Here is a 50,609-nt window from a genome sequence, read left to right as displayed (position 1 = left end):
GCCGCTCCCTGCGCGGCGGGGCGCGGTCGGCTTCGCGACGGGGTGCGTTCCATGGAGCGGGTCGCGTCGCCGGTCGCGGGAATCGCTGGGCACGCGATTACCGCTGAACCGGCTCTGCCGTGCGGTGGGCGTCTTCCCGGCCGCTCCCCGCGCGGCCGGGCGCGGTCGGCTTCGCGACACGGTGCGTTCCGTAGAGCGGGGTGCGTCGCGGGTCGCGGGAATCGCTGGGCACGCGATCCACGCTGAGCCCTCTGCCTCGTGGGGGCGGCTCTTAGGCGGCTGCTAGGGGATCGACAGGCGGGGCGCGGGCGGGGGCGCGTAGGGTCACCGGGTGCCTTCCGACTCGACGCCCGCGTCCACTCCCGACACCCCGACCGCTGCGACCGCGATCGGCCCGAACCGGGGCCGCGCGCCCGGGACGGGCCGCCGGATCCTCGTCGCGCTGCTCGCCGCCGCGGCGACCGCGCTCGTGGCGCACCTCGCCAACCTGCTGGCCTTCTTCATCGGCAACCAGCTGCAGCCCGGCTCCATCCCGCAGGTCAACGCCTACTTCCTGCTCTCGAGCGTGCTCGGCTTCGTGGTCGTCCTCGCCCTCGCCGTCGCGGGGACGCTCGGCCGCACCTGGACCGCCGCCCTCGCCGGACTCGTCGCGGGCGTGGTCGGAGCCGTGTTCGGCACGCTCGTCCAGGCGAGCGCCACCGGCGAGGCCGTCACGGGCGCCGTCTGGGCCTCCATCTTCCAGACCTTCGCCGGGCTCAACCTCGTCTTCCTGCTCGCGTTCACCGTCTCGGCGGCGAGCGTCGGCCGCGCGCTCTGGAACCGCCTCCGCACCACGGGCGCGCCGGCCGCCGTCGTCACCGACCGCCGCATCGCGATCGTCCGGGCCCCGGCCGCCGACCTCTCGTCGGGCGAGCTCACCCACCTCGAGCGCGTCCCCGTCGACCAGCAGCGCGCGCAGCAGCAGTGGGAGGCGTACGTCGACCTGCTCGAGCGGGCCGGCTGGGAGACGGTCGAGGCCGCGCCGGCGCCCGGCCTCGCCGACTCCGTCTTCCTCGAGGACGCGGTCGTCGTGTTCGGCGACCACGCCGTGATCACCCGCTCCGGAGCGGAGTCCCGCCGCGACGAGACCGAGGGTGCGGAGGAGGCCGTCCGCGCCCTCGGCCTCACGGTCGACCGCATCCAGGAGCCGGCCACCCTCGACGGCGGCGACGTGCTGAAGGTCGGATCGACGGTCTACGTCGGCCGGGGAGGCCGTACCGACGCAGCGGGGGTCGCCCAGCTGCGGACGATCCTCCGCCCCCGCGGGTACGACGTCGTCGCGGTGCCGCTGACGAAGGTGCTGCACCTCAAGAGCGCCGTGACCGCTCTGCCCGACGGCACGGTCATCGGCTGGGAGCCGGTCGTCGACGAGCCGCGCCTGTTCCCCTCCTTCCTGCCGATGCCGGAGGAGCCGGGCGCCCACGTGGTCGTCCTCGACGACGACACCCTCCTGATGGCGGCCTCCGCTCCCCGGAGCGCCGAGCTGCTGCGGAGCCTGGGCTACCGCGTCCTCACCGTGGACATCTCGGAGTTCGAGAAGCTCGAGGGCTGCGTCACCTGCCTCTCGGTCCGCGTCCGCTGACGGCCGAGGCGGGGGAGCCGCCGGATCGCGGCGGCCGCTGGACGGAGCGCTGAGCCGGGGTATAGCCTTCAAGGCTGCCCGGAGCTCTCCGGCCCGGTGGCACCTCCCGCCTCCCCGCTCACCCGGCAGGAGAGGCTCCGCCCTCGTCGCGAAAGCCCTCCGCCGTGTCCGCTCCCGCCCTCCCGTCTCCCGGCGCTCCCGCGCAGAAGCGCCCGAGCACGCTGCAGACCCTGCTGCGCCTCGTCCCCTTCGTCGGCGACTCCCTGCCCCGGCTGGTCGGCGGCATCGCGGTCGCGCTCGTGGCGAGCCTGGTGTCGCTGGTCATCCCGATCGTCCTGCAGCAGCTCGTCGACGGGCCGCTGGGGGACGGAGCGGCGTCCGCCGGCTCCGGCGACCTCGGACCGCTGATCGGGCCGGTCGCCGTCATCCTCGTGCTCGGCGTCGTCGAGGCCGGTGCCATCGCGCTGCGGCGCCGGATGGTCCTCACCCCCAGCACGCGGATCGAGGCGCGCATGCGCTCGTCGCTCTACAGCCGGCTGCAGGACCTCCCCGTCTCGTTCCACGACCGCTGGCAGAGCGGGCAGCTCCTGTCGCGGGCGATGAGCGACCTCAGCCTCATCCGCCGCTGGATCGCCTTCGGCTTCGTCCTGCTCGTGGTCAATGCGCTGACGATCGTCGTCGGCTTCGGGGTCCTCGTCTACTGGAACCCGATCCTCGGCGTGCTCTTCGTCGTGTGCTCGATCCCGGTCTGGATCTACGGGTTCGCGTTCGAGAAGCGCTACTCGAGCATCGCGCGTCGCAGCCAGGACCAGGCCGGCGACCTCGCCACGACCGTCGAGCAGTCGGTGCACGGCATCCGCGTCCTCAAGGCCTTCGGCCGCCACCAGCACGCGCTGGAGAACTTCGCCGGCCAGGCCGAGAAGCTCCGCGGCACCGAGATCGACAAGGCCCGCGCCATCGCCGGGATCTGGCTCGTCCTGCTGCTGGTGCCGGACATCGCGTTCGCGCTCTGCCTGCTCGGCGGGGTCTGGCTCGCCGCGGCCGGCCAGCTGAGCGTCGGCGAGCTGTTCGCCTTCTTCGCCACCGCGACCGTGCTGCGCTGGCCGGTCGAGTCGATCGGCTTCCTCCTCTCGATGACCTTCGACACCCGCACCGCGGTCGACCGCTACTTCGAGGTGATGGACAGCCGGAACACCATCACCGACCCGGAGGACCCCGAGACGATCGCCGAGCCGCGCGGTCGGGTGCGCTTCCGCGACGTCCACTTCCGCTACCAGGACGCCCCCGAGCGCTACCGCGATCTCCTCGACGGCGTCGACCTCGAGGTCGAGCCGGGCGAGACGATGGCGCTGGTCGGCATCACCGGCTCCGGGAAGACGACGCTCACCGCTCTGCTCCCGCGCCTGTACGACGTGACCGGCGGAGCCATCGAGCTCGACGGCGTCGACATCCGCCGCCTGCGCCGCGACGAGCTGCGCACGCACATCGGCATGGCGTTCGAGGACGCGACGCTCTTCTCCACCAGCGTGCGCGAGAACGTCCTCCTCGGCCGACCCGATGCGACCGAGGAGGAGCTGCTCGAGGCCCTCGAGATCGCGCAGGCCGACTTCGTCCACCGCCTCCCCGAGGGCCTGGACACGAAGGTGGGCGAGGAGGGGATGAGCCTCTCCGGCGGCCAGCGCCAGCGCCTCGCCCTCGCCCGCGCGGTGGCCGCGCGTCCGGCGGTGCTCGTCCTCGACGACCCGCTCTCGGCGCTCGACGTCGACACGGAGGCGCGCGTCGAGGCCGGGCTGCGCCGCGTGCTCGGCGACACCACGGCGATCATCGTCGCCCACCGCCCCTCGACGGTGGCGCTCGCCGATCGCGTGGCCCTGATGGAGGAGGGCCGCATCACCGCGGTCGGCACCCACAGCGAGCTGCTCGCGAGCAGCCCGCACTACCGCTTCGTCATCTCGAGCCTCGAGGAGGACGAGCTGACCCGGCTCGCCGGGACCGAGCGCATCGGCTCCCGCCCCACGACGACCCACCAGGAGACGCGATCATGAGCACGCTCGGTTCCTCCGAGGAGCGCGACGACCTCAGCAGAGCGGAGTCGGCGGCCCTGCGCCGGCGCTCGCTGCGGCTGCTCGGCTCCCTGCTGCGGCCGCTCCGGCTGCGGCTGGTGCTCACCGCGGTCGTGGTCGTCGTCGCGACCGCTGCCCAGGTCGCCGGACCGGCGCTGATCGCGGCGGGCATCGACAACGGCCTGCCCGCGGTCCTCGCGGGGAACGCGGTCCCGCTGGCGGTCACGGTCGGCGCGTACATCCTCACCGGGCTCGTCGGCGCGCTCCTGGTCGCCTGGTACACCGTGCTCTCCGCGCGGGTGAGCCAGGCGATCCTGATCGACCTGCGCAAGCGGGTCTTCCTGCACACCCAGAAGCTGAGCCTGGAGTTCCACGAGAACTACACCTCCGGCCGGATCATCTCGCGTCAGACCAGCGACCTCGACTCCATCCGCGAGCTGCTCGACTCCGGCATCAACCAGCTGGTGCAGGGCGGGCTCTACATGGGCTTCGTCGCGATCGCCCTCGTCTCCCTGGACGGCGTGAGCGGCATCGTGCTCGCCTGCGCGCTGGTGCCGCTCGCGCTGCTCACCCGCTGGTTCCAGAAGCGCTCGCAGGCGCTGTTCCGCGGCACCCGCGTCGCCTCGTCGCGGCTGATCGTGCAGTTCGTGGAGTCGATGACCGGCATCCGCGCCGTGCAGACCTTCCGCACGCAGAAGCGCAACGAGTCCGTGTTCGGCGGGGTCGTCGAGCAGTACCGGCTCGCCTACAAGCGCGTCTTCGGGGTGTTCGGCACCTTCGACCCCGGGCTCGTGCTGATCGGCAACGTCACGGTCGCCGTGGTGCTGTTCATCGGCGGCGTCCGCGTGCTCGACGGCGGGCTCGAGATCGGCGCGCTGCTGGCGGTCCTGCTCTACACCCGGCGCTTCTTCGACCCGGTGCAGGAGATGGCGATGTTCTACAACTCCTACCAGTCGGCGGCCGCCGCGCTCGAGAAGATCTCGGGCGTGCTGGCCGAGGAGCCGAGCGTCCCGGATCCGGCGCGCCCGGTCGACCTGCGCCAGGCGCGGGGCCGCCTCGGCTTCGAGGGCGTCCGCTTCGCCTACACCGCCGACCGCGAGGTGCTGCCCCGCTTCGACCTCGACATCCCCGCGGGGCAGACCATCGCCCTCGTCGGGTCCACGGGCGCCGGCAAGACGACGCTCGCCAAGCTGATCTCGCGCTTCTACGACCCGAGCGACGGCGTGGTGACCCTCGACGGCGTGGACCTGCGGCAGCTGCACCCGAAGGACCTGCGGCGCGCGATCGTGATGGTCACCCAGGAGGCGTACCTCTTCTCCGGATCCGTCGCCGACAACATCGCGATCGGGCGGCCGACCGCGTCCTACGACGAGATCGTCCGGGCGGCGCAGGCGGTCGGCGCGCACGAGTTCATCCAGGCGCTGCCGGACGGCTACGACACCGACGTGAACAAGCGCGGCGGCCGCGTCTCGGCCGGTCAGCGCCAGCTGATCTCGTTCGCCCGCGCGTTCCTGGCCGACCCGGCGGTGCTGATCCTGGACGAGGCGACCTCCTCCCTCGACATCCCGAGCGAGCGCCTGGTGCAGCAGGGCCTGCAGACGCTCCTGGCCGACCGCACGGCGGTCATCATCGCGCACCGCCTCTCGACGGTCGCGATCGCCGACCGGGTGCTGGTGATGGAGCACGGCCGCATCGTCGAGGACGGGACCCCGGAGGCGCTCATCGCCGGCGAGGGCCGCTTCGCGACCCTGCACGCCGCCTGGCGGGACTCGCTGGTCTAGTCGGACGGCGCGGGGCGGGTGCGGTCTGCAGGCGTTCGTGCCGTCTGCAGGCACCCGTGCGATCTGCAGGCACCCGTGCCGTCTGCAGGGCTGGGTGCGATCTGCAGGGGATTTCGGCAAGAAGGCCGATTCCGCCGCGGAAGTCGGCCGGAAAGTCGAGCATCTCCTGCAGACGGCACGGCGATCCCCTGCAGACGGCCCCGGAGCCTGCACATCGCACGGGAGCCTGCAGACGGCACGGCGAACTCCTGCAGATCGCCCCGGAGCCTGCAGACGGCACGGCGAACTCCTGCAGATCGCACTGGAGCCTGCAGACGGCACGGCGAACTCCTGCAGATCGCACCGGAGCCTGCAGATCGCACGAGACGGCGGCGGGAGTCGCGGGGAAGCGCTGAGGATCAGGGGCGCCAGCGGGCGGTGCGCACGTCTACTCGGTAGCCGGTCGGAGTGACGACGAGGGGCGTGCCCTCGCGCTCGTACTCGCGGCGGGCGCGCTCCTCGTGGCCGAGCGGAGGCGCGCCACCGGAGCGCACGACGCGCCACCAGGCCGTCTCCGAGCCGTAACGGGCCATCACCGTGCCGACCGCGCGCGACGCACGCGAGCCGAGGAGCGCGGCGATCTCGCCGTAGGCCATCACCTGCCCGGGCGGGATGGAGGCGACCACGTCGAGGACCGCGGAGACGAAGTCGGCCGGCTCCGGCGCGTCCGGCACCGCCGTGGTCGGCCCCGGTGCGACGGAGTCCCCCCGAGCACGCGCGCCCCGCGCACCCTCCGCGCTCAGAGCGTCAGCGCCCCGATGTTCTCGCCGTACTGCGTCTCGCCGACGACCTCGAAGCCGATCCAGCGGAAGAACTGCTCGGGGCCGTCCTCGCCGGACTCCCAGATCACCGTGAGGGTGTCGAAGCCGCGGGCGCGGGCCTCGTCCGCGGTGGCGCGGACCGCGAAGGTTCCGACGCCTCGGCCCTGCTTCGCCGCGTCGATGTTGATGCGCCAGATGCAGCTGCGGAACTCCTCCGCCGCCTCGGGGTCGAAGTGCGCGTGGATGAAGCCGACGAGCTCGTCGCCGTCCATCACGGCCCGCTGCCAGGAGGCGCCCGGGTCGATCACGGCGGCGGCGGCGGAGTAGGAGACCGGGGCGATGAACTGCTCCTGGCCGGGTTTGAGGCTCAGCCCGTTGACGGCGGAGATGTTCGAGGCGGACAGCTCTTCCAGGCGGAGGTCACTCATGCCGTCACTGTACCGGCGGCGTGCGGCGGCGGGCATCCTCCTGTCGGGCGACGCGGACGGGCCGTCGGGCCGACGGCGGAGAAGTGTCTCGACATCGAGACAGTTCGGGCCTCGGGTAGGCTGGCGGAGGCCATCCGGAGCGGTGCAGAGCCGCCCGTCCCGCACAGGTGCGGGGTCATCGACACCATGGGAGAGCAATGTCCAAGATCAAGGTTGAGGGAACGGTCGTCGAGCTCGACGGCGACGAGATGACGCGCATCATCTGGCAGAAGATCAAGGACACCCTCATCCACCCGTACCTCGACGTGAACCTCGAGTACTACGACCTCGGCATCGAGTACCGCGACGAGACGGACGACCAGGTCACGATCGACGCGGCGCACGCCATCCAGAAGCACGGCGTCGGCGTGAAGTGCGCGACCATCACCCCTGACGAGGCCCGCGTCGAGGAGTTCGGCCTGAAGAAGATGTGGAAGTCGCCCAACGGCACGATCCGCAACATCCTCGGCGGCGTGATCTTCCGCGAGCCCATCATCATCTCGAACATCCCGCGCCTGGTCCCCGGCTGGAACAAGCCGATCATCATCGGCCGCCACGCGTTCGGCGACCAGTACCGCGCCACCGACTTCGTCTTCAAGGGCAAGGGCACGCTGACCGTCGAGTTCACGCCCGAGGACGGCTCCGAGCCGATGAGGTTCGAGGTCTACAAGGCCCCGGACGACGGCATCGCGCAGGTCCAGTACAACCAGGACGCGTCGATCCGCGACTTCGCCCGCTCGTCGCTCAACTACGGCCTCTCGCGCAACTACCCGGTCTACCTCTCCACCAAGAACACGATCCTCAAGGCCTACGACGGCCGCTTCAAGGACATCTTCGAGGAGATCTTCGAGACCGAGTTCAAGGAGCGCTTCGACGCCGCGGGACTCACCTACGAGCACCGCCTCATCGACGACATGGTCGCCTCGGCCATGAAGTGGGAGGGCGGCTACGTCTGGGCCTGCAAGAACTACGACGGCGACGTCCAGTCCGACACCGTCGCGCAGGGCTTCGGCTCGCTGGGTCTGATGACCTCCGTGCTCTCCACGCCCGACGGCAGCGTCGTCGAGGCGGAGGCGGCGCACGGCACCGTCACGCGCCACTACCGCCAGCACCAGGCCGGCAAGCCCACCTCGACCAACCCGATCGCCTCGATCTACGCCTGGACGCGCGGCCTCGCGCACCGCGGCAAGCTCGACGGCAACCAGGAGCTCATCGACTTCTCGCTCACCCTGGAGGACGTCGTCATCAAGACCGTCGAGTCCGGGAAGATGACGAAGGACCTCGCTCTGCTCGTCGGCCCCGAGCAGGGCTGGCAGACGACCGAGGAGTTCCTCGCCACCCTCGACGAGAACCTGAAGGCCCGCATGTCGGCCTGACCTCCGGCTCCAGCAGACCGTCCGGCCCGCACGATCCTCGGATCCTGCGGGCCGGACGCGTCTCCGGGCCCGGTGGGCGGCACCGGGGCGGGGCCGAGCGCGTCAGAGCGCCCGGGCGAGCTCCTCCATCGCGTGGAGCGGATCGGGCCCCGACGGCATCAGCACGACGCTCGAGGCGCCGGCCTCGTGCAGCAGCCCGATGCGGCGACGAGCGTCCTCGGGAGTGCCCACGACGGCCAGCTGGTCGACCCAGGCGTCGGGCAGGTCGCGGACGAACGCGGCGCGGTCGGCGCTCGCAGCCCGCAGGCGGGCGAAGTCCTCGGCGAAGGGGAGCGGCTCGATGTGCGGCGCCCAGTCCGGCTCGCCGATCCACTCGAGTCCGGGCCGGACCGCGTCGCGCGCGGCGGCCGCGTCGTCGTCCACGGCGGCCACGTTGTAGGCGACGATCCGCCCGGTGCCGCCGAGGTGGCCGCGGGCCGCCGCGAGGTACTCCGGAGTGACGGGCTCGGCCAGGACGGCCCCGTCGGCGATCCGGCCGGCGAGCGCCAGCGACTTCGGTCCGCGGACGCCGGCCAGCAGCGGCGGCACGACGGCGGGCGGCGACTCCAGGACGAGGGCGTCCACGTGCACGTAGCGGCCGGAGCGGTCGGTGCGCTCGCCGGAGAGCAGTGAGCGGATCGCGTCGAACTGCTCCTCGAGCAGGGAGAGCGGGCTGCGCGGCCAGACTCCGAGGCCGCGCATCCAGTGCGGCATCCCGTGCCCGATGCCGGCGTGGACGCGGCCGGGGAACAGCTCGGCGAGGGTGCCCAGCTCCATCGCGGTGAAGGCCGCCGTGCGGACGGCGGCGGGCAGGATGCCGATGCCGACGACGATCCGCTCGGTGGCGGCGAGCACCGCGCCGGCCTGGGCGATGCCGCCGCGGAAGCCGAGGTCCTCGACCACCCAGAGCTCGTCGAAGCCGAGCTCCTCGGCGCGGCGGGCGTAGCCGAGCACCTCGGAGGCGGGGAGATCTCGGGGGAGCAGGACGCCGACGGCTGTGTCTGAGGAGGAGGCGCGCATCCGGCCAGCGTAGGGCGTGCGGGCAGGCGGAGGGCCCGCCCGCACGACCGCGGACGGGCCCTCCGTCGTCGTCCTACTCGGCCGCCGCCTCGCCGATCCGCACCTGCTCGGGGCGGGCGGTCGAGACGACCTCGATGCGGCGGGGGCGCGCCTTCTCGCTGACCGGGATGGTCACCGAGAGCACGCCGTTGTCGTAGGACGCGGCGATGCGCTCGGTGTCGACGCCCTGGCCGGGGCTCAGCTGGCGGACGAAGGTCGCCGACTGGCGCTCCCGGGTGATCCAGGTGACGTCGTCGCCGCTCGCGACGGTGCGCTGGGCGCGGATGGTGAGGAGCTGACCGTCGACGTCGACGGATCCCGGGTCGATGCCGGGGAGGTCGGCGGTGAGGACGTCGTGGTCGCCGTCCCGGTACAGGTCGATCGGCATCCAGCGGGGCCCTGGCCGGAGCCGAGGAGGGCGATGGCGAGGCGGTCCAGCTCGCGGACGGGGTCGTAGGTGACAACCATGAGATCACTCCGTTCAGTCGTGCAACGAAGAGTTCCAGGAGTCGAGCCGACCCGGCTCAACGCCAGCAGATCAGCACTCGGGGGGCGGGAGTGCCACTGCCGCGGGCCGCCTCGGCGTCAACTTCGTTACCTGTTCGTAACAAAGCTGGGCAATCGAGTTCGTAGGGTCGTTTCTGTGTGGAAACCGATCCGGTTCCCAGCGAATGTGAGTAAGGACATCGATTGCCGATCCACCTGTCCCACCGACCACCCGTCCGCCGCGCTGAGAGGCGCATCCTCGCGGGCCTCGCCGTCCTCGGAGTGGCCGCGACCGCGGCCTTCGCCACCACCGGCGCCAGTGCCGCCCCTCTCGCCGGCAGCGCCTCGCTCGTCGGCGGGCTCTCCGTCGGCCAGAGCTTCGACGACGGCGATTACGTCGTCACCCTCGTCGAGCCCTCCGCGGCCACTTACCAGGGCAGCGACGCCCGCTTCGCGCGCACCGCGCCCGTCGACGGTGCGCAGCTGCAGGCCGCCTCGGCTCCGGTGGAGGACTACTCCGCCCACCTGGAGCAGCGCCAGGAGGACGTCGCCTCCGCGGTCGACGCCGCCATCGGCTACCACTACACCGTCGCCCTCAACGGCTTCTCCGCGACCCTCTCGGGCGAGCAGGCGGGCGAGCTCGCGAGCCGCCGCGACGTCGCCCAGGTGCGCAAGGTCGAGAACCTGAAGGTCGACCGCGCCGCGCAGGCCTCGCCGCTCGCCGCGGCCGCCGCCGGCATCCCGGTGCCCGACACCGGACAGCAGCGCTCCACCGACTTCCTCGGCCTCGAGGGCGAGAACGGCGTCTGGCAGAAGCTGGGCGGCATCGACAAGGCGGGCGAAGGCGTCGTCGTCGGCGTCATCGACTCCGGCATCGCGCCCGAGAACCCCTCCTTCGCGGGCGCGCCCCTGGCGACCTCGCCCGGAGCGGCCCCCTACACGGACGGCACCACCACCTCCTTCGTGAAGTCGGACGGCGGAACCTTTGTCGGCTCCTGCTCGCCGGGGCTCCCCGCCTCCGAGCAGTGGGACGGCGACGAGTGCAACCAGAAGCTCATCGGCGCACGCTGGTTCCTCGCGGACGAGGAGGTCGGCTCGACGGACAACCCCGAGTACCGCTCCCCGCGCGACGCCGACGGACACGGCTCGCACACCGCGAGCACGGCAGCCGGCAACAACGGCGTCGAGGCGAGCGTCGACGGCTACGACTACGGGAAGATCTCCGGAGTCGCCCCGGCCGCCAAGGTCGCCGCGTACAAGGTCTGCTGGAACGGACCCGACGAGGGCACCGACGACGACGACTTCTGCTCCGGAGCGGGCATCCTCGCGGCCATCGACGCCGCGACCAAGGACGGCGTCGACGTCATCAACTTCTCCATCGGCGGCGGCTCGGCCACCTCGACCCTGACCGCGATCGACGAGGCGTTCCTCAACGCCGCCGCCGCCGGCGTCTTCGTCGCGGCCTCGGCCGGCAACTCCGGTGCGGGCGCCTCCACGCTCGACCACGCGTCGCCCTGGTACACCACGGTCGCCGCGTCCTCGATCCCGACCTACACGGCGACCGCCACCCTCGGTGACGGCCAGAAGTTCGTCGGAGGATCCATCTCGGTCCACGAGGACGTCACCGGACCGCTGGTGAACAGCGCCGACGTCGTCCGCTCGGGCACCGAGAACCCCGCCATCTGCGAGACCGGCACCCTCGACCCCGACAAGGTGAAGGGCAAGGTCGTCGCCTGCACCGCGGGCGTCACCGCGCGCGTCTCCAAGTCGGCCGAGGTCGAGCGGGCCGGCGGCATCGGCATGCTGCTGCTCAACCCGACCCCGAACGCCCTGCACGTCGACGACCACTCGGTCCCCAGCATCCAGATCGACTCGCAGGCCTACCAGGCGATCACGACCTACGCCGGCACCGCCGGTGCGACCGTGAACCTCTCCGAGGGCAACTCGTCCGGTGCCTCCATCCCCGTCCCGCAGGTCGCCGGCTTCTCGTCGCGCGGACCCGCTGAGGCGGACGGCGCCGACGTGCTGAAGCCCGACCTCACGGCGCCCGGCGTCGCGATCCTGGCCGACAGCTTCAACGCCGAGGGCGACGACCCCGCCTTCGCGTTCGAGTCCGGCACCTCGATGTCGTCGCCGCACGTGGCGGGCCTCGGCGCGCTGATCCTCGGCGCGACCCCGAAGGCCACGCCGTCCGCGGTGAAGTCGGCCATGATGACCTCCGCCTACGACAGCGTCGACCAGTCGGGCGCCGCGTCCGAGGACGTCTTCGCCCAGGGTGCCGGACACGTCGACCCGGCCGCGTTCCTCGACCCCGGACTGCTCTACCAGAGCGGCACCGAGGACTGGATCGCCTTCCTCAAGGGCGCCGGCTACGTCTTCACCTCGAACCCGGTGATCGACCCGATCGCCGCGATCGACCCGTCCGACCTCAACCAGGCCTCGATCGCGATCGGCGCCCTCGCGGGCACGCAGACCGTGACCCGCACGGTCACCTCGACCGGCGCAGGCACCTACACCGCCTCGGTCGACGGCCTCGCCGGCATCGACACCGTCGTCTCGCCCTCGACCCTCTCCTTCACGGGTGCGGGCCAGACGGCGGAGTACACGGTCTCCTTCACCACCGGCTCGGCGGCGCTCAATCAGTTCGCCACCGGCTACCTGACCTGGGCGAGCGCGGAGCACGACGTCCGCAGCCCGATCGCGGTGCGCCCCGTCCTCCTGGACGCGCCCTACGAGGTCTCCGGCACCGGCTCGACCGGCACCGGCACGGTGACGGTCACACCCGGCATCACCGGCGCGCTGCCGCTCACCGCGAGCGGTCTCGCCGAGGGAGTCCTCGCCGAGGACGCCACCGCCGCCGACGGACACTCGGCGACGCTCCCCACGGGGAAGTCGCTGACGACCACCGTCGTGGTGCCGGAGGGCGCCGAGTTCGCCCGCTTCGACCTCGACTCGCTCGACGACGCGGCCGACCTCGACCTCACCGTCACCAGTGAGAGCACCGACACGGTCTTCACCTCGGCGACCGGCTCGGCCGACGAGCGCGTCGACATCGCCGACCCCGCCCCGGGCGAGTACACGGTCCAGGCCGATGTCTACTCGACCGCTCCGGGATCCCCGACCGTCACGTTCGACTTCCGCAGCTTCGTCATCACTCCGGAGAACGGTCTCGGCTCGCTGAGCGCCGACCCCGCCGTGGTCGACGCGGTGCAGGGCGAGCCGATCGCGTACGCGGTCTCCTGGTCGAACCTGGCGGGCCCGGCCCGCTACCTCGGCCGTGTCGCCTACACCGACTCGGGACTCGCGACGCTCGTGAGCGTCGACGTCACCGAGGCGGTCACCCCCACCCCGACGCCGACCGCGACTCCGGAGCCCACGGGCACCCCGGAGCCGACCGCGACGCCGACGGCCGGCCCCACCGCCGGACCGGGGGAGCCCACCTCCACGCCGACCGCCGGACCGGGCGCGCCCGGCCACGGCGCCGGCGGCCTCCCGTCGACGGGCTTCGACGGTGGTCTCCTCGGAGCCGCCGCCCTCGCCCTCCTCGGTGCGGGTGCTGTGATCACCGGCCTCCGACGCCGCGCCCTGGCGCAGCGTGAGGCGGGCGCCGCGGAGTAGTCCTCCGCGACCGCCGCGCACGGCCGTCCCCCTGCTCCTCCTGGAGCGGCGGGGGCGGCCGTTCGCCGTTCCCGGGCAGGGGAGGCGGAGACGGGTCGGCTCGCGATGCGGTCGGGATCAGGAGCGCGCGAGCCACGCGCGGGGGCAGGGCTCGGGGCAGTGCCCGCACCGACTCGGTCGGTTCCGCTCAGAGCCCGCGATGCCCGCTCGACGACAGCGGTGCCCGGCTCCGGGCGAGCGCTCCCTCGGCCTGGGCGGCCGACGTCCGGCTCAGAGGGAGCGGCGTCCCGCGATGACGCCGGAGACGACGGCGAGGACGCCGAAGACGATCGCGACGACCGGCTGGCCGAGGTCCAGCCACGCCAGCGCGGCGGCGCCCATCACGAGCAGCTCGATCAGCGAACGGCCGTAGACGTCGATCGCGAGGACAGCGCGCGGCGAGAGGAAGAGCGCCCAGATCAGCGCGGCGACCACCGGAGCGCCGATGCCGAGGACGATGTTCCACGGGAGGTCCCACGACGCGAAGCCCCAGAGGGCGAAGGTCGCCAGCGCGACGAGCTCCAGGAGGAAGCGGAGGATCGCGTTCGGGCCGATCCTGATGTCGGTGCCCGCGGTGTCCGCTCCTGCTCGATTCACGCCGACCACACTAGCCGCCGGAGGTCAGCGGAAGATGATGGTGCGGGCCCCGTCGAGGAGCACCCGGTCCTCCGCGAACCACTTGACCGCCTGCGTGAGCGTGCGGCTCTCCTCGTCCTGCCCGATCGCCACGAGCTGGGCGACCGAGTGCGAGTGGTCCACGCGCACCACGTTCTGCTCGATGATCGGCCCCTCGTCGAGATCGCTGGTGACGAAGTGCGCGGTCGCGCCGATCAGCTTGACGCCGCGGGCGTGCGCCTGCTTGTAGGGGTTCGCGCCCTTGAAGCCCGGCAGGAACGAGTGGTGGATGTTGATGGCGCGGCCGGCCAGGCGCGCGCAGAGCTCGGGGGAGAGGATCTGCATGTAGCGCGCCAGGACCACGAGCTCGACGTCGTGCTCCTCGACGACCTCCAGCACGCGCTCCTCGAACCCGCGCTTCGACTCCGGCGAGACCACGGGTCGCGACTCGAAGGGCACGCCGTAGAACTCGGCGAGGTCGCGGAGGCTGCCGTGGTTGGACAGGATCATCGGGATGTCCACCGCGAGCTGCCCGGCGCGCTGGCGGAAGAGCAGGTCGTTGACGCAGTGCGCGGCGGTGGAGGCGAGGACGAGGGTGCGCAGCGGTCGGCCGACGACATCGAGGCGCCAGGTCATCCCGTAGTGCTCGGTGATCGGCAGCAGCGCGGCCGCGAACTCCTCGCGGCTGATCGGCGACTCCACCTGCAGGCGCATGAAGAAGCGGCCGGTGTCGGCGCTCGAGAACTGCTGGCTCTCGGTGATGTTGCCGCGGGCCTGGACGACGGCGCCGGACACGGCGTGCACGATGCCGGGCTGGTCGGGGCAGGCGAACGTGAGGGTCCAGTGGTTGCCCGTGGGCCGGGTGCCGGACCACGCGGCGTCGCTGCCCGTCGGACGGGTGCTCGCGGAGGCGGGCCGGGGAGTCGCGGACGCGGCGGGTTCGGGCTGCATCCGCCCAGGATAACGGTGGGGCACGGGGCGGTCCGCGCGCCTCAGCCCGCGTCGACCGGCACGGCGGCGACGGGTCCCGTCCGCCCGGCCGGGGAGGAGTAGCGGACCCCGATCGCGTGCCTCCCGGGGCCGACCTGCAGGGTCGCAGCGAGGACGGGGGCACCGGGAGCGAGGGATCGCACCTGCTCGCCGTCGACCAGGAGGTCGAGGCCGTCCGCGTCGGGATCGGCGAGCACGAGCACGCCGACCGCGCCCCCGCTCGATGCGGCCCGGGCGAGGAGCACCGGAGCGCGCAGGTCGACCGTCTCGGGGGCGCTGACTCCTGCGGCGGTGCGCGCCAGCACCGCGGTCGTGCCGGCGGGGAGGGGGAGCGCCGGCACTGTCCAGGAGCCGGCGGCGTCGGCGGTGGCGGATCCCCAGCGGCGTCCGTCGGAGGCGTCCTCGAGGATCACCTCGGCGCCGGGCGCGGCGGTGCCGAGGGCATCGGGCAGCAGCCGGCCGTCGGTGTCGAGTGCGAGGGTCGGCGCGGCCGCGGCGGGCGGTGCAGGTGTCGCGGTCGGTGCGGGCGCCGGAGTTCCGACGGGAGCCGCGGGGGTCCGCGGAGTCGTCGGCGCCGGTGTCGGGGTGCTCGGTGCGGGAGTGGTGACCGGAGCCGGAGTGCCCGGAGCCGGTGTCGCGACCGGTGTCGGAGCGCTCGGCGCAGGAGTCGCGACCGGACCGGATGTGCTCGGCGCCCGGGTCGCGACCGGAGTCGGAGTGCCCGGTGCCGGAGCCGGAGTGCCCGGTGCGGGAGTCGTGTTCGGGACGGAGGGCCGGACCGGACCGGAGGGCAGGCTCGGGCCGGTGCCGACCGGGCTCGGCGCGGAGCTCCCGGTCGCGACCCCCGGCGACCCGGAGGGTGTCGGAGCCGCGGTGACGGCGGGGGAGGGCGCCGGTGCCGCGCTGCCGGTCGCGGCAGGGCGATCCGGGTCCGCGGCAGGAGCCGGTGAGGCGTCCGCCTCGATCCCACTCGACGCCGGTGCGCCGACAGGATCGGGGGACGACTCCCGCTGCGGCGGGCGTCCCGTCCTCCCGAGGGTCGCGCGCGTCGCTCCGGCATCGGCCCCTCCGTCCCCGGCCGGCACCGTGCTCCTCGGAGCGGAGCCGGATTCGCTGGACCGCCCCGCCGGAACGCCGTCCGCTCCTGCACTCGCGCGGTCCGCGGCCGACGGGTCGGTCTCCGACCCGTCGGCGCTCGCCGTCGCTCCTCCGCTCGCCGTCGGCGCAGGTGTCTCGGCCGTTCCGCCCTCGTCCTCCCGGGTGGCGGCGTCCATCGCCGCCACGACCGCCCCGTTCCCGCTCCCCGACAGCAGCAGTGCCGTCCCGACGACTCCCGCGACCGCGAGTGCCGCCGCAGCGGACGCGGCGACGACCACGCCCGTTCCGCTGCCCGCTCCCGACGCCCGGACCGCTCTCGACGCCCGGACCGCGCTCGGCAGCGGACCGGCGGCCGCGCCGGAGCCTCCGCCCGCCGCCCAGGCGGCCGCACCGCTCACTCCGGCGGTCAGCGGCAGCAGCACCGAGGCGAGGCGGCGCGCGGTGCTCTCGGCCTCCGACAGCGCCTCGCGGCAGGAGAGACACCCCTCCAGGTGCCGGTCGATGCGGCGCCTGTCGCGGGCCGGCGCACGTCCTCGCGCGTGCGTCCCCGCCCGCTCGAGCACCCACTCGCACTCGCCCGTCGCCGAGGCGTCCGCCACGTGCTCCCGGATCCACGCGGAGCGCAGCCCCTCCCGCGCCCGGACCCCGAGCGCTGCGACCGCGTTGGGCCGCAGCCCCATCAGCGGCGCGGCGGCGGCGGGGGACAGGCCCTCCACCTCCGTGTACCAGAGCACCTCCTGCCAGCGCGGCGGCAGCGTCCGGAACGCGCGCGCGCCCAGGTCCCGCTCGAGGGCGGCGAGGGCGTGCGACTCGGGATCGGGGCCCGCGGAGGGGAGGGCGCGGTCGGCCTCGTCGAACGGCCGCTCGTGCCTGCCCCGCCGGGCCCAGGACCCCGCGACGTTGCGGACGGCGGTGAAGAAGTACGGGCGGAAGGCGCCCTCGGGTCCGCCGCCGCTCTCGACGGCCCGGAGGACGCGGAGGAACGCCTCCGACACCAGGTCGTCGGGATCGGAGCTGCTCGCCCACGCCCGGGCCACGGTGCGGCCGGCCGCGGAGTGCCGGCGCCAGAGCTCGGACACGGCGTCCGTGCGGCCCTTCCGGACCAGCGCGAGGAGCTCGCTGTCGCTCCGATCATCGATGCGCTCGGAGCCGTGTCGAGATGCCACTGCGGCGCCCTCCTCACCGGCCCCGCACCGGCGCCGACCGAGGGATCGTCGCACGGACCCGAGCGGCCCTCGTCAGAGTGGCGCGTCTCCCGCGCCACTCTGCCCCCTTGCTAGAGTGAGGCCGCCGCGACTGGCGTTCGGATGGGTGACCATCAGGGAGCGGCACCTCCTCCGGGGCAGCGCCCCGGACACTTTTCCCGCCGCACGCCTGGGCTGGAACGGATACCGTAGATCGGGTCGCCCGAACGAGCCGTGTCGCGCCGCCGCGACCTGCCGGGCCCCTTCCGTTTCCCAGCCAAGGAGCGTCCGTGTCCTCTTCCCCCGCCAGCCCCGGCGTCGCCGCCTCGTTCGACCAGCCCGTGTCGGTGGTCGACCCCGAGATCGCCGCCGTGCTCCAGCAGGAGCTCGACCGCCAGCGCGGCTACCTCGAGATGATCGCCAGCGAGAACTTCGTGCCGCGCGCGATCCTCGAGTCGCAGGGCTCCGTCCTGACCAACAAGTACGCCGAGGGCTACCCCGGACGCCGCTACTACGGCGGCTGCGAGTACGTCGACATCGCCGAGCAGCTCGCGATCGACCGGGCCAAGGCCCTCTTCGGTGCCGAGTTCGCCAACGTCCAGCCGCACTCCGGAGCCTCCGCCAACGCCGCGGCGCTCGCCGCCCTCGTGCAGCCCGGAGACACCATCCTCGGCCTCGAGCTCGCGCACGGCGGCCACCTGACCCACGGCATGAAGCTGAACTTCTCGGGCAAGCTCTACAACGCGACCGCGTACGGCGTCGACCCGCAGACCTTCCGGATCGACATGGACGCGGTCCGCGAGAAGGCCCTCGAGGTCCGCCCGCAGGTGCTCATCGCCGGCTGGTCCGCCTACCCCCGTCAGCTCGACTTCGAGGCGTTCCGCGCCATCGCCGACGAGGTCGGCGCGAAGCTCTGGGTCGACATGGCCCACTTCGCCGGCCTCGTGGCGGCCGGGCTGCACCCGTCGCCGGTGCCCTACGCCGACGTCGTGACCACCACCGTCCACAAGACGCTGGCCGGCCCGCGCTCGGGGCTCATCCTCGCGAAGCAGGAGTACGCCAAGAAGCTGAACTCGGCCGTCTTCCCCGGCCAGCAGGGCGGCCCGCTGATGCACGTGATCGCCGCGAAGGCGACCGCGTTCAAGCTCGCCGGCGAGCCCGAGTTCGCCGACCGCCAGGCACGCACCATCCGCGGCGCGCAGATCCTCGCCGAGCGCCTCACGGCGGCCGACTCGAAAGCCGAGAGCATCGACGTCCTGACCGGCGGCACGGACGTCCACCTCGTCCTCGCCGACCTGCGCGACTCGCCTCTGGACGGCAAGCAGGCCGAGGACCGCCTCCACGAGGTCGGCATCACGGTCAACCGCAACGCCGTGCCGTTCGACCCCCGCCCGCCGATGGTCACCTCGGGCCTGCGCATCGGCACGCCGGCGCTCGCGACCCGCGGCTTCGGCGACACGGAGTTCACCGAGGTCGCCGACGTCATCGCCGAGGCGCTCAAGCCCTCGGCCGACCTCGAGGCGCTGCGCGGCCGGGTCGCCCGCCTCACCGACGACTTCCCGCTCTACCCCGGGCTGTAGTCGATCCGCTGCACCACCCGCGCGGCGGAGGCCGGGGCACCGCTCCCCTCCGCCGCGCCACGACCGAGGAGACCGCGATGACGGCACAGGTACTCGACGGAGTCGCGACGGCGACCGCTGTCAAGACGGAGATCGCGGAGCGGGTCGCCGCTCTGCGCGAACGGGGCGTCGTGCCCGGGCTCGGCACGCTGCTGGTGGGGGACGACCCCGCCTCCCGCTCGTACGTCGCGGGCAAGCACCGCGACTGCGCGGAGGTCGGGATCGAGTCGATCCGCGTGGACCTCCCGGCGACCGCGTCGGCGGACGACATCCGCGCCGCCATCCGGCAGCTCAACGACTCGGAGGCCGTGACCGGGTACATCATCCAGCTCCCGCTGCCGAAGGGCATCGACGAGAACGCGATGCTCGAGCTGATGGATCCGGACAAGGACGCCGACGGCCTGCACCCCACCAACCTGGGCCGCCTGGTGCTCGGCGTCGAGGGCGAGCTGGACAGTCCGCTGCCCTGCACGCCGAACGGCATCGTCGAGATGCTGCAGCGCCACGGGATCCCGACCTCGGGCAGGCACGTCGTCGTCATCGGCCGCGGGCTCACCGTCGGCCGTCCGCTCGGGCTCCTGCTCACGCGGAAGGGCCTCGACGCCACCGTGACTCTCACCCACTCCCGCACGGCCGATCTCGCCGCGGAGGTGCGCCGCGCCGACATCGTGGTGGCGGCCGTGGGCGTGCCCGGGCTCATCCGCGCCGACTGGGTGAAGCCCGGCGCCGCCGTGCTCGACGTGGGCATCACGAGGGTCGAGAACCCCGAGACGGGCCGGGCGAAGCTGACCGGCGACGTCGCTCCGGAGGTCTCGGAGGTCGCGGGCTGGCTCTCGCCGGTCCCCGGAGGCGTCGGCCCGATGACGCGGGCGATGCTCATCCACAACGTGGTGACGGCGGCAGAGCGCGCCCTGCGCTGACCGGTTCCTCGCCACGGGACCCTCGCCGGACCGCGCTCGGGGGCGACGTCCAGTCGCCTGCCGGTAGCGTGGCCGGGCGCTCTCGCGTCCCCCACCCCGTCGGACACGTCCTCGGAGCGCTTCCCGCCCCACGAGGAGAACCCATGCTCACCGTCACCGCCTACGCCGCTCCCTCCGCGACCGAGCCGCTCGTCCCCACCACCATCGAGCGCCGCGACGTCGGACCGCACGACGTGCTCATCGAGATCGCCTACTCCGGCATCTGCCACTCGGACATCCACACCGTCCGCGGCGACTGGGGTCCGGTGGCGTACCCGCTGACCGTCGGCCACGAGATCGTCGGCGTCGTCGCCGAGGTCGGCTCCGAGGTCACCAAGCACTCCGTCGGCGACCGCGTCGGCGTCGGCTGCATGGTGAACTCCTGCCGCGAGTGCGAGAACTGCCTCGCGGGCGAGGAGCAGTACTGCCTGAAGGGCAACACCGGCACCTACGCCTCCGTCGACCGCGACGGCACCATCACCCAGGGCGGCTACTCCACGCACGTCGTCGTCGTCGAGGACTTCGTGCTCCGCGTCCCGGAGTCGATCCCCTACGAGGCCGCCGCTCCGCTGCTGTGCGCGGGCATCACGACCTACTCGCCGCTCTCGCATTGGGAAGCGGGCCCCGGCAAGCGCGTGGCCGTCGTCGGCCTCGGCGGGCTCGGCCACATGGCCGTCAAGTTCGCGCACGCGATGGGCGCCGAGGTCACCGTGCTCTCGCAGACCCTGAGCAAGAAGGAGGACGGCCTCCGCCTGGGCGCCGACCACTACTACGCGACGCGCGACGAGGCGACCTTCACCGATCTCGCGAACACCTTCGACCTGATCGTCAACACGGTCAGCGCGCCCCTCGACCTCGACGCCTACCTGGGACTCCTGCGCCGCAACGGCACGATGGTGAACGTGGGCGCTCCGGCCGAAGCGCTGCCGCTGCACGTGTTCACGCTCTTCGGCGCCCGCCGGTCCTTCGCGGGCTCGGGCATCGGCGGCATCCGCGAGACCCAGGAGATGCTCGACTTCTGCGCCGAGAAGGGCATCGCGAGCGAGGTCGAGGTCGTCTCGGCCTCGCAGATCAACGAGGCCTACGAGCGCGTCCTCGCCTCGGACGTCCGCTACCGCTTCGTGATCGACGCGTCCACGTTCGAGAAGTGAGCCCGGCCGGGGCGCTAGCCTCGGCGGCATGAGCGAACGGAGCCACCCGGCCGTCGACCGCGTCCTCGCCGACCTCGACCGGCACGGTGTGCATCCGGCCGTGCGCTGGCTCGACTCGGCCGCGTCGACGGCCGCGCTGGCGGCAGAGGCGCTGGGCGTCGACGTCGGCCAGATCGCCAACTCGCTGGTGTTCCTGCTCGACGGTGCGCCGCTGCTGGTCCTGACCAGCGGCGGCCACCGCGTCGACACCGCCTGGCTGGGCGTGCAGCTGGGCGGATCGGTCACCCGGGCGCCGGCCGCCGACGTGAAGTCCGCGACGGGCCAGACGATCGGCGGGATCGCGCCGGTCGGTCATCCCGCGCCGCTGCGCACCGTGGTCGACACGGCCCTCGCCGCCTACGAAGTCGTCTGGGCGGCGGCCGGGCACGCGCACACCGTCTACCCGACCGGCTTCGACGAGCTGGTGCGGGTCACCGGGGGAGAGGCGCGGGCCGTCGTCCCGCCGGATCCGGCGCCGTAGCGCCGACTCGACGACGAACGCCCCCTGCGATCCGAGATCGCAAGGGGCGTCGACGAGGGCAGGGGTCAGAGCACGCGGCCCGCGCCGTCGGCGGCCGTGACCAGGAAGAGCTCCGGAGTCGTGAAGCCCTTCTCGGCGAAGGCGGCGAGGACCGCGGCGCGGACCTCCTCCTCCTTCTCCACCGGAGTGAGGGCGATCGCGGAGCCGCCGAAGCCGCCACCGGTCATCCGGGCGCCGATCGCTCCGGCGCCGCGCGCCGCTTCGACGGCGGTGTCGAGCTCGGGCACCGAGATCTCGAAGTCGTCGCGGAGGGAGACGTGGCCGGCGTCGAGCAGATCGCCGATCGCCCGCGGGCCGTGCTCGCGCAGGGTGCGGACGGTCTCGAGCACGCGGGCGTCCTCCGTCACGACGTGCTTCACCCGCCGGTAGGTGACGTCGTCGAGGAGCTCCTCGGCGCGCGGCAGGTCGTCGACCGTCAGCTCGCGGAGCGACGGCACGCCGAGGGTCGCGGCGCCGAGCTCGCAGGAGGCGCGCCGCTCGGCGTAGCCGCCGGTGGCGTGAGCGTGCTCGACGCGGGTGTCGACGACGAGCAGGACGAGCCCGGCCTCCTCGAAGCCGAGGGGGATGACCTCGGTGTCGAGGCTGCGGCAGTCCAGGAACACCGCGGCGTCGCGCTCCCCGAAGAGGGAGGCGGACTCGTCCATGATCCCGGTGGGGGCGCCGACCGCGACGTTCTCGGCGCGGCGGCCGACGCGGGCCATCGTCGCGCGGTCGAAGCCGAGGTCCCAGAGCTCGTCGAGGGCGACGGCCATCGCGCACATCAGCGCCGCCGAGCTCGAGAGCCCCGCGCCGACCGGCACGTCGGAGTCGACGTACGCGTCGAAGCCCGAGCGGGAGCCCAGGTCGACGCCGTACTCCGTGAGCGCCCAGACCACGCCGAGCGGGTAGGCCGACCAGCCGGTCACGGCGCCGGGGCCGAGCTCGTCGAGGGCGACCTCGATCACCTCGGGCGAGAAGGCGCTGCTGATCCTGATGAGGCGGTCCTCCCGCGGAGCGACGGCCATCGCGGTGGCGCGGTCGATGGCGAAGGGGAAGACGAAGCCGTCGTTGTAGTCGGTGTGCTCGCCGATCAGGTTCACACGACCGGGGCCGGCCCAGACGCCCGCTGCGGGCCGGTCGAAGGTGCGCTCGAAGGCGGCGGCCGCGCTCTCGGCGACGGCGGTCAGGGAGGCGGGAGCGGCGGTCATCGGTTCTCCTCGGCGATGTCGGCGGCGGTCGTTGCGGGAGTGGCGGCGCCGTCGGGCAGCGAGTCGTCGCTGTGCGCGGCGACCGGCAGGGCCGCGTCGGGGCGCTGGGCGATCCCGGCCTCGAGCACGGCCGCGTCGGCCCGTTCGATGGCGGCACGCAGGGCCGCGGCGCTCGTCTCCGGGGCGATGTCGCCGATCCAGGCCCCCATCGCGGCCTCGCTCCCCGCGAGGTACTTGAGCTTCGTCTCGGCGCGGCGGGGCGAGGTGATCTGGAGCATCAGGCGCACCTCGTCGCGGCGCTCGTGCACCGGGGCCTGGTGCCAGGCGGCGATGTAGGGCGTCGGGGTGTCGTAGAGGGCGTCGATGCCGCGGAGCAGGCGCTGGTAGATCGTCGCGAGCTCGTCGCGCTCCTCCGGGGTGGTCGCCGCCAGGTCCGGGACGTGGCGGTGCGGCAGGAGGTGCACCTCGACGGGCCAGCGTGCGGCGAACGGCACGAACGCGGTGAAGTGCTCGCCGCGGAGGAGGACGCGCTCGCCGGCCTGCTCGAAGGCGAGGACGTCGGCGAACATCGAGGGCCCGTAGCTGTCGAGCGAGGCGAGCAGACGGGTCGTGCGCGGCGTGACGTAGGGGTAGGAGTAGATCTGCCCGTGGGGGTGGTGCAGCGTGACGCCGATCGCCTCGCCGCGGTTCTCGAACGGGAAGACCTGCTGCACGCCGGGAAGGGCCGAGAGGGCGCCCACGCGGTCGGCCCAGGCCTCGACCACGGTCCGGGCGCGGGAGGCGCTGAGCGTGGCGAACGAGCCCTCGTGCTCGGGGCTGAAGCAGACGACCTCGCAGCGGCCGACGCTGGTCAGCGTCCGGCCGAGCCCGAGGGTGCGCAGGTCCTCCAGCGAGGCGGGCGCGTCCGCATCCTCGAGGAGCGGGCCGAAGGAGGGGGAGCGGTTCTCGAAGACGGCGACGTCGTAGCGGCTGGGCACCTCCGACGGGTTCGTCGGCGACGCCGGAGCGAGCGGATCGAGCTCGGCCGGCGGCAGGAACACGCGGTTCTGGCGCGACGCGGCGATGGAGACCCACTCGCCGGTCAGCACGTCCTGGCGCATCCGCGCGGTGGCGGGGCGGGGGTCGAGGTGGCGGGCGTCGGCGGCGCGCTCCGGGGGGAGCGTCGTGTCGGCGTCGTCGAAGTAGAGGAGCTCGCGGCCGTCGGCCAGCGTGTGCGGGCGCTTGACGACGCCGGCGGAGAGGGTGATCGCTTCGTTCATGGCAGGAGTCAGACTAGGGCCGTACCTTCGAAAAGGAAAGCTGGTTTTCTCTTTGACAAGTCCGCTCGACCGCGGGCACGATGGGCGGATGAGGACGGACGGCGAGCAGGAGTCCACGTCGGCGATCGAGCGCCGGCTGAGGCTGCGCCTGGCCGCCGAGAGCTCGGGCTTCGTCGGGGTCGCCCCGATGGCCGACATGCTCGGGGTCTCGGTCGTCACCGTCCGCTCCGATCTCGCACTGCTGGCGAGCGAGGGCGTCCTCCAGCGGGTGCGCGGAGGGGCGATCCCCGCGCCTAGGCCGACCGGCGAGCGCTCGCTCGAGGAGGGCCTGAGCGCCGCCTCCGACGAGAAGGCCGCGATCGGCCGCGAGGCCGCCGCCTCCGTCTCCTCCGGGCAGAGCATCGTGCTCGACGTGGGCACCACACCGCTCGCCATCGCGCACGCGCTCGTGGCTCGCGAGGAGCTGCGCGACGTCACGGTGATCACGAACGGCCTCTCCACGGCTCTGGCGCTCGAGCCGGCCATCCCGCGCTTCACCGTCGTCGTCACCGGGGGCACTCTGCGGCCGCTGCAGCACTCGCTGGTCGAGCCGCTCGCGTCCGAGATGCTCGAGCGGATCCGCGCCGACATCGCCTTCATCGGCTGCACCGGCGTGCACCCCGAAGCCGGCGTCACCAACGTCAACCTCCCCGAGGCGACCCTGAAGCGCCGGATGCTGCAGGCGGCGACCCGCCGGGTCGTGGTCGCCGACTCCTCGAAGCTCGGAGTGGTCGACCTCGGCCGGGTCGCCGCTCCCGACGAGTTCGACCGTCTGCTCACGGGTGCGGGAGCCGCCGACGGACTGGTCGCCGCTCTGGAGGAGGCGGGGCTCGCGGTCACCCGTTGCCGGGCGCTCGGCGAGCGCGTCAGTCCGTAGGATCGAGGAATGGCCGACTTCACCCCAGCTCCCGCCACCGGGCGCCAGTTCTCCCTCGACCTCACCGCCGAGGGACGCACCCTGCACGCCGTCGTGACGGAGGTGGCCGCAGCGCTGCGCCACCTCTCGGTCGACGGAGTGGAGATCACCGCCTCCTACCCGGAGAGCACCGTCCCGCCGTTCGGCTCGGGCATCGTCCTGATGCCGTGGCCCAACCGCGTGAAGGACGGGCGCTGGCACCACCGCGGCGAGACGCTCCAGCTCGCGATCACCGAGCCGAAGTACCACAACGCCATCCACGGCCTCCTGGTGAGCACCCCGTACCGCCTCGTCGACCAGGGCCCCTCCTTCGTCGAGCTGGCCGCGCCGGTCGTGCCGCAGGCGGGCTACCCGTTCCACCTCGAGACCTCGGTCCGCTACGAGCTGCAGGCCGACGGGCTGAAGGTCGTCCACCGCGTCGTCAACGTCGGAGCCGACGAGGCACCCGTCGCCATCGGCACGCACCCCTTCCTCGCCATCGGCGACGTGCCGACCGACGAGCTCGAGATCACCGTCGACGCGGCGGTGCACATCGAGGTCGACGAGCGCCTCAACCCCACCGTGCAGAAGCCGGTCGAGGGCACCGAGTGGGACCTCCGCTCCGGCCGCCGCATCGGCGACCTCGAGCTCGACGACGCCTGGGCCGACGTCCGGATGGTCGACGGTGAGAGCGTGCACGGCCTCCGCGCCGCCGACGGGCGCCGCGTGCTCCTCTGGGCCGACGCGTCGCACAACTTCATCCAGGTCTTCATCACCCGGATCTTCCCCGACGGCGACGACGTGAAGACCGCGATCGCCGTGGAGCCGATGACCGCTCCGGCCGAGGCGTTCAACAGCGGGCAGGGCCTGCGCTGGCTCGAGCCGGGCGAGGAGTGGACCGTCGCGTGGGGCATCCGCCACGAGGGGTTCCCCACCGCGTCATGACCTCCCTCGCGGCGGTGGGGCGCGACGACGAGGCCAAGCGCGTCGCCCTCGTCCGGATGAAGCGGCTCGCCACGGGCCTGCTCGTGGTGATGGCCGTCGTCTTCGCCGTGTCGTTCGCCCTGCAGGAGCGCTACCCGTGGCTGCAGTGGGTCCGGGCCGCGAGCGAGGGCGGGATGGTCGGCGCGCTCGCCGACTGGTTCGCCGTGACCGCGCTGTTCCGGCGGCCGCTGGGCCTGCCGATCCCGCACACCGCGATCATCCCGACCAAGAAGGACGAGATCGGCGCGAGCCTCGCGCAGTTCGTCGAGGAGAACTTCCTCCGCGGCGCCATCGTGCGCGAGAAGCTCGACTCCTTCGGGATCGCCCGGCGGGCGGGGCTCTGGCTCGCCGAGCCGGAGAACGCGCACCGTGTCGGCGGCGAGAGCGCGGCGGCCGTCCGCTCGGCGATCGCCCTGCTGGACGACTCCGATGTGCAGCGCGTGATCGAGGCGCTGGCGCGGCGCCACCTCCTCGACCCGCAGTGGGGCCCGCCGCTGGGCTCGCTGGTGGGCAGCGTGGTCGAGGCCGGCCACCATCGGCGACTCGTGGACACGCTGGTCGAGCAGGCGGAGGAGTGGCTGACCGCGAACCCGCAGAGCTTCACCCGCATGGTCAGCGGCCGCCTGCCGAGCTGGCTGCCCTCCGCGGTCAGCCGAGCGGTGGACGAGCGGCTGTACCGCGAGGCTCTCGTCTTCGTCGCGGCGGTGCGCGAGGACCAGGTGCACCCGTTCCGGATCGCGATCGACGGCTACCTCGCCACGCTGGCGCAGGATCTGGGCACCGATCCCGACCTGATCGCCCGCGTCGAGGAGATCAAGAACCGCGCCTTCGACAGCCCGCGCGTCCGCGAGCTCGCGGGGGACGCCTGGGAGGCGACGAAGGCCTCGCTCCTCGGCGCGATGGACGACCCGGCGAGCCCGCTGCGCGGCAGTATCGAGTCGATCGTCGTCGATCTGGGCCGCCGGCTCTCGACCGACGCCGGCCTCGCGGCGACCGTCGACTCCTGGATCGGCTCGGTGGCGGCGAACCTGGTCGACCGCTACCGCACCGACATCGCCAGCATCATCGGCGACACGATCCACCGCTGGGACCCGCGCGAGACGTCCGAGAAGCTCGAGCTCCAGGTCGGGAAGGACCTCCAGTTCATCCGGATCAACGGCACCGTCGTCGGCTCCCTGGCCGGCCTGGTCATCTTCACGGTCGCCCACGCGCTGCTCGGCTCGTGAAGCGGGGCGCACGGCGCCGCTCCGCAAGCCCTCGTGGGCGTCGGTGGTCGGGCGTACGGTCGCACCATGAGCGATGACAACACCACCGATCCCGATGTCAAGACCGAGGGCGACGTCCTCGGCGCCCGTGCCGACGACGGCAGCGACACCAGCGCCAGCAAGGACCCGTCCGACTGGGTCACCGGCGACGAGCCGATGACCGGCCCGCAGCGCAGCTACCTCGACACCCTCGCGCGCGAAGCGGGCGAGACCCTCCCCGCCGACCTCACCAAGGCCCAGGCCTCCGAGCACATCGACCGCCTGCAGTCCTCCACGGGCCGCGGCGACGGCAGCAACGGGCACGACTGATCCCGCCGGGGCGCCCCGGGGCTGAGCATCAGTCCCCGTCGGCGCCCCCGTCCGGGGCGCGCACACCGGGGCCCGGCGTCCCTAAGGTTCGGTCATGGCGATCTCCCGCACCACGCGCACCGCCCTCGACCTCATCGACGCGATCCGGATCCCCGGCCGCATCGATCCCCGTCTGGCCCGGCAGGTGACCCTGTCGCTCCGCCAGCTCCTCGAATCCGGTGCCTTCGGCCCGAGCGAGCGGCTCCTCCGCCGCCGAGCGAGGAGACTGCGTTCCCGCACCCGCGAGGCGGCGGCGATCCGGCAGGCGCGGTCGGCCGGCTGCACCGTCCAGCTATGAGCGCGCTGAACGGGGCCGCTCCGCTGTGACCGGCGACGGGACAGACACCGCCAGCGCGGTCGTCTAGAGTTCCTGGCATCCGGTCCGCCGGACGCCCGCCGCAGTCTCCCGGCCGGTCGACAAGGGAGTCGTCTCGGCGCGGGTCACCCCTCGTTCGCCCGTCGAACGCTCCGCTGATCCCAGCACCCCGCTCCCTCGTCGAGAAGGGACTCCCGCGATGACGTCTCGCGTCTCGCACACCGCGACGACCGTCCGCCTCGTCCGCTGGTACCGGATCGACTCCGACTGGCTCTCGGAGGTCGTCACCGGACGCCTGCTCGAGCACCAGGACGGCCGCTGGCGCCTCCTCGTCGGCGAGAAGGTGCGCGACTACCCGGACGAGGTGTGGTCGCTCTGCCACGAGTGACGCCGTCGCGGATTGCCGGGGCCCGGACGGGGCGTCAGAGGTAGAGGTAGTACGTCTTCGCGCAGTCCGTCGAGCAGAACGGATCGCGGCGGCGGGCCGGCCGGACGCGGCACGCCTCGCACAGCCGCGGCCGTCGCAGAAGAGCGCGGAGGAAGGTCAGCACTCCTGCACGGTAGTGGTGCGACCTGTCCGCGCCCTGGCACTGTCCGGAAAGCGCGACCAGGCGAGCGGGTGGTGGGCCCCGTCGGGCTCGAACCGACGACCCGCGGATTAAAAGTCCGCTGCTCTGCCAACTGACTCAATTGAGGAGGGTGGGAAGTGCCCTTTATGTGGTTCTCGTTTAGGTGAACCGTGCAACGAGGGCCGCAATCGACTTGGCTCCGGAGACTGCGACAGTCTCGTCGCCGCTCCTCATATAAAGATCATCTCCGACATAGGCCAGTTCGTTTTGCGGCGGGATCGAGATCACGATGACTCCTAAACCGAAATAGTCGTGATACCCAAGGCTAGATAGCACATTCTCCTTGAGTGGGCTACTGAGCGTTGAATTTTTGATACCGTCTCGCCATCTCGCAAAGTATTGCTCTGCAGATTCACCGAGAATTGCCATTTCGCGCTTCACTCCAACGACTTTCCTGGCGCCAACCTTCCTCGGTTGAATGCTGTCGAGTTTCATAATTCGCGTGGCATCACTTTCTTTGTCCGTTACTCCAACGAATATCGTGCCGCCCCGCCCCGGTCCATTGTTAGAGATTGCAGATATCGTGCGGACAATTTTTTGCAACAATCCCGGCTGCACGGATCGCGACCCACTCAGTGCGAGCAGGCCTTGCTTCAATTCGAAGTCTGGTAGTTCGATTTCCGAGCGATGAATCGCAGCATCAATGTCCAAAAAGGACTGGTTGTGGTATACGGCCTTGAGGTCGCTATCGATCGTATGTCCAGCTATAAGGCCCTTAACAGCGTCGATATTTTTGCGACGTTCGATGGTCGTCGCGGAACCGCGCCCGGTGTCGATGCGCCCGTCTAGCTTCGTCAGAGCCGCCTTTACCGAAGCATAGTCGGCAATTGTCTTTTTCTCCCCGATCAGTACCTCATGGAAGGCAATAACGAGTGTTGCGAAAACTGCGGGAAAAGCGTTGTTTGTCTTCTTAGTAAAAAGGATGTTCTTTAGAGCTGTCGTGCCGGTTGCGTCGGCGACTTGAAGGATCTGGTCGATGCAGTATTTAATCTCGTCGCCTAAGGCTTCAGGGCCGTGGACGCTGAGTGCGGCATCGATTCTCTTGTTGGCAGGATCCGAGGCTTGATAAATCGCATCTAACGCGTCTTTCGATCGACCGATGAGTTGTCCGCCGACAATACATGCGGCGATGTCGGCAATACATTGCTCATCCATGCTGTCTCGAAGGTCCGTAGAGCGGAGAATTCCTTGTTGAACCCAAAAGGTATCGCCAGCTTTTACTTCGTAGCCGTGCTTGGTCTTCGGCAGATCAATACTGATTGAAGGCATCTGACTAAGCTGAAGAATATTACTCGAAGCGTCGCCTCGAAGCGTGCAGGACAATTCCCGAACAGTCTCGGCGAACTGATCCTGAACGCCAGCCTGCCGTCGTTCTTGATCGCTCAGTCGATGTCCATATGTATTGATGCGGCGGAAAACGTCGTCAATTTCATTCTCGTCTGACCCTCGCATGACGGAAACAGCTAGAGTGTAATCGAGCAACGCGCTCACGTCGGACCTGCTAATCAAAGAGGCGCCGTCATTCTGGTCGAAGAGGCCCTCATCCATTCGTTGTTTTGCGGTAGGGAACTGGCGAACATCGAAGAAGTCGCCTTCGATTGTGCTGAAGCCCAACTCGATAAATGACATGATGGTAAAAAGGCGTTGAAGCCCATCGATGATTTCGAATGTTTCACCGGGGCGTTCCGCCAAGATAATAGCGGGAATCGGGTATTTTTTCACTACCGACTCGATAAGGCGTTGCTTCTCTTCAAGGGTCCATACGAGCTTCCGCTGGTAGCGCCGGTTAACGAAAAGCTTATTTTCGCTGTACCAGCCATAAAGGGACTGGATTGACTTCGGTTGGGAATCGAGATCGGCCATACAGGTAATTTGCCAGAATCCCGTTGCGACAGCAACGTTTTTCCGAGAGGTTCTACTCCTGGCCGATCCGAGGGGAAGAGCGCGCCCAGGCGAGCGGGTGGTGGGCCCCGTCGGGCTCGAACCGACGACCCGCGGATTAAAAGTCCGCTGCTCTGCCAACTGAGCTAGAGGCCCGCGCGCTCCAGGGTACCGGGCCGCGGACACCCGCGGTGCAGGCGACGAGTCCCGGGGAGACGGACCCGTTCCGCGCGGGCATACCCGCCCAGCCGCGGGCGTTACCCTCCTCGAACCCCCTACGGAGCGCGAGCGCGAGAGCGTCCGCGCGCACGACCGCGGAAGGCGGCCCCATGACAGACGGCTTCCACAAGCCGACCAAGTTCCCCTCCCACGTCTTCGAGGCGTTCCAGGGAGGAGAGGACCCGGCGCAGATCAGCCGCGTCGCCCACGAGACCGCGATCGCGCTGCTGAGCCGCGTCCGGAACGACCCGGACCCGGTGGTCATCGACCGCCTCGTCGAGTACACCGACCACAACGGCATCGACGCCCTCGCCGAGCTCTGGGCGCGCTCCAGCGCGGCGAGCCTGCCGGGTGCGCTGTGGCGGATCTACCTGCTGCGGCTGGTCATCCGGCAGGACCCGGAGAGCACGAGCTTCCTCTACCAGCGCGGAGTTGAGCTCTCCGCCACGATCGACCCGGTGGTCGCCGGAGCGAGCACGCCCACGGGGCCGGCCGAGATCACCGAGCTGGCCGACCGGATCCTCCGCGGCGTCTTCGACGGCGACTTCGCGGTGGCACTGGACCGCGCCGCGGCGTTCTGCCGCGTGAGCGCCTCCGGAGCCGTCTCGGTCGCCGACGACGTGGAGCCGGTGAACCCCGCCCGGGCGAGCGAGCTGACCACCCGCGCGCTGCGCCTCTCGACCACCGCCGCCGAGCTCGTGAGCTGCGCCCGGCTGTGGAGGAGCGACTCCCTGGAGTGACGCGCAACCCGCGTTCACCCACTGCGAACGCCGCTCGCCGCCACCGCGGAGGCCTTTGGTAGACTGACGGGAACCGGATCGCAGTAACCCCGGGCTCCACTTATAGCCGCTTCGAGCGGCCTCGCGCCGAGAGGCGTTTCTGCGGTCCGGCCCCTTCTCTGCTCGCATCGCCGCCACGGTGCGCGAGGCGAGGGCCCAGGAGGAGTCGATCCTCGCCCGAGTCCCCACAGACAGGCGCCAGCGGAATGAAGAACAGCAGAGCTCTCCGGATCGGCGCGCGCGTCTGGGCGGGAGCAGGGCTGCTGGTCGTCGCCGCGCTCTACCTCCTCGCCGCCCCGAGCGTCGACGACGCGGAGGGCGCCCAGTTCGCCGCGGGCGTCTCGCTCTCGCAGGGCACGGTGATGCGCGTCCTCGCGGTCCTCGACCTGTTCGCCGGGCTCTGGGTCCTCCTCCGCCCGCGCAGCTATCCGGGCATCACCGCTGCGGCGGTGGCTGTGATCTCCCTCTGGCTGGCCCCCCGGCTGGGCGATCCGGCGCTCGTGCCGATCGGCACGTTGGCGCTGGATGTCCGATTCGTGACGCATCCGATCGAGGTGTCGGTCGTCGTAGCAGGCCTGGCCGTGACAGCCTTCTGGATGACGCGGAATCTTTCAGCCCGGGCGCGGGCGAGGCGGGGCTGATGACGGACGACACCACAACGGAGGCGGCTGTCCTCCTCGAGCGCATCGCCGGAGGAGAGCAGGCGGCTTTCGCCGTGCTCTACGACCAGATGGCGGGCCGGGTCCTCGGCCTGATCATCCGCGTGCTCGTCGACCGCTCCCAGTCCGAGGAGGTGGCTCAGGAGGTCTTCCTCGAGATCTGGCAAACCGCTGGGCGTTTCGCTCCGAATAAAGGAAGCGCGACGACCTGGATCCTCACGATGGCACACCGCAGGGCCATCGACAGGGTCCGCGCGGCTCAAGCCGGCCGTGATCGGGACATGCGCATCGGAATCCGAGACCTCGGGCGCGACTACGACCAGGTCTCCGAGCAGGCGGAGGTGTCCCTCGAGCACGAGAAGGTCGCGGCCGCCATGGGCCGCCTGACGGAACTGCAGCGGCAGGCGCTGCAGCTCGCTTACTACGGCGGATACTCGCACAGCGAGATCGCGGGGATCCTGCAGTGCCCCGTGGGAACCGTCAAGACACGCCTGCGTGACGGAATGATCAGACTTCGAGAAGAGATGGGGGTGGCCCTGTGAACGATGTGCGACTCCCCGACGGGATGGACGACCCGCGCGATCTCGCGGCGGGTCACGCACTGGGCATCCTGACGCCCGAGGAGCAGGAGCGCTACGAGCGCTTCCTCTCCGAGCACCCGGAGGCGCGCGGCGAGGCCGACGCGTTCGCCGAGGTGGCCGAGGCGCTGGTCGCCGACGCACCCGCCGTGGAGCCCTCGCCGGGCTTCAAGGCCGACCTGATGGCGCTCATCGCCACCACTCCGCAGCTGCCGCTGGAGGAGCCCGACGAGGACCACGAGGCGCCCGCCGCGCCCCGCCTGGTCCCCGTCGCCTCCGAGGGCGAGCGGAGCGGTCCGACGGCTCGCCGGGACGGTGGCGGCAGCGCCGCGAACCGCGCCCGGAGCCGCTGGTTCGCACGCCCCGCGGTCTACCTCTCGGCGGCTGCGGCCGCCGCGGTGATCGTGGTCGGCGGAGTGACCCTCCCGCCGCTGCTCTCGTCCGGTCCCGGCCAGACGCAGCAGCAGACGGCTCTGGAGCAGATCCGCAGCGCCCCCGACGCGCAGGAGACGACCGGCACGGTCGCCACCGGCGAGCAGGCGACGCTGGTCTGGTCGAGCTCGCTCGGCCGCTCCGCCCTCGTGGTGGACGACCTCGCGCCGCTGCCGGACGACAAGACCTACGAGCTCTGGTACATCGGCTCGTCCGGTCCGGTCGCCGCAGGGACGTTCGACGGGGGAGAGGGCAGCACCGTGGCTCCGCTCGAGGGGAGCCTCGCCGAGGGCGGAGTCGTCGCGGTGACGGTCGAGGACGCCGGCGGCTCGTCGGCTCCGACCACGGACCCGATACTGGCCATCGACATCGCCTGACGGCCTGAGCACGAGAAGAGCCGCACTCCGGGAACGGGGTGCGGCTCTTCTCGTTCCCGGAGTGCAGGACGTCGAACGAGAACGAGCCGCGACCCCCGGAGGGACGCGGCTCGCTCTCGTCTGCGGCGGATCAGCCGAAGCGGCCCGAGACGTAGTCCTCGGTCGCCTGGACGGACGGACGCGAGAACATCGTCGCGGTGTCGTCGTACTCGATGAGCTTGCCCGGCTTGCCGGTGCCCGCGATGTTGAAGAACGCGGTGCGGTCCGAGACGCGCGAGGCCTGCTGCATGTTGTGGGTCACGATGACGATCGTGTAGTCGTTCTTGAGCTCCTCGATGAGGTCCTCGATCGCGAGGGTCGAGATCGGGTCCAGGGCCGAGCAGGGCTCGTCCATCAGCAGGACGTCGGGGGACACGGCGATCGCACGGGCGATGCACAGACGCTGCTGCTGGCCGCCGGAGAGACCGGAGCCCGGCTTGTCGAGGCGGTCCTTCACCTCGTTCCAGAGGTTCGCGCCCTGGAGCGAGCGCTCGACGAGCGCGTCCGCGTCCGACTTCGAGATGCGGCGGTTGTTGAGCTTCACGCCGGCCAGCACGTTGTCCCGGATGGACATCGTCGGGAACGGGTTGGGGCGCTGGAAGACCATGCCCACCTGGCGGCGCACCTGCACGGGGTCCACGCCCGGGCCGTACAGGTTGTTGCCGTCGATCAGGACCTCGCCCTCGACGTGCGCGCCGGGGATGACCTCGTGCATGCGGTTGAGCGTGCGGAGGAAGGTCGACTTGCCGCAGCCGGACGGGCCGATGAAGGCGGTGACCGTGCGGGGCTCGATGGCGAGCGAGACGCCCTCCACCGCGAGGAACTGGCTGTAGTAGACGTTGAGGTCGTTGACCTCGATGCGCTTGGACATTGCTTCCTTCGGGGATTCCGGCCGGAGCCGAGTGGTGGGTGTCAGCGGCCGAGCTTGGGGGCGAAGATCTTCGCGATCAGGCGGGCGACCAGGTTCAGCGCCATGACGATCAGGATGAGGGCCAGCGCGCCGGTCCAGGCCCGGTTGAGGAACGCCTCGGCGTCGGGGCCCTGGTTCGCGTACTGCGTGTAGACGAAGACCGGGAGGGTCATCATCCGCTCGCTGAAGAGGTCGTAGTTCATCGACGCGGTGAAGCCGGCGACGATCAGCAGCGGCGCGGTCTCGCCGATGACGCGGGCGATGGCGAGCGTGATGCCCGTCGTGATCCCGGCGATGGAGGTCGGCAGCACGATCTTGACGATGGTCAGCCACTTCGGCACGCCGAGGGCGTAGGACGCCTCGCGCAGCTCGTTCGGCACCAGCTTCAGCATCTCCTCCGACGAGCGGACGACCACGGGGATCATCAGCACGGCGAGGGCGATCGAGCCGGCGAAGCCCATCCGGACGCCGGGGCCGAGGATCAGCGCGAAGAGCGCGTAGGCGAACAGGCCCGCGACGATCGAGGGGATGCCCGTCATCACGTCGACGAAGAAGGTGATCGCCCGGGCGAGGTGGCCGCGGCCGTACTCGACGAGGTAGATCGAGGTGAGCAGGCCGATCGGCACCGAGATCAGCGCGGCCATGGCCGTGATCTCGAGCGTGCCGACGATCGCGTGGAGCGCGCCGCCGCCCGCGTCGATGACGTTGCGCATCGACGAGGAGAAGAAGAGCGGATCGAACCGCGCGACTCCGTTGGAGACGACCGTGTAGAGCAGGGAGATCAGCGGGAGCAGCGCGATGATGAAGGCGGTCGCGACCAGCGAGGTCACGAGGCGGTCGACAGCCTTGCGGCCGCCCTCGACCAGGCGCGAGACCACGTAGATGGCGACGTCGAAGAGGACGGTGCCCCAGAAGATCGCGCCGACGAGGCTGAAGTCGTTCATCATGCCGGCCGCCTGGAGGATCAGGAACACGGCGGCGAACACGACCCAGCTGCCGACGAGCAGCATCCAGGGGGTGCCCTTGGGCAGCTTGCCCGCCTGCAGCGAGAAGGGCATCGACGAGGTGGCGGCGGACATCAGTTGGCTCCCGAGAAGGCCTTGCGGCGGTTGACGATGAACCGCGCGACCGAGTTCACGACGAGGGTGATGACGAAGAGGATGAGGCCCGAGGCGACGAGGACGTTCACGCCGACTCCGCTCGCCTCCGGGAACTGCAGCGCGATGTTCGCGGCGATGGTGTTCGAGTTCTGCGAGGTCAGCAGGAGGAAGGAGACGACCGTCGCGGGCGAGAGCACCATCGCGACGGCGAGCGTCTCGCCGAGGGCCCGGCCGAGGCCGAGCATGGCGGCCGAGACGATGCCCGGGGCGCCGAAGGGCAGGACGGCCATGCGGATCATCTCCCAGCGGGTCGCGCCGAGCGCGAGCGCCGCCTCCTCGTGCAGGCGCGGGGCCTGGAGGAAGATCTCGCGGCAGACCGCGGTGATGATCGGGATGACCATGACGGCCAGCACCACCGAGGCGGTGAGGATCGTCTTGCCGGTGCCCGACGCCTGGCCGCCGAAGAGCGGGAACCAGCCGATGTTCACGTTGAGGAAGAGGTAGAAGGGCTGCACCATCGGCGCCAGGACGGTCGCGCCCCAGAGGCCGAAGACCACCGAGGGGACGGCGGCGAGGAGATCGACCACGTAGCCGAGGGCCATCGCGATGCGGCGCGGCGCGTAGTGCGAGATGAAGAGGGCGATCGCGATCGAGAGCGGCAGGGCGATCACCAGGGCGATCACCGCCGACCAGACCGTGCCGAACACCAGAGGGCCGACGTAGGCCCAGAAGCTCGTCGCGTCGCCGGGGAGGCTGCCGGCCGGCGCGGTGAACGCGGGGATCGACTGCGCGATGAGGAAGATCGCGACGGCGGCGAGGACGAGGAGGATGAGGGAGCCGGCGGCGACGGTCGAGATCGAGAAGACCCGATCTCCGACACGCACCTTCGCCTTCGGGCGGACGACGGTCTCAGTTGCCATTCCAGGGGACTCTCTTCAGACGAGGGGTTCGGCGGGGCGCACAGGGAGATGCTAGGGCTCGGCGGGGGCGTCCGGTGGGCCGAGCCCGGCACAGGCGGGGCCCGTCCCGCGGATCGTGCTGCGAGACGGGCCCTGCCGGTGGGACTACTTGATCGACTCGATCGCGGTGGCGACGGTCGACGCGAGCTCGGAGCTCAGGGGAGCGGAGCCGGCCTGAGCGGCGGCGGCCTCCTGGCCCTCCTCGCTCGCGACGTAGGAGGCGTAGGCCTTGACGACCTCGCCCTTCTCGGCGTCCGCGTACTCCTGGCACACGATGAGGTAGCTGACCAGGACCATCGGCCAGGCGTCCGCCTCGGTGCCGGTGCGGTCGATCTTGATCGCGAGGTCGTTCTCCTCGCGGCCGTCGGCGATGGGCGAGGCGGCGACGACAGCCGCGGCTCCGTCGGCCGAGATGGTCGAGAACGCGTCGCCGACCTTCAGCTGGGCCATGTCCATGCCCTGGGCGCCGGACTCGTCGGCGTAGCCGATCGTGTTGGTGCCGTTCTTGACCGCGTCGACGACACCCGAGGTGCCCTTGGCGCCGTCACCGCTCTGGTACGGGAAGGTCTGCGCGGCAGGAGCGTCCCAGACGTCGCTCGCGGTGGCCGCGAGGTAGTCGGTGAAGTTCTGCGTGGTGCCCGAGTCGTCCGAGCGGTGCACGGAGGTGATGTTCGCCGACGGCAGGGTCGCGTCGGGGTTCAGGGCCTTGATCTCCGGGGCGTCCCAGGAGGTGATGGTGCCCTTGAAGATGCCGGCGATGGTGGCCGCGTCGAGCTTGAGCTCGTCGACGCCCTCCACGTTGAAGATGACCGCGATCGGCGAGATGTAGACCGGGAGGTCGATCGCCTTGGTGTCGGGGGCGCAGGCGGCGAAGGTGCTCGCGAGCTCCTCGTCCTTGAGCGCGGAGTCGGAGCCGGCGTAGTCGGCGGCGCCGTCGATGAAGTTGGTGCGGCCGGCGCCGGAGCCCTGCGGGTCGTAGTTGACCGTGACCTCGGGGTTCGCGGTCTGGAACGCGGCGGCCCAGGTGGTCTGCGCGGTTCCCTGAGCGGACGAGCCGATGCCGGTGATGGTGCCCGAGAGCGTGGAGGTGGTGGCGGAGCCGGAGCTGCCGCCTGCGGCCGGTGCCTCGTTGGCAGCGCAGGAGGTCAGCGTGATCGCTGCGACGGCGGCGACGACGGCCGCCTGGCCGAGACGCGAGAATCTCACAAGTATCCCTTTCGGGTAGGAAAGCGTGGAAAACAGAACAGGGCCTGGTGCAGCCCGCGAGCGAGAGTACGGAGGGGTCGTGTCCTGGCACCGACCGCTCGGTGAACGCGCGGTGAACGGGTCCGTTCCGGGGATTGCGGAGCGACGGGGCGGCGGGGAAGGCGAGGAGCGTCGGGCGCGTCCCGGCCGCGGGACCGGACCGGTCCGGCGGGGCCCGTGGAGCCCGTCGCGCAGCGCGGCCCGGGCGGTCAGGCCAGCGGCGTGTGCGTCTCGATCGCGACGATGCCGGAGCCGGGGTGGGCGGTGGAGAGGTGCACCACGGCGAAGCCGCCGGTCGGGAGCGCGGACGCCTCGTCGAGGTAGGCGCCGAGAGGGGTCGCCGTGGCGAGGGCGATCTCGCGCAGGATTTCGGGGATCACCGGCCGGTGGCTGCAGAGGACCGCGGTGCGGCGGGCGCGGACCCGCTTGCCGACGAGGGCGCGGACGTCGGCGGTGCCCTGCTCGTGCGCCTCCTGGCTGAGGTCGTCGCGGAGCTTGACCGGCTTCTTGACCAGACCGGACAGCGGGGCGATGGTCGACCGGCAGCGCTTGGCGGTGCTCGAGACGAGGCGGCGCGGGCGCCAGGCGGCCACGGCCTGAGCGGCGGCCGCGGCCTCGACCCGGCCGCGCCCGGTGAGGCGGCGGGTGGAGTCGCGGCCGTCCCAGGAGGAGGCGGGCACCGCCTTCGCGTGCCGCAGGACCACGATCGCGAAGGTCTCGAGCGCCCCGCGCGCGGCGATCCGGGCGAACTCGTCGACGATCGTCACGTCGTGCGGATAGGTCAGGTAGCTCCGGGCCCGCTTGAGCGTCACCCACTCGAGCGCCTCGACCTCGTCGTTCGGGAGGAAGTCGGACGCCAGGACGGCCTTCTCGGTGACCTGCGCGGCCCAGTAGTAGACGGCCTTCGGGCGCCCGCTCGGCAGCGTGTACTCGGTGCATCCCAGTGGCACCCCGAGCGCCACCGAGAGCCCGGTCTCCTCGCGGATCTCGCGCACCGCGGTCTCCGGGAGCGACTCGCCCGCATCGACCTTGCCCTTGGGCAGGCTGACGTCCCGGCGGTGCGGCCGGTGGATCACGAGGATGTGCGGGCGGCCCTCGATGATCCGCCAGCACACCGCTCCTGCTGCGTAGACGGTGCCCGTCACGGGCGTCAGCGGGTGGAGGCCCGGTTGGCGGAGCGGGTCGCCGCGCGCTTGCGGTGGGTGATGTGCTGCATCAGCTGGTTCTGCAGGTCGGCGAGCGGAGCGCCCTCCTCGTCGAGGTGGTGCCGCGTCCAGTCGCCGTCCGGGCCGAGCCACCAGGAGGCCGTCCGCTCGTCCATCGCCCGCTCGAACATGTCGTCGATCTCGCTGAGGTGCGCCGGCTCGACGATCCGCACCAGAGCCTCGACGCGGCGGTCGAGGTTGCGGTGCATCATGTCGGCGCTGCCGATGAAGACGTCCGGCTCGCCGCCGTTGACGAAGCTGAAGATGCGGGAGTGCTCGAGGTAGCGGCCGAGGATCGAGCGCACCCGGATGTTCTCCGACAGTCCCTCCTGCCCGGGCTTGAGTCCGCAGATCCCGCGGACCCAGACGTCGACGGGCACGCCGGCCTGGCTGGCGCGATAGAGCGCGTCGATCACGGACTCGTCGACGATCGAGTTGACCTTGATCCGGATGCCCGAGGGCCGCCCCGCGCGGGCGTTCTCGGTCTCGGCGGCGATCCGCTTGAGCAGGCCCTTCCTGAGGTGGCGCGGCGCGACGAGCAGGCGCTTGAACTTCTTCTCGATCGCGTACCCCGAGAGCTCGTTGAACAGTCGCGTGAGGTCCTTGCCGACCTCGGGGTCGGCCGTCAGGAGTCCGAGGTCCTCGTAGATGCGCGAGGTCTTCGGGTTGTAGTTGCCGGTGCCGATGTGGGAGTAGTGGCGGAGCACTCCGCCCTTCTCCTGGCGGATGACGAGCGCGAGCTTGCAGTGCGTCTTGAGCCCGACGAGCCCGTAGACCACGTGCACGCCCGCCTTCTCGAGCTTGCGCGCCCACGAGATGTTCGCCTGCTCGTCGAAGCGCGCCTTGATCTCGACCAGGGCGAGCACCTGCTTGCCCGACTCGGCCGCGTCGATCAGCGCCTCGACGATGGGGGAGTCGCCCGAGGTACGGTAGAGCGTCTGCTTGATCGCGAGCACGTCCGGATCCGCCGCCGCCTGCTCGAGGAACGACTGCACACTCGTCGCGAAGGACTCGTAGGGGTGGTGCAGGAGCACGTCGCCGCGGGAGACCGCCTTGAAGACGTCCTGCCGCTGGTTCGGTTCGCTCGGGGAGAGCTGCACCGCCGTCGTCGGGACGTGGTTGGGGTACTTCAGGTCCGGTCGGTCGATCTTCTGCAGGCTGAAGAGCCCGCTGAGATCCAGAGGAGCCGGGAGCTTGTAGACCTCCTGGGTCGTGATGTCGAGCTCGCGGACCAGCAGGCCCAGCGTCTCGTCGTCCATGTCGTCGGTGACCTCGAGGCGGATGGGCGGGCCGAACCGGCGCCGCAGCAGCTCCTTCTCGAGAGCCTTGATCAGGTTCTCGGTCTCGTCCTCGTCGACCTCGACGTCCTCGTTGCGCGTCACGCGGAACACGTGGTGGTCGAGGATCTCCATGCCGGGGAACAGGTCGTCCAGCTGGTTGGCGATCAGGTCCTCGAGCGAGATGAACCGCATCGGCTCGCCCGGTGCCCTGACGCCGGCGATCCGCACGAAGCGGGGGAGCATCTGCGGCACCTTGAGGCGCGCGAACTCGACCTTCTGCGTCTTCGGGTTGCGCACCCGCACCGAGAGGTTGAGGGAGAGGCCGGAGATGTAGGGGAACGGGTGCGCCGGATCGACCGCGAGCGGCATCAGGACCGGGAACACCTGCGCCGAGAAGTAGTCGTCCAGCACGGTGCGCTCGGCGTCGCTCAGCTCGTCCCAGCGGACGAGGTCGATGCCGCCCTCGCGCAGGGCGGGCTCGACGAGCTCCTTGAACGCCCGCGAGTGCCGCTGCTGCAGCAGGTGCGCCTTCTCGGAGATGTCGGTCAGGACGTCGACCGGGACTCGGCCGATGTTCGTCGGCAGGGCGAGCCCGGTGAGGATGCGGCGCTTGAGGCCGGCGACCCTGACCATGAAGAACTCGTCGAGGTTCGACGAGAAGATCGCGAGGAAGTTCGCCCGCTCGAGCGCCGGCACCAGCGGGTCCTCCGCGAGCTCGAGCACGCGCTGGTTGAACGCGAGCCAGCTCAGCTCCCGGTCGAGGTAGCGGTTGTCGGGGAGGAGCGGATCCGAGTGCTCCTCCTCCTCGTCGTCGAAGTCGTCGTCGAGGTCATCGCTCAGTCCGTCTTCGAGAAGCAGGTTGTCGCCGTCCATGCCACCATCCTGGCACCGCCCCGGGCGGCTCCGTGCCGCGGATCGTGAATGCCGGATGAACGGGGCCGGGGGAGGCCCTGTGGAGGAGCGCCGGCTCAGCGCAGCGGCGCGGCGCGCTGCAGGTACTGCACGTCGACGGAGACGTCCGTGAACCCGAGCGAGCGGTAGAGCGCCACCGCCGAGCGGTTCTCGGCCTCGACGTAGAGGTCGGCCGCGGTGCAGCCGCGCTCGAGCATCCGCGCGAGTCCGGCGTTCAGCAGGGTGCGGCCGAGTCCCCGTCCGGCCGCCTCGGGGGCGACCCCGAGGACGTAGATCTCGCCGGTCGTCGATCCGGGCTCGATCTTGAGCCAGTCGTAGCCGAGGAGCGTGCCGTCGGCGTCGCGGAGCAGGAGGAAGTCGCCCTCGTCGAACCACGGCTCCGCGCGGCGGGCCGCCAGATCCTCCTCCGTCAGCCGCCCCTGCTCGGGGTGCGCGGCGAAGACGCGCGCGTTCAGGGCGATCCACTCGGCCGGATCGAGGTCGCGCGCGTCCGAGAGGACGACGCCCTCGGGGACGCGGACCTCGGGGGAGGCGAGCGGCGCGAGTTCGAGGTGCAGCAGGGTGCGCACCGGGGCGAAGCCGTGGGAGGCAGCGAGGGCGCGGGCGGCGGGGTGGTCGCCGTGCGCCCAGGCGAGCAGGCCCGTCCGGCCGCTCGCGAGGACCTGGTCGAGGGTCGCGGTGCCGAAGCCGACCCCGCGCCACTCCGGATCGACGACGAACTCGAGCTCGCCCTGGCCGAGGATCGCCGCCGCCACGACCACGTCGGCGCGCAGCCCCACGAGGAGGGTGCGCGAGCCGGTCCGGGCCTCGACGAGGGTCTGATCGCTGAAGGGGGGCTGGTGGTCGAACCAGGCGGCGCGCCCGATCAGGTGCTCGAGGCCGGCCGCCACCGCGGGATCGGCCAGGTCCTCAACGGACAGGTTGAGCGACTCGCTCATTGTCCTCTTCGTACACGTTGAAGCGGTATCCGACGTTGCGGACCGTGCCGATCAGCGACTCCAGGTCGCCGAGCTTCGCGCGGAGGCGCCGCACGTGCACGTCGACCGTGCGGGTGCCGCCGAAGTAGTCGTAGCCCCAGACCTCGCTCAGCAGCTGCTCGCGGGTGAAGACGCGCGAGGGGTGCGTGGCGAAGAAGCGGAGGAGCTCGAACTCCTTGAAGGTGAGGTCGAGCGGGCGCCCGTGCACCTTGGCCGAGTAGCTGGCCTCGTCGATCACGACGCCCGAGGCCTGGATGCGCGAGGTCGACTGCTCCTGCGCCAGCCGGCCGATCACCAGGCGGATGCGGGCGTCGACCTCGGCGGGGCCGGCCGAGTCGAGGATGACGTCGTTGACGCCCCAGTCGGCCGAGACGGCCGTGAGCCCGCCCTCCGTGAGGATCAGGATGAGGGGGACGTTGATGCCCGTGGTCGTCAGGATCTTGCAGAGCGACTTGGCGCTGGCCAGGTCCTGCCGCGCGTCGACCAGGATCAGATCGCAGCTCGGGGCGTTCACGAGCTGGGCGGGCTCCGCGGGGATCTGCCGGGTCCGGTGGCTGAGGAGCCCCAGTGCGGGGAGCACCTCGGCGCCTCCCGCCGAGGTCAGTATCAACAACTGCGCCACGGATCCTCCAGAACTGGTCTGCCCGCAATACTAGCGGCGGGCCGGGAGGGGCGTCCGCCTGGGGCACAATTGTCGGATGGGCAGGGATCGGGTGGGCATCGGAGTCGTCTGGGCGCTCGCACTCGCGGGCTCCGTGCTGACGCTGACCATCGCCGCTCCGGAGTCCCGGCAGCTCTGGCTCGCGCTGACGTTCGGCGGCTGCGTACTCGCGACCTTCGCGGTGCAGCTCGCCGTGGCCCGCGCCGAGGGGTACCTCCTCCGCGCGATGACGAGCATCGTCGGGGCGATGGCCCTGGTCGCGGTCGCGAGCGGGATCGCCCTCCTCCTCCCCGCGTGAGCGCTCGCCTCCTCCCCGCGTGAGCGCTCGCCTCCTCCCAGCGTGAGCACCTGCGTCCGCACCGCCTGGGCAGTCCCTCCCGCCCCGCCCCGGCGCCGGACCCGGCGGGTAGGATGAGCGCATGCTTCTCGCCCTGGAACTCTTCTACCTCGGTCTGCTCGGGCTCGCCTCCCTCGCCATCGCGTGGGTCTCCGGCGTGGTCGTCTACAAGCTCTACCGCGGCCAGCGCTAGCCGCCGCCGGAGCCCGAGTGATCTCGCTTCCGTCGGGCCTCCCGCCCGAGCTCGTCCCCCTCTCCTGGCTGCTCGGCGTCTGGGAGGGCTCGGGCGTCATCGACTACACGATCGGCGACGACTCCGTCCAGGCCGAGTTCGGCCACCGCATCAGCTTCAGCTACGACGGTCTCCCGTACCTCAACTACAACTCGTACACGTGGCTGATCGAGGAGGGCGCCGAGGAGGCGCCCCGGCCCCTGGTCACCGAGACGGGCTACTGGCGCCTCAGCCGCGCACTGACCGACTCCGACGCCGGCCCGGGAATGCTTCCCGGGCGAGGGGCACCCGCCTTCCCCGACGCGGAGTCCGTCGAGACGCTGCGCAACGCCGCCGGCGGGTTCGACATCGAGGTCTCGCTCGTCCACCCGGACGGCGTCAGCGAGCTCTACCTCGGCCAGGTCAAGGGGCCGCGGATCGACCTCGCGACCGACGCGGTGATGCGCACCGCCGCGGCGAAGGACTACGCCGCCGCCACGCGCCTCTACGGTCTGGTCGACGACCACCTTCTCTGGGCGTGGGACATCGCCGCGCTCGGCCAGGGCCTGCGGACCCACTCCTCCGGACGGCTCGCCCGTGTCGACTGACGCGCTCTCCCCGCTCCTGGGCGCCCCGGGCGCCGTCGCGACGACGAGCGCCGCCGAGCCCGGCGTCGCAGCCCACTACGGCGAGCCCTTCCGCGAGCAGCGCGCTCTCGCCGCGGGCACCGCGCTCGTCGACCTCTCCGGCCGCGGGGTCGTGACCGTCACGGGGCCGGACCGCCTCACCTGGATCGACTCGCTCACCAGCCAGGCCGTCTCGCGCCTCGCCCCCGGCGCGTCCGCCGAGACGCTCCTGCTCGACCCGACCGGCCGGATCGAGCACGTCATCCGCCTCGTCGACGACGGCGAGACCGCCTGGCTCCTGCTCGACCGCGACGAGACGGCCGGCCTGGCCGCCTGGCTCGACCGGATGCGCTTCATGCTCCGCGTCGAGGTCGCCGACCGCACGGACGACCTCGCGACCCTCGCCGCCCTCGGGGACGGGCCGGCACTGGCGCTCGCCCTGTCCCTGGCCGAGGCCCCCGTCGTCTGGAGCGACCCGTGGTCGGAGGTCCAGCCGGGCGGCTGGCAGTACGCGCTGACCGCCGAGCACCCCGGGGCCTCCTGGGAGCTCCGCGAGGTGCTGGTCCCGCGAGCGGCCCTCGAGGCCCTCGCGGAGACGGCCGTCGGGGTGGGAGTAGCGCTCGCCGGGGTCGACGCCCTCGAGGCTCTGCGCATCGCCGCCTGGCGTCCGCGCCACGCGACCGAGGTCGACGAGCGGTCCATCCCGCACGAGCTCGACCTCCTCCGCTCGAGCGTGCACCTCGCCAAGGGCTGCTACCGGGGCCAGGAGACGGTGGCCAAGGTGCACAACCTCGGCCACCCGCCGCGGCGCCTGGTCCTGCTGCAGCTCGACGGCTCCGACTCGGTCCTCCCCGCCCACGGCGACGTCGTCACGGCGCTCAAGGGCGGCGAGCCGGTCGAGGTCGGCACGGTCACCTCCAGCGCCTGGCACTACGAGGACGGACCCGTCGCCCTCGCGGTCGTCAAGCGGAGCGTCCCGGTGGACCTCGAACTGACCGTTCTGGCCGGCGACTCGCGCGTGGCCGCGGCCCAGGAGGTCGTGGTCCCGCCCGGAGCCGGAGCGGAGGCGGGAGTGCCCCGCCTGCCCCGCCTCGGGGCGACGACCAGGTAGGCCACGCCGTGGTGGCCGCACGTCCCGCCGAGCGGGGCCGGGCGGCCGAGCGGCTGCGCGGTCTCGTCCGGACCCCCGAGCTGAGTCCGGCGCGCGCCCTCGCCCGCGCGGGGGCATCGCTCCCCGCTGTGCTGCAGATCGTGCTCGCGGCGACCCTCGCCTACTCCGTCGCGCACTTCCTCCTCGGGCACCCCTCGCCGGTGCTGGCGCTGACGGCCACGATCTCGAGCCTCGGCATCGCCCGCGACACCCGCCCCAAGCAGGTGGCCGAGACCGCGACGGGCATGCTCATCGGCATCACGGCCAGCGAGGTGCTGCTCCTGCTGTGGGGGAGCGGCGTCTGGCAGCTCGCCGTCGTCCTCGCGATCGTCGTCACGCTCGGCCGGGCCCTCTCGCCCTCGCCGGGGTTCGCCGTGGCCGCCGGGACCCAGGCGATGCTGGTGATGGTCCTCCCCGCGCCGGACGGAGGGGTCTTCACCCGGAGCGTCGACGGCCTGATCGGCGGGCTGGCGGCGCTGCTCTGCACGGCGATCGTGCCCCGCCCGCCGCTGCGCACGGCGCGGGCCGAGGCTCACCGCCTCCTCACCGCGCTCAGCCGGACCGTGGAGGAGCTGGCCGACGCGCTCCGCCGAGGCGACTCCACGGCGTCCACCGCGGCCCTCGAGCGGATCCGCGGGACGCAGCCGGTCATCGACGGCTGGACCGCGGCGCTGGACTCAGCGACCGGCGTCGCCCGGATCTCGCCGTTCGTCCGCCGACACCGCGGCGAGCTCGCCCGCCAGGCCGTGATGCTGTCCGCGCTCGACCTCGCGACCCGGAACCTGCGCATCGTCGCGCGCCGCACCGACTTCCTCGTCGGGGACGGCGCCCCGCGGCCGGCGCTCGCCGGAGCGGTCGCCGCCCTCGGCCCGGGCATCGCACTGCTCGGCCGCGCGGTCGCCGATCCGTCGGTGCTCGCCCTGGCCCGTCAGGACCTCGTGCTGCTCGCGACCACGCTCGACCCGCAGCGGCTGATCCCGGAGGCGCGCCTCGCCGAGAAGACGGTGCTCGTCCTGCTCCGCCCGCTCGTCGTCGACCTGCTCACGGCGACCGGCGCCGCTCCTGTCGAGGCGCGGGCCGCTCTGCCCCCGCTCGCCTAGCGCTCAGGAGGCCGAGGGCTCACGCCCGGCGCTCAGGAGGAGGGGGCGACCGCCTCCCACGCGACCGTGACCTCGCCCAGGCGCCAGCGCCGCGGCCCGCCGAGGACCGGCCACTCCGGCCGGAGGTCCCGGACCGATGCGATCCACCGCTGCCCCGGACCGTAGACGGCGAGAGGGGCGTTCAGCGTCCACGCCCGCTCGAGGGCGGCGAGGAAGGCGTGCACTCCCTCGCCGGGGACGTTGCGGTGGATGAGGGCCTTCGGCAGACGCTCGGCCGCCGTCATCGGCGAGGGGATCGCCGCGAGCCGCAGCGAGAGGGTCAGCGAGCGCGGGCCCTCCCGGCCGACCTCGATCCAGGTGCAGATGCGGCCGATCTCGTCGCAGGTGCCCTCGACCAGGACGCCGTCGGGCTGCAGCCGGTCCGTCATCGTCGCCCACGCCCCCTGCACGGCGTCCTCGTCGTACTGGCGGAGCACGTTGAAGGCGCGGATGACGCCCGCCCGCCGCCCCGCGGGCAGAGGCACCTCGAAGCCCCCGCGCTCGAAGCGCACCCGCGCGTCGGCCGGGAACGGCGTGCCGCCCTCCCGCACCCGGGCGAGCTGGCGCCGAGCGGTGTCGACGCGGGCGGGCTCGATCTCGAGGCCGAGCACCTCGACGTCCGGCGCGGCCCGGACGAGTCGGCGGTGCAGCTCGAGCGTGGTGACCGCGCTCGCCCCGAAGCCGAGATCGACGACGAGCGGAGAGGCGGTGCTGCGCAGGACGGGCAGCTCGGCGAGCCGGCGATCGACCCGGCGGAGGCGGTTCGTGCCCGTCGTACCGCGGGTGACGGCTCCGATGGGCATGCTCATCAGCGTATCCGCGGGCGAGGGGGCCGCCTCTAAGCTGGACGCATGTCCGAGACCTACACCCTCATCCTCGTGCGCCACGGCAACAGCGAGTGGAACCAGAAGAACCTGTTCACCGGCTGGGTCGACGTGCGCCTGACCGAGCAGGGAGTCGCGGAGGCCACCCGCGCCGGCGAGCTGCTGACCGAGGCGGGCCTGCACCCCGACATCGTCTACACGTCGCGCCAGACCCGCGCGATCCAGACCGCCAACATCGCCCTCGAGGTCGCCGACCGCCTCTGGATCGACGTCAAGCGCTCCTGGCGCCTCAACGAGCGCCACTACGGGGCTCTGCAGGGCAAGGACAAGGCGCAGACCCTCGCCGAGTACGGCCCCGAGCAGTTCCAGACCTGGCGCCGCTCCTTCGACGTGCCGCCGCCCCCGCTCGCCGACGACGACCAGTACTCGCAGGCGCACGACGAGCGCTACGCCGACCTCGGCGACGCCCTGCCGCGCACAGAGTCGCTGAAGCTCGTGATCGAGCGGATGCTGCCCTACTGGGAGTCCGACATCAAGCCGGACCTCGCCTCGGGCAAGACCGTCATGATCACCGCGCACGGCAACTCGCTCCGCGCGCTGGTGAAGACGCTCGACGGCATCTCGGACTCGGACATCGCGGAGCTCAACATCCCGACCGGGATCCCGCTCGTCTACGAGCTGAACGAGGACTTCGAGCCCATCGGCGAGGCGCGCTACCTCGACCCCGAGGCCGCGGCCGCCGGTGCCGCCGCCGTCGCCGCCCAGGGCGCCAAGAAGTAGAACACCGCACACGCGAACGGCCCGCCCGAGTCCTCGACTCCGGCGGGCCGTTCCCGTCCGCAGCCCCCGAGAGGGCCCGCACACGTCCGGCCCGCAGGAGACGCTCGTTCCTGCGGGCCGGATCGTCCACGGGCCGGAGCCCGAGGTGCCGCCTAGGAGTAGTCGCCCGAGATCAGGTACTGGACCTTCTTGGCGATCGACACGGCGTGGTCGGCGAAGCGCTCGTGGTAGCGGCTGGCGAGCGTCGCATCGACGGTGTCGGCGGCCTGGCCCTTCCACGCCTCGCTGAGCACCTTGTCGAAGACGCTGACGTGCAGCTCGTCGATCTTGTCGTCCTCGTCGCGGATCTCCTCGGCGATGCGCGGGTCCTGCGAGCGGAGCAGGTCGGTCAGCTTGTGCGCGACGACCACATCGAGGCGGCCCATCTCGACGAACGTCGGACGCAGGCTCTTGGGGACGACCTTGTCGGGGAAACGGTAGCGCGAGAGCTGAGCGATGTGCTCGGCGATGTCGCCCATCCGCTCGAGCGACGCGCTGATGCGCAGCGCCGAGACGACGATCCGCAGGTCGCGGGCGACCGGGTTCTGCCGGGCGAGGATGTCGATCGCGAGCTCGTCGAGGCTGATGGCCAGCTCGTCGATGCGCGCGTCGCTCGCGATGACCTCCTCCGCGAGGGTGACGTCGGAGTGGTTGAACGCCTGGGTCGCCTTCTCGATGGCGATCTCGACGAGTCCGGAGATCTCGACGAGTCGTTCCTGGACCTCGGCCAGCTCCTGCTGGAAAACTTCGCGCATCTGTGTTCGACCCTCTCTACGGCGCACGCGGACGACGGCGCCGGATCTGCGGCGAGCACCTCGCACGCCGCTGCGACTGCACTCCGTGGGCGCAGGCGCAGTCATGATGACCACGGCAGGTTAACGGACGGTGCCGGGCGTTTGAACAGTACTCGACCCCCGGAGGATCGACGGGCGGCCGGTAGGGGGACGCCCGGTGGATGGTTAGCCTGGGTCCGTGGATTCGGGCTTGATCGTGGTTCTGTCGCTCGTTCTCGGTGTCGCGATCGGGATCCTTCTGACGACCGTGCTCACGCTCGCCGCCCGCCAGGGCCGCATCGCTCAGGACGTGATCTCGGTCGGGCTCCCCGAGGGGATCGAGGCGATCATCGACGCCGTCGGCTCGCCCGCCTTCGTGACCGATCCGTCGCACAACGTGCTGAAGGCGTCCACCCGCGCCGTCGCTCTCGGCCTGGTCTCGCAGGACACCCTGCTCCACCCCGACCTCGCCGCCATCGTCGACCGCGTCCGCCGCTTCGGCGACGACATCGTCCAGGACCTGGAGCTCGCGACCAGCCCGCTCTCCGACGCCGCCGTGACGCTCGTCGTCCACGCGACCCGCCTCGGCTCCCGCTACGTCCTCGTGATCGCCGAGGACCACACCGAGGCGCGCCGGCTCGAGGCCGTCCGCCGGGACTTCGTCGCCAACATCTCCCACGAGCTGAAGACCCCGATCGGCGCCGTCGGCCTGCTCGCCGAGGCCCTCGACTCCGCCGCCGACGACCCCCAGCAGGTGCGCCGCTTCGCGCACCGCCTGACCCAGGAGTCGCACCGCCTCGCGAAGATCACCCGCGAGATCATCGAGCTCTCCCGGCTCCAGGCCGCCGACGTCGCCGGCTCCGCCGACATCATCCGCGTCGACGACGTCGTCACGGCGGCGCTCGAGACCACCCACGTCATGGCGGAGTCGCACGACGTCACGCTGGTCAAGGGCGGGATGAAGAAGGCCTACGTCGTGGGGCAGGAGAAGATGCTGATCTCGGCGCTGCACAACCTCCTCGCGAACGCCATCCAGTACTCGCCCGCCGGCTCCCGCGTCGGCATCGGCGTCCGCTCCACCGGCGGCGTCGTCGAGATCGCCGTCACCGACCAGGGCATCGGCATCCCCGAAGAGGACCTCGACCGGGTGTTCGAGCGCTTCTACCGCGTCGACCAGGCCCGCTCCCGCCACACCGGCGGCACCGGCCTCGGCCTCAGCATCGTCAAGCACGCCGTGCAGAACCACGGCGGCGACGTCCGCGTCTGGTCCAAGCCCGGCCGCGGCTCCACCTTCACCATCCGGCTCCCCGAAGCCGACCCCGCCCGGACGCCCTTCGCGGCGACCGCCCCGATAGGAGAACACGCGTGACCAGCATCCTGCTCGTCGAGGACGAGAGCGCCCTCAGCGAGCCCCTCAGCTACCTGCTCGAACGCGAGGGCTACGACGTCACCGTCGCCGAGGACGGCAACCGCGCCGTCGCCGCCTTCGACGAGGGCGACTACGACCTGATCCTCCTCGACCTGATGCTGCCCGGCATGCCCGGCACCGAGGTCTGCCGAGAGATCCGCACCCGCTCCGCCGTCCCGATCATCATGGTCACCGCCAAGGACTCCGAAGTGGACATCGTCGTCGGCCTGGAGCTCGGCGCTGACGACTACGTCACCAAGCCCTACTCCACCCGCGAACTGCTCGCCCGCATCCGCGCCGTCCTCCGCCGCCGCACCGAGGAGCCCGGCGAGGAGCGGATCGTCGTCGCCGGTCCCGTCCGCATGGACATCGAACGCCACACGGTCGAAGTCGACGGCGTCGAGACCCCGATGCCCCTCAAGGAGTTCGAACTCCTCGAGATGCTCCTCCGCAACGCCGGCCGCGTCCTCACCCGCGGCCAGCTCATCGACCGCGTCTGGGGCAGCGACTACTTCGGCGACACGAAGACCCTCGACGTCCACGTCAAGCGCATCCGCTCCAAGATCGAGAAGACGCCGAAGGAGCCGGTGCTCCTGGTTACTGTCCGCGGCCTCGGCTACCGCTTCGACGCGTGATCGCGGG

General features: G+C 71.6%; 46 protein-coding genes, 1 tRNA gene and 1 pseudogene. 26 read left to right on the top strand and 22 right to left on the bottom strand.

Annotated features, from left to right (window positions below):
• The first annotated feature begins 331 nt into the window (after window positions 1-331).
• From ddaH to C5C24_RS10820, 3 genes are all read left to right on the top strand, one after another.
• On the top strand, window positions 332-1,621 hold the full coding sequence (gene ddaH / locus C5C24_RS18575) for a dimethylargininase (protein ID WP_308470830.1): 1,290 nt from the start codon (window positions 332-334) through the stop codon (window positions 1,619-1,621).
• A gap of 164 nt (window positions 1,622-1,785) precedes the next feature.
• The gene (locus C5C24_RS10825; RefSeq protein ID WP_104304954.1) at window positions 1,786-3,666 is read left to right on the top strand and encodes an ABC transporter ATP-binding protein; all 1,881 of its coding nucleotides are present in this window, start codon (window positions 1,786-1,788) and stop codon (window positions 3,664-3,666) included.
• Window positions 3,663-5,465, top strand: a complete 1,803-nt coding sequence (locus C5C24_RS10820) for an ABC transporter ATP-binding protein (protein ID WP_104276940.1) — start codon at window positions 3,663-3,665, stop codon at window positions 5,463-5,465. Before C5C24_RS10825 ends, C5C24_RS10820 begins: the two co-directional genes overlap by 4 nt.
• Before the next feature lie 398 nt (window positions 5,466-5,863).
• Here C5C24_RS10820 and C5C24_RS10815 read toward each other — a convergent pair whose 3' ends face one another.
• Together C5C24_RS10815 and C5C24_RS10810 are read right to left on the bottom strand one after the other, a co-directional pair.
• Entirely contained in the window at window positions 5,864-6,178 is a 315-nt protein-coding gene (locus C5C24_RS10815; RefSeq protein WP_104304953.1) for an MGMT family protein, read from the bottom strand.
• 65 nt (window positions 6,179-6,243) lie between these two features.
• Entirely contained in the window at window positions 6,244-6,693 is a 450-nt protein-coding gene (locus C5C24_RS10810; protein WP_104224946.1) for a GNAT family N-acetyltransferase, read from the bottom strand.
• Between the two features lie 197 nt (window positions 6,694-6,890).
• On the opposite strand from C5C24_RS10810, the gene C5C24_RS10805 reads away from it, so the two are divergent.
• Window positions 6,891-8,108, top strand: coding sequence for an NADP-dependent isocitrate dehydrogenase (locus tag C5C24_RS10805; protein ID WP_104224939.1), 1,218 nt, complete (start codon window positions 6,891-6,893; stop codon window positions 8,106-8,108).
• A gap of 102 nt (window positions 8,109-8,210) precedes the next feature.
• On the opposite strand, the gene C5C24_RS10800 is transcribed toward C5C24_RS10805, so the two are convergent.
• On the bottom strand, window positions 8,211-9,167 hold the full coding sequence (locus C5C24_RS10800; protein ID WP_104304952.1) for an LLM class flavin-dependent oxidoreductase: 957 nt from the start codon (window positions 9,165-9,167) through the stop codon (window positions 8,211-8,213).
• A gap of 73 nt (window positions 9,168-9,240) precedes the next feature.
• Window positions 9,241-9,674 (bottom strand): annotated as a pseudogene (locus tag C5C24_RS10795) (Hsp20/alpha crystallin family protein).
• A gap of 222 nt (window positions 9,675-9,896) precedes the next feature.
• Between C5C24_RS10795 and C5C24_RS10790 the strand changes: the two are divergent.
• Window positions 9,897-13,310, top strand: coding sequence for a S8 family serine peptidase (locus C5C24_RS10790; protein ID WP_104304951.1), 3,414 nt, complete (start codon window positions 9,897-9,899; stop codon window positions 13,308-13,310).
• 270 nt (window positions 13,311-13,580) lie between these two features.
• Here the strand turns inward: C5C24_RS10790 and C5C24_RS10785 are convergent, their stop codons facing one another.
• The 3 genes from C5C24_RS10785 to C5C24_RS10775 are packed head-to-tail and all read right to left on the bottom strand — an operon-like array spanning window position 13,581 to window position 17,218.
• Complete coding sequence (locus C5C24_RS10785; protein ID WP_104276971.1) at window positions 13,581-13,946, bottom strand: YrdB family protein; 366 nt, start codon at window positions 13,944-13,946, stop codon at window positions 13,581-13,583.
• A 24-nt stretch (window positions 13,947-13,970) separates the two neighbouring features.
• The gene (gene purU, locus C5C24_RS10780) at window positions 13,971-14,915 is read right to left on the bottom strand and encodes a formyltetrahydrofolate deformylase (protein ID WP_104276945.1); all 945 of its coding nucleotides are present in this window, start codon (window positions 14,913-14,915) and stop codon (window positions 13,971-13,973) included.
• A gap of 41 nt (window positions 14,916-14,956) precedes the next feature.
• The gene (locus C5C24_RS10775; RefSeq protein WP_181135519.1) at window positions 14,957-17,218 is read right to left on the bottom strand and encodes a sigma-70 family RNA polymerase sigma factor; all 2,262 of its coding nucleotides are present in this window, start codon (window positions 17,216-17,218) and stop codon (window positions 14,957-14,959) included.
• A 308-nt stretch (window positions 17,219-17,526) separates the two neighbouring features.
• On the opposite strand from C5C24_RS10775, the gene glyA reads away from it, so the two are divergent.
• The 4 genes from glyA (at window position 17,527) to C5C24_RS10755 (ending at window position 21,485) form a co-directional block, all read left to right on the top strand.
• Complete coding sequence (gene glyA / locus C5C24_RS10770; RefSeq protein WP_104304949.1) at window positions 17,527-18,816, top strand: serine hydroxymethyltransferase; 1,290 nt, start codon at window positions 17,527-17,529, stop codon at window positions 18,814-18,816.
• 77 nt (window positions 18,817-18,893) lie between these two features.
• Window positions 18,894-19,775 carry a bifunctional methylenetetrahydrofolate dehydrogenase/methenyltetrahydrofolate cyclohydrolase gene (locus C5C24_RS10765; RefSeq protein ID WP_104276947.1) on the top strand — a complete coding sequence of 294 codons (882 nt, stop codon included), beginning with the start codon at window positions 18,894-18,896 and terminating at the stop codon, window positions 19,773-19,775.
• A 143-nt stretch (window positions 19,776-19,918) separates the two neighbouring features.
• A complete protein-coding gene (locus tag C5C24_RS10760) occupies window positions 19,919-20,965 on the top strand; it encodes an NAD(P)-dependent alcohol dehydrogenase (RefSeq protein WP_104233905.1) in 1,047 nt (348 codons plus the stop codon).
• 28 nt (window positions 20,966-20,993) lie between these two features.
• Window positions 20,994-21,485 carry a YbaK/EbsC family protein gene (locus tag C5C24_RS10755; RefSeq protein ID WP_104281649.1) on the top strand — a complete coding sequence of 164 codons (492 nt, stop codon included), beginning with the start codon at window positions 20,994-20,996 and terminating at the stop codon, window positions 21,483-21,485.
• A gap of 65 nt (window positions 21,486-21,550) precedes the next feature.
• Here the strand turns inward: C5C24_RS10755 and galK are convergent, their stop codons facing one another.
• Together galK and galT are read right to left on the bottom strand one after the other, a co-directional pair.
• Window positions 21,551-22,732, bottom strand: a complete 1,182-nt coding sequence (gene galK, locus C5C24_RS10750) for a galactokinase (protein ID WP_104276949.1) — start codon at window positions 22,730-22,732, stop codon at window positions 21,551-21,553.
• Entirely contained in the window at window positions 22,729-23,991 is a 1,263-nt protein-coding gene (galT, locus tag C5C24_RS10745; protein ID WP_104276950.1) for a galactose-1-phosphate uridylyltransferase, read from the bottom strand. The genes galK and galT overlap by 4 nt, the downstream gene beginning before the upstream one ends.
• 88 nt (window positions 23,992-24,079) lie before the next feature.
• Between galT and C5C24_RS10740 the strand changes: the two genes are divergently transcribed.
• The 6 genes from C5C24_RS10740 to C5C24_RS10715 all read left to right on the top strand — a co-directional run bounded on the left by C5C24_RS10740 (window position 24,080) and on the right by C5C24_RS10715 (window position 28,226).
• The gene (locus tag C5C24_RS10740; protein WP_104276951.1) at window positions 24,080-24,907 is read left to right on the top strand and encodes a DeoR/GlpR family DNA-binding transcription regulator; all 828 of its coding nucleotides are present in this window, start codon (window positions 24,080-24,082) and stop codon (window positions 24,905-24,907) included.
• A 9-nt stretch (window positions 24,908-24,916) separates the two neighbouring features.
• Complete coding sequence (locus C5C24_RS10735; RefSeq protein WP_104276952.1) at window positions 24,917-25,870, top strand: aldose 1-epimerase family protein; 954 nt, start codon at window positions 24,917-24,919, stop codon at window positions 25,868-25,870.
• Complete coding sequence (locus C5C24_RS10730) at window positions 25,867-27,135, top strand: DUF445 domain-containing protein (protein WP_104276953.1); 1,269 nt, start codon at window positions 25,867-25,869, stop codon at window positions 27,133-27,135. Before C5C24_RS10735 ends, C5C24_RS10730 begins: the two co-directional genes overlap by 4 nt.
• 66 nt (window positions 27,136-27,201) lie before the next feature.
• Window positions 27,202-27,483, top strand: a complete 282-nt coding sequence (locus tag C5C24_RS10725; protein ID WP_104224714.1) for a DUF3072 domain-containing protein — start codon at window positions 27,202-27,204, stop codon at window positions 27,481-27,483.
• Between the two features lie 94 nt (window positions 27,484-27,577).
• Window positions 27,578-27,820 carry a hypothetical protein gene (locus tag C5C24_RS10720; RefSeq protein ID WP_104304948.1) on the top strand — a complete coding sequence of 81 codons (243 nt, stop codon included), beginning with the start codon at window positions 27,578-27,580 and terminating at the stop codon, window positions 27,818-27,820.
• Between the two features lie 217 nt (window positions 27,821-28,037).
• Window positions 28,038-28,226: a hypothetical protein gene (locus C5C24_RS10715; protein ID WP_104276955.1), complete on the top strand. Its 189-nt coding sequence runs from the start codon at window positions 28,038-28,040 to the stop codon at window positions 28,224-28,226.
• Between the two features lie 34 nt (window positions 28,227-28,260).
• On the opposite strand, the gene C5C24_RS18435 is transcribed toward C5C24_RS10715, so the two are convergent.
• The 3 genes from C5C24_RS18435 to C5C24_RS10705 all read right to left on the bottom strand — a co-directional run bounded on the left by C5C24_RS18435 (window position 28,261) and on the right by C5C24_RS10705 (window position 30,504).
• Entirely contained in the window at window positions 28,261-28,389 is a 129-nt protein-coding gene (locus C5C24_RS18435) for a hypothetical protein (RefSeq protein WP_258062912.1), read from the bottom strand.
• Window positions 28,390-28,566: 177 nt separating this feature from the next.
• Window positions 28,567-30,330, bottom strand: a complete 1,764-nt coding sequence (locus tag C5C24_RS10710; RefSeq protein ID WP_104304947.1) for a DUF262 domain-containing protein — start codon at window positions 30,328-30,330, stop codon at window positions 28,567-28,569.
• 98 nt (window positions 30,331-30,428) lie between these two features.
• Window positions 30,429-30,504 (bottom strand) — tRNA-Lys (locus C5C24_RS10705).
• A gap of 173 nt (window positions 30,505-30,677) precedes the next feature.
• On the opposite strand from C5C24_RS10705, the gene C5C24_RS10700 reads away from it, so the two are divergent.
• The 4 genes from C5C24_RS10700 to C5C24_RS10685 all read left to right on the top strand — a co-directional run bounded on the left by C5C24_RS10700 (window position 30,678) and on the right by C5C24_RS10685 (window position 33,392).
• Window positions 30,678-31,307: a DNA-directed RNA polymerase subunit beta gene (locus C5C24_RS10700; protein WP_104227273.1), complete on the top strand. Its 630-nt coding sequence runs from the start codon at window positions 30,678-30,680 to the stop codon at window positions 31,305-31,307.
• Between the two features lie 245 nt (window positions 31,308-31,552).
• Window positions 31,553-31,987 carry a hypothetical protein gene (locus C5C24_RS10695; RefSeq protein WP_104276956.1) on the top strand — a complete coding sequence of 145 codons (435 nt, stop codon included), beginning with the start codon at window positions 31,553-31,555 and terminating at the stop codon, window positions 31,985-31,987.
• Window positions 31,987-32,547 carry an ECF RNA polymerase sigma factor SigK gene (sigK, locus tag C5C24_RS10690; RefSeq protein WP_104304946.1) on the top strand — a complete coding sequence of 187 codons (561 nt, stop codon included), beginning with the start codon at window positions 31,987-31,989 and terminating at the stop codon, window positions 32,545-32,547. The genes C5C24_RS10695 and sigK overlap by 1 nt, the downstream gene beginning before the upstream one ends.
• A complete protein-coding gene (locus C5C24_RS10685; RefSeq protein ID WP_146082588.1) occupies window positions 32,544-33,392 on the top strand; it encodes an anti-sigma factor in 849 nt (282 codons plus the stop codon). The genes sigK and C5C24_RS10685 overlap by 4 nt, the downstream gene beginning before the upstream one ends.
• Window positions 33,393-33,522: 130 nt before the next feature.
• On the opposite strand, the gene pstB is transcribed toward C5C24_RS10685, so the two are convergent.
• The 8 genes from pstB to C5C24_RS10645 form a co-directional block, all read right to left on the bottom strand.
• The gene (gene pstB, locus C5C24_RS10680; protein ID WP_104224707.1) at window positions 33,523-34,302 is read right to left on the bottom strand and encodes a phosphate ABC transporter ATP-binding protein PstB; all 780 of its coding nucleotides are present in this window, start codon (window positions 34,300-34,302) and stop codon (window positions 33,523-33,525) included.
• A 41-nt stretch (window positions 34,303-34,343) separates the two neighbouring features.
• Window positions 34,344-35,420 carry a phosphate ABC transporter permease PstA gene (gene pstA / locus C5C24_RS10675; RefSeq protein ID WP_104276959.1) on the bottom strand — a complete coding sequence of 359 codons (1,077 nt, stop codon included), beginning with the start codon at window positions 35,418-35,420 and terminating at the stop codon, window positions 34,344-34,346.
• Window positions 35,420-36,361 carry a phosphate ABC transporter permease subunit PstC gene (pstC, locus tag C5C24_RS10670; protein ID WP_104227270.1) on the bottom strand — a complete coding sequence of 314 codons (942 nt, stop codon included), beginning with the start codon at window positions 36,359-36,361 and terminating at the stop codon, window positions 35,420-35,422. The genes pstA and pstC overlap by 1 nt, the downstream gene beginning before the upstream one ends.
• Before the next feature lie 144 nt (window positions 36,362-36,505).
• Complete coding sequence (gene pstS, locus C5C24_RS10665) at window positions 36,506-37,606, bottom strand: phosphate ABC transporter substrate-binding protein PstS (protein ID WP_104304944.1); 1,101 nt, start codon at window positions 37,604-37,606, stop codon at window positions 36,506-36,508.
• Window positions 37,607-37,854: 248 nt separating this feature from the next.
• Window positions 37,855-38,790: an NUDIX domain-containing protein gene (locus C5C24_RS10660; RefSeq protein WP_104276962.1), complete on the bottom strand. Its 936-nt coding sequence runs from the start codon at window positions 38,788-38,790 to the stop codon at window positions 37,855-37,857.
• Between the two features lie 5 nt (window positions 38,791-38,795).
• Window positions 38,796-41,003 carry an RNA degradosome polyphosphate kinase gene (locus C5C24_RS10655; protein WP_104276963.1) on the bottom strand — a complete coding sequence of 736 codons (2,208 nt, stop codon included), beginning with the start codon at window positions 41,001-41,003 and terminating at the stop codon, window positions 38,796-38,798.
• A gap of 95 nt (window positions 41,004-41,098) precedes the next feature.
• Entirely contained in the window at window positions 41,099-41,980 is an 882-nt protein-coding gene (mshD, locus tag C5C24_RS10650) for a mycothiol synthase (RefSeq protein ID WP_104304943.1), read from the bottom strand.
• Window positions 41,952-42,641, bottom strand: a complete 690-nt coding sequence (locus C5C24_RS10645; protein ID WP_104224700.1) for a winged helix-turn-helix domain-containing protein — start codon at window positions 42,639-42,641, stop codon at window positions 41,952-41,954. The genes mshD and C5C24_RS10645 overlap by 29 nt, the downstream gene beginning before the upstream one ends.
• A gap of 76 nt (window positions 42,642-42,717) precedes the next feature.
• Between C5C24_RS10645 and C5C24_RS10640 the strand changes: the two genes are divergently transcribed.
• From C5C24_RS10640 to C5C24_RS10625, 4 genes are all read left to right on the top strand, one after another.
• Entirely contained in the window at window positions 42,718-42,978 is a 261-nt protein-coding gene (locus C5C24_RS10640) for a hypothetical protein (protein ID WP_146082587.1), read from the top strand.
• Between the two features lie 249 nt (window positions 42,979-43,227).
• Window positions 43,228-43,836, top strand: coding sequence for an FABP family protein (locus C5C24_RS10635; protein WP_104224698.1), 609 nt, complete (start codon window positions 43,228-43,230; stop codon window positions 43,834-43,836).
• On the top strand, window positions 43,826-44,965 hold the full coding sequence (locus C5C24_RS10630) for a folate-binding protein YgfZ (RefSeq protein WP_104304942.1): 1,140 nt from the start codon (window positions 43,826-43,828) through the stop codon (window positions 44,963-44,965). Before C5C24_RS10635 ends, C5C24_RS10630 begins: the two co-directional genes overlap by 11 nt.
• Window positions 44,966-44,976: 11 nt before the next feature.
• The gene (locus tag C5C24_RS10625; RefSeq protein WP_146082586.1) at window positions 44,977-46,104 is read left to right on the top strand and encodes an aromatic acid exporter family protein; all 1,128 of its coding nucleotides are present in this window, start codon (window positions 44,977-44,979) and stop codon (window positions 46,102-46,104) included.
• A 32-nt stretch (window positions 46,105-46,136) separates the two neighbouring features.
• Here C5C24_RS10625 and C5C24_RS10620 read toward each other — a convergent pair whose 3' ends face one another.
• On the bottom strand, window positions 46,137-46,946 hold the full coding sequence (locus C5C24_RS10620; RefSeq protein ID WP_258065167.1) for a class I SAM-dependent methyltransferase: 810 nt from the start codon (window positions 46,944-46,946) through the stop codon (window positions 46,137-46,139).
• A 48-nt stretch (window positions 46,947-46,994) separates the two neighbouring features.
• Here C5C24_RS10620 and C5C24_RS10615 point away from each other — a divergent pair, with 48 nt between their 5' ends.
• Window positions 46,995-47,747: a phosphoglyceromutase gene (locus tag C5C24_RS10615; RefSeq protein ID WP_104276969.1), complete on the top strand. Its 753-nt coding sequence runs from the start codon at window positions 46,995-46,997 to the stop codon at window positions 47,745-47,747.
• A gap of 152 nt (window positions 47,748-47,899) precedes the next feature.
• On the opposite strand, the gene phoU is transcribed toward C5C24_RS10615, so the two are convergent.
• Entirely contained in the window at window positions 47,900-48,541 is a 642-nt protein-coding gene (phoU, locus tag C5C24_RS10610; protein ID WP_104224693.1) for a phosphate signaling complex protein PhoU, read from the bottom strand.
• A gap of 217 nt (window positions 48,542-48,758) precedes the next feature.
• Between phoU and C5C24_RS10605 the strand changes: the two genes are divergently transcribed.
• Window positions 48,759-49,928 carry a cell wall metabolism sensor histidine kinase WalK gene (locus tag C5C24_RS10605; RefSeq protein WP_104276970.1) on the top strand — a complete coding sequence of 390 codons (1,170 nt, stop codon included), beginning with the start codon at window positions 48,759-48,761 and terminating at the stop codon, window positions 49,926-49,928.
• Window positions 49,925-50,602, top strand: a complete 678-nt coding sequence (locus C5C24_RS10600; protein ID WP_104304940.1) for a response regulator transcription factor — start codon at window positions 49,925-49,927, stop codon at window positions 50,600-50,602. Before C5C24_RS10605 ends, C5C24_RS10600 begins: the two co-directional genes overlap by 4 nt.
• Window positions 50,603-50,609: the final 7 nt, after the last annotated feature.

This window comes from Rathayibacter sp. AY2B3, from assembly GCF_002931755.1.
Classification (GTDB): domain Bacteria; phylum Actinomycetota; class Actinomycetes; order Actinomycetales; family Microbacteriaceae; genus Rathayibacter.
The sequence above is the reverse complement of the archived record's forward strand: the minus strand, read 5'-3'. Positions and strand labels throughout refer to the sequence as shown.

Bases quoted from the DNA above. Each gene is read 5' to 3' on its own strand.
- C5C24_RS10820 (WP_104276940.1), top strand. From the start codon at position 3,663: ATGAGCACGCTCGGTTCCTCCGAGGAGCGCGACGACCTCAGCAGAGCG.
- C5C24_RS10810 (WP_104224946.1), bottom strand. From the start codon at position 6,693: ATGAGTGACCTCCGCCTGGAAGAGCTGTCCGCCTCGAACATCTCCGCC.
- C5C24_RS10805 (WP_104224939.1), top strand. From the start codon at position 6,891: ATGTCCAAGATCAAGGTTGAGGGAACGGTCGTCGAGCTCGACGGCGAC.
- C5C24_RS10800 (WP_104304952.1), bottom strand. From the start codon at position 9,167: ATGCGCGCCTCCTCCTCAGACACAGCCGTCGGCGTCCTGCTCCCCCGA.
- purU (WP_104276945.1), bottom strand. From the start codon at position 14,915: ATGCAGCCCGAACCCGCCGCGTCCGCGACTCCCCGGCCCGCCTCCGCG.
- C5C24_RS10765 (WP_104276947.1), top strand. From the start codon at position 18,894: ATGACGGCACAGGTACTCGACGGAGTCGCGACGGCGACCGCTGTCAAG.
- C5C24_RS10760 (WP_104233905.1), top strand. From the start codon at position 19,919: ATGCTCACCGTCACCGCCTACGCCGCTCCCTCCGCGACCGAGCCGCTC.
- C5C24_RS10755 (WP_104281649.1), top strand. From the start codon at position 20,994: ATGAGCGAACGGAGCCACCCGGCCGTCGACCGCGTCCTCGCCGACCTC.
- galK (WP_104276949.1), bottom strand. From the start codon at position 22,732: ATGACCGCCGCTCCCGCCTCCCTGACCGCCGTCGCCGAGAGCGCGGCC.
- galT (WP_104276950.1), bottom strand. From the start codon at position 23,991: ATGAACGAAGCGATCACCCTCTCCGCCGGCGTCGTCAAGCGCCCGCAC.
- C5C24_RS10740 (WP_104276951.1), top strand. From the start codon at position 24,080: ATGAGGACGGACGGCGAGCAGGAGTCCACGTCGGCGATCGAGCGCCGG.
- C5C24_RS10735 (WP_104276952.1), top strand. From the start codon at position 24,917: ATGGCCGACTTCACCCCAGCTCCCGCCACCGGGCGCCAGTTCTCCCTC.
- C5C24_RS10730 (WP_104276953.1), top strand. From the start codon at position 25,867: ATGACCTCCCTCGCGGCGGTGGGGCGCGACGACGAGGCCAAGCGCGTC.
- C5C24_RS10725 (WP_104224714.1), top strand. From the start codon at position 27,202: ATGAGCGATGACAACACCACCGATCCCGATGTCAAGACCGAGGGCGAC.
- C5C24_RS10720 (WP_104304948.1), top strand. From the start codon at position 27,578: ATGGCGATCTCCCGCACCACGCGCACCGCCCTCGACCTCATCGACGCG.
- C5C24_RS10715 (WP_104276955.1), top strand. From the start codon at position 28,038: ATGACGTCTCGCGTCTCGCACACCGCGACGACCGTCCGCCTCGTCCGC.
- C5C24_RS10710 (WP_104304947.1), bottom strand. From the start codon at position 30,330: ATGGCCGATCTCGATTCCCAACCGAAGTCAATCCAGTCCCTTTATGGC.
- C5C24_RS10700 (WP_104227273.1), top strand. From the start codon at position 30,678: ATGACAGACGGCTTCCACAAGCCGACCAAGTTCCCCTCCCACGTCTTC.
- C5C24_RS10695 (WP_104276956.1), top strand. From the start codon at position 31,553: ATGAAGAACAGCAGAGCTCTCCGGATCGGCGCGCGCGTCTGGGCGGGA.
- sigK (WP_104304946.1), top strand. From the start codon at position 31,987: ATGACGGACGACACCACAACGGAGGCGGCTGTCCTCCTCGAGCGCATC.
- pstB (WP_104224707.1), bottom strand. From the start codon at position 34,302: ATGTCCAAGCGCATCGAGGTCAACGACCTCAACGTCTACTACAGCCAG.
- pstA (WP_104276959.1), bottom strand. From the start codon at position 35,420: ATGTCCGCCGCCACCTCGTCGATGCCCTTCTCGCTGCAGGCGGGCAAG.
- pstC (WP_104227270.1), bottom strand. From the start codon at position 36,361: ATGGCAACTGAGACCGTCGTCCGCCCGAAGGCGAAGGTGCGTGTCGGA.
- C5C24_RS10655 (WP_104276963.1), bottom strand. From the start codon at position 41,003: ATGGACGGCGACAACCTGCTTCTCGAAGACGGACTGAGCGATGACCTC.
- mshD (WP_104304943.1), bottom strand. From the start codon at position 41,980: ATGAGCGAGTCGCTCAACCTGTCCGTTGAGGACCTGGCCGATCCCGCG.
- C5C24_RS10640 (WP_146082587.1), top strand. From the start codon at position 42,718: ATGGGCAGGGATCGGGTGGGCATCGGAGTCGTCTGGGCGCTCGCACTC.
- C5C24_RS10620 (WP_258065167.1), bottom strand. From the start codon at position 46,946: ATGCCCATCGGAGCCGTCACCCGCGGTACGACGGGCACGAACCGCCTC.
- C5C24_RS10615 (WP_104276969.1), top strand. From the start codon at position 46,995: ATGTCCGAGACCTACACCCTCATCCTCGTGCGCCACGGCAACAGCGAG.
- phoU (WP_104224693.1), bottom strand. From the start codon at position 48,541: ATGCGCGAAGTTTTCCAGCAGGAGCTGGCCGAGGTCCAGGAACGACTC.